Source organism: Methanospirillum lacunae (genome assembly GCF_003173355.1).
Taxonomy (GTDB): domain Archaea; phylum Halobacteriota; class Methanomicrobia; order Methanomicrobiales; family Methanospirillaceae; genus Methanospirillum; species Methanospirillum lacunae.
This window is the reverse complement of sequence record NZ_QGMY01000004.1, coordinates 1-57,671: the sequence shown is the minus strand read 5'-3', so window position 1 is coordinate 57,671 and position 57,671 is coordinate 1. Positions and strand designations below refer to the sequence as shown.

Below are 57,671 nucleotides of genomic sequence, written 5' to 3'. Positions count from 1 at the left end.
ATCGGTATTCCTACAGTTGCATTATACTTGAATTACAAGGCGAAAGGGGCGGGAAAGTCTAAGCAATCAGAATATATTGACAAAGGACTTTCAAAAATTGCTGTAACTATGGCTAAAAATCCCGTGAGTGTTCTCCTCGTCGTTCTTTTTGTAGCATTTGTAGGCATCCAGCTTGACTCACAAATTAATGTCAACACAAATGAGAACTCATTTGTCCCGTCAGATATGCCTGCAAAGGTAACAATGAATAAAGTATCAAGGACGATGGGATCTACAGATTCGGCAGCAATTTATGTCGCAGGGTCTGGTGTTACATCACTTGAGACAATTCGTTGGATGAAGGAGTTTACTGACTTTGAAAAGAAGGCACATTCACAGATCAACAGTGCAACAAGTATCGCAGATTATTTAGTTTCTCCAGCAACAGGGGAATTACCACAGACACAGTTTGAGCTTGATGCAGCTTTGGAAAAAGTTCCGGAAGATGTCAAAAAGCAGTATATTAACGGTAACAACGAAGGGGTTATCCAAATAGGGACTATAAAACTAGAATCTGGTCCTAAAAAGAGTTTAAAAACACAAATTGAATCAGATCTAACTTTAATCACGCCACCTCCGGGAATCACTGCCCGCCTGACAGGTAGCTTTGCGATGTTTACTGACCTCATTGACAATATCGTAGATAGTAAAGAGACTATGACTTATCTCGGGTTTATTCTCGTTGTATTATTCCTGGGAATTGTGTACCGTAATGTGAATGCAATAACTCCGATTGTCCCGATTATTGCAATAGTTGGGTGGAACGCAGTTGCAATGTATGTGATGGGCATAGAATACAACCCGATGACTGCCTGTTTAGGTTCAATGACGATAGGGGTTGCTGCTGAGTATACTATCCTCGTGATGGAAAGATACATTGAAGAGAAGGAAAAGACCGATAACGTAATTGAAGCGATAAAACACAGTGTTCAAAAGATTGGATCTGCAATTATGGTATCAGGTTTCGCAACATTCTTTGGTTTTTCAGCCCTTACACTCTCAAGTTTCCCAATCATCAGCAACTTTGGACTTACCACTATTATTGCGGTATTCTTCTCGCTTATAGGAGCAATAGTAGTAATGCCGGCTGTCCTTTCGCTTGTGGACAGAATAAGTAAGAATATAAAAAATGTTGATCAAGAGTTACATAAAACTCATGTGATATGATGAAAATAATTTACAAGTAAAGAGAAATCAATTTGATCGTTTGGCATTATGATAACAGAAATAAAGTCAAAAAGCGTATCTGTCTTAAAAGAGACTCAAAAAATTAATGATTTCACAATCGGGGTTAATTATACTTAAAATATTGTCGACTTAAAATTTTACAATAGAAAAGTATATGGATTGTATTATTTGGATTTGATATCCCTTTTTTTTTTATGATCCATTTAGAACCAAGGATTTCTATCAGAATAGGTCTTTCTTCCTGTATTTAAAGAGAGATCAAAAGAAATTATCAAAAAAAAGTAATCTATCTTTTAGAAACTGTATAAACCCAACATTATGAGGCCAACCACTGTAAGTAGAAATTTAGGTTTTCAGTATTCCCTTTCTATCTATAACGAATCCAGAGATAAATTCAATTCTTTCGATAGCAATATAGATCATGTAGTCTATAGTTGAATGCAACCCTGTAAGTTTATTCATCCGTATTGGAGGTACCGCAAGAGTTTCCTTATTATCAATAATAATCTCAAATAGATTATTTAGTTCCATAAAATTAGGATTTTTCTCTTTTTTGGTAGAACCTGGAGGAAAATGTTTGAGGCTTGATGAATTAATATAGGTTATTGATGCACCCCAGTTACCATATTTTTCTTCAAGTTCTTGAGGTAAATTGGGATTATCTGAAATGATAAAAAGTGTCATTGAGGCTGAAATATCTAAATTTTCAAACAGAGGAATATATCGTTCCCCCATTAAACATATAATATAATCCTCAGCAGAATTTAACATATCCCGAATTTTATGTCTTATATTTCTCTCACCAAAGACTGTCCAGATAGCATCATTTTCTTCTTTAGTCTTCTGAGTTTTGATAAGATATTCCAATTCATCTTGTGCAATATCTTTTGCCTGTGAAAAATCTTTACTTAAAATCTCTAATGCAACATTTGGTGATACAGCAGTATATACTGATGGTTTATAAGAGTTTTTTACAACTAAACCTCGTTCTTCAAGCTTTTGAAGAGAATCATATACACTTGGTTTAGATATTAGGACAAAATCTATCAGTTCTTTTGCCCCGACAGAATTTAGATACAATAATGCAGCATATACTTTAGCATCTAAATTTGGAAGTCCAAGATGGTTTAGAGCATTTATTAATCGTTCTTTTATGATCTCCATAGATATATCAAAACTCAATTATTTGTTTAGTCGTTACTACCAATATGTACTTAAGAGTATAAGTGTCTCATGATTTAGGAGTATTTTTTCCTTATTAAAACTTTAACTGAAATTCACCAATTATTTTAAAAATCGCATTCTATTTTCAATTCAATATGTGGTATTGATCTGTATATAATGATTGAATTATAAGAATTTAAAATTCACAAAAAAATGAGAATAAATCCTGATAAAAGATGCCATTAGATTAAATTTTGAGAATAATACTCATTAAACACCCTCTTAAAAAAACAAACAAATATGGAGTGTGTAACCTAACTTGCCACTAACAAGATATAAATGCGTCCTTAGTGATGTTTGAATCGGCTAAAATGCAAACAAAACTTAGAACAAATGAAGTTAAGTCAAATGAAAATATATCCTTTCCTATTGGTACCATTTTCCTTGTTGATAAGTTGTATGAAGCCCTTAATTTTTGCGATATTTTCGAGAAACACAAGACGAGGGGTATTGACATCAATAATCTGCTTCGAGCCCTCATCAGCTACAAATTGACGGATAACTTCATCATCAAGAGATTTCACGACTGGATCAACCGACCTGAAGTACTTACTGAATTTTCTCTCCCTAATTTCAGCGAAAGAACTCTTTATCGTGTCCTTGAAATCCTTGGTGCTAATCGGGAAAAAATCATCTCTGATGTCCTGGATGTTCTATTTTTGAGATATGAATTTGAGCACACTAACATTAACATGGACTGGACCAGTTTTGTCCTACATGGCAATGAGGCCCATCTTGGAAAGTATGGATACAGCCGGGATCACCGGCCAGATAAAAAACAGATTACTGTTGACGTTACAGAACTTTCAGACCCAACAAATTTCCCAATTGGAATTACAATCGAACCTGGCAATCTCAATGATCAGACCCACTTCAAAAAACGTATAAGCAGTCAAGCAACCGGCTGAGAGAAGGATCTTTAGTAATATTCGATAAAGGAGTAAACAGTGTTATAAATACCCAAATGATCCATGCAGATAATCTCCAATATATCACAGGGAAGAAACTCAACAAGAGCGATGACAAGATAATTGCCAAATTTGAAACATATAATCATCAGGTTATTGATAAAGAATCAGGGATTTGCGGAATTAAAATAGAGAAGCCGAACAGCACAAACGATCTCTACTTCTCAAAAAAACTGCAAAAAGAGCAGTTGGAATCCAGAGCCAGAAAAGTCGTTCGAGAGATAAGAGAAGCAAAGGCCATTCAGGAGAGTATTGATAAGAATAAGGCTCTTCCAAAACGATTCAGGATAAACAATCTTCTTGTAGATGTGGACTACTCCATCCAGACAAAACTTATTGAACTCTCCGAAGATGATGCCGTCATTTTCTTTAAAGAGAAGTTCATCACAGGGAGAGAAGGATTCTTATGCCTAAAATCGAGTAAGAATTTGACACTTTCTGAAGCACTTCTGACTTATCGAAGAAAGGACTCTATTGAGAAGATATTCAATTCTCTCAAAAACGAGATCGAGATCAAACCATTGCGTGTATGGACCGATAACAGTATTTACAGGGCTTTAATCATTGGATTTATTGCAAAACTATTTGTCTCTCTTATCCGATTTGAGATCCCGGATCTGAAGCATATATCAACAAAATTCATCAAAACGGCTTTATCGAATTTGACAGTTACGGTTGATTCGTGGATGAAGAAGACAAAAAGTTCATTCACTCCAAGTTTGATGCCATCAATACGATTATTTTGGACCATAATTGGGTGGTAACATGAAGATTTGAGGGAAAAATCTTCATCTGTCAAATACACTCTCTCGAGGAAATTTGGAAAAAAAAAAGATCAAGATAGTGGATGAGCATATTGAATATCGGAAGTAAAAGTGGCAAAGTTGGGTTAAAGAGTAATATGCAGATATATCATTCCTTTCTATCAGACTGTTTGTAATGATCAATTTTTTGTCAAAAGTAATGTCTTTTTTATTGGGTTAATCAGTTCGAATCTCTCATTCTGATTTTTACTTCTTTTAAAAAAGCAGATAAAGTAAATCCATCTTTCCTTTTATAAGAAAGATTCATCAGAATTTGATGTAGACAATAATTTTAATTTACTTATATGACCATCCCGCTTGAAAGCAAACCTGACATAATTGATGATATATTATGGAGATCTGCCTTCATTAGTGCTTCTATATTATAACAAGATGTTGTTCACCAGTTTTTACGCTCTTCCCAATATTTAACCGATTTTATTAAATATGGCAAAAATTAGATCAACGCATCCATCAATTGCCATAATTTCTCTGTTCTATGCGATCAAGATTATGCAAATGCATATATACAGAATCGGAGGAAATTATTTGTATGCATAAAAATATAAATATAATTTGACACATGAAATTGATTTTGGCACACATCGTTAGAATAAATAATCTTCAAATTTTTTGATAGAAACCGACCGTATGAGTGGGAAACATTGATTAATCCAGTTTCGATAGTTTTGTAAAAATACACTATGACAAGCACGGATGGAATCGATATGAAAAACTCTGGAAAATATAATATGGGATTTATAAACAGATGGCGATCTCTTCCAGTACGGAAAAAAGTTATTTTATTGATCTCGATTGTAATAATCCTTGTTTTATTTTATAGTGCTTTCTTTTACATTAGTTTAGGACTTTTAAAGGTCAATGGACCGGTATATGATAAGATAATCAGTGGTAAAGACCTCATTGCAGATATTCTTCCACCTCCCGAGTATATCGTTGAACCTTATCAGATCTCACTCGAATTGCTTGATGAAAGAGATCCACTACAGATTCAAACTGGTATTGACACACTTGGACGTTTAGAAAAAGATTATAATACCCGACATCAATACTGGTCCCAGGTCCTCCCTCCCGGGATAATCAGGGAAAAAATGATAAATGATTCATATATACCGGCATCTCAATTCTGGAATATTCTACATTCTGACTTTCTCCCGGCAATCCAATCAGCAGACTATGAAACTGCTAAAAAAGTCGCATATGGAGATCTCAAATCGAATTATCAAAAACACCGGGCAGTAATTGATGAGATAGTAATCCTATCAAACAAGCAAAATCTTCAGATCGAAGAGATGGCAAGGTCAGAAGAGAGAAATGCGTATCTAATAATTTTAGTAACATCAGGAATATTATTTGCATTTCTTCTGACAGTTGGGTTAATCTTCTTAAGGATTTTTAAACCTCTGGAAGAGACGACAATGATGCTCAGAGAAATGAGAAAAGGACATCTTTCTATGCGACTCAATGCAAACCGGTTTGATGAAATAGGTGAGATCGGAAAAGCATTAAATGAATTTGCTGATGACCTTCAAAACACAATATATGGCCTTAATCAAATAGCACTTGGAAATCTCTCTTCCTCTTTTATCCCTAAGGATGAAAAAGACGAAATTACTCCGGCAATAATAACTATTCAATCATCCTTGAAAATTCTTCTCAACGAAATTCATACTCTTACAACAGCAGCAGTGCATGGAAAATTAAATGCTTCCGCTGATACATCCACAGTATGTGGAGATTATAAAACAATTCTTGAAGGAATTAATCAGACTCTTGAAGCATTCATGATTCCGGTCAAAGAATCAATTCGGCTTTGTGAATTGTATGCAGACGGGCACTTTGAAACCGAAATGAACACAGAAATTAAATATCCCGGTGATTTTGAAAAATTCCGTGAATCAATAAACAAAATTGGTGTTGAAATTTCATCATCAATTCAGGTTATCCTAAATCAGATGGATGATCTTTCTTCATATGCAGAGTATGCTCATAAAGGAATAGAAGATGTAAAACATGGTGCTGAAATAATTACCGCCAATGCTGATAATACACGAAATAATGCCGAACATAGTAATATTGGCGTTTCTCAGGTCGTAACCTCAATGGAAGATCAATTAAAAAAAGTTATGACAGTTACGCAAAATGTCGATGCTATTGCCAGGAAAACATCTGACGTATATGAGTCAGCACTGAGTGGAAATGAAGCTGCTCACCATGCAGAACGTATGATGAATCTCATAAAAGAAAGTTCGAAAGACAGTTTTACCCACATGGAAGATATGGACCGGCAGATCGCAGATATTCATCAGATATCAACAATTATTACTACAATATCAGATCAGATAAACCTCCTGGCATTAAATGCAGCTATAGAAGCGGCCAGGGCAGGAGAGAGTGGAGTTGGATTTGCTGTCGTTTCACAGGAGATTAAGTTATTGGCTGAACAGACAGGATCATTTGCTGAAAAAATCGGAGATACTATTAACAGGATAAGCCAGAGTAGTTCAATTGTGTCAAAATCAATACAAAGCGTAGATAAAACGATACAAGATGGACAAACAGCACTCAATACAATATTTGAATACTTCTCTCAGTTAACAACATCAATAGATGATATCAATCAAAAAATGTTGCTTATTTCAGATGTGACACAAGATCAGGCTACATCATTTAAAGAAATAATGTCTACAATAAATGATCTTAACATTTTAATAAAACAAACATCAAAAGATGCATTGATCTCGGCTTCCACAGCTGAAGAAGCTCTTGCTATGGTTGGCCAATTGACAAATATTATTAAGCAAGTAGAAATCGCAGTCAATACCATCCACATCAATGTTAAAAAATTTTCTATCAAATACTAAATATCGTAAATCATCACATACCTGTTAATTCATTTTTGAATTTAAAAGACCAAAAAAAGTGATTGTCATTTATAACCATCTCAAATCATTATGCCACTTCGAAAATATGGCTTTCTGGAATTTCAGATTCTGAAATGCCTAATATCAAATAAATTACATTGGTACAGCAAGTGATCAGATATTTCCGGCAATTCATTCAATGAATTCTTTGTAAATACAATATCATAATGTTATAATTACTCTTTCTTCGTTTAAAAGATATATTGCGAAATACGTGAAAGATTATGACTTTGCAAAACACAATCTATATCGTAGGCCATTTGGAGTAGTGATGATACGAATATTATATGTCGATGATTCACGGGAAATATTAGATATTGGAAAAACATTACTTGAAATAAATCCCAATTTCAGAGTCGATACCACAATATCTGGTACCGATGCCTTGGCACTCCTGAAACAAAAAACATATCATGCCATCATCTCCGATTATTTCATGCCGGATAAAGATGGAATAACATTCTTAAAACAGGTTCGAGAATATAATAAAACAATTCCTTTTATAATATTTACGGGGAGAGGAGACGAATCAATAGTAATTGAAGCTTTAAATAATGGGGCTGATTTTTATCTGAAAAAAGGTCAAGAAGTCAGAACACTGTTTACAGAAATATCTCAAATCATACAAATATTAATATCAAAAACTGAGTCTAAAGAAAAACTCACTAGTAGCGAAGAAAAATTTCGAATTCTATCAGAATCCACCCATGCTGCCATACTGATTTACCAAGACGACAGGTGGATCTATGCAAATCCTGCCGCTGAAAAAATAACTGAATACTCAGTTGATGAACTAAAATTAATGAAATATTGGGAGATATTCCATCCGGATTATCAGAACCAAATACGAGAAACCGGGAAAGCCAGGCAACTAGGTGATGAGATAGCACCTAAAAGCACTGAAATCAAAATAATTACTAAAAGTGGCAAAGAACACTGGATTGACTATGTGGCAAATACAATATCAATAGAAGATAAAATCGGAGGATTAATAACTGGAATAGATGTTTCCGAGAGAAAAGAGAGTGAATTCAATCTTGCACAAAGCGAAGAAAAATATCGCTCAATATTTGAAAACCTAATTGATATTTATTATTATACAGATATCAATGGGACAATTCGGAATATTTCTCCATCATGTAAAAAAATTTTAGGATTCTTTCCGGATGAATTAATAGGGCGATCTTCATTGGAATTATATCCAAATAATAAACAACGTGATGATTTTATTAATTCCCTTTGGGCTGATAAAATAGTCAAAAACTTAGAAATAGAACTTCTTAATTCATTAGGGTCTCCTGTTCCTGTCTCAATAAGCGGTCATATTATATACGGCTCAACTGGACTGCCCATTGGAGTTGAAGGAACAATCAGGGATATTTCAGATAGAAAGCAGATAGAAGATGCTCTTACAAAAAGTAAGAGAGAATACCATTCTCTTTTTGAACACATGCTTGATGGATATGCGTATTGTCAGATAATATACGACGAAAAGGGCTATCCTAAAGATTGGAGATATCTTGATGTAAATGACTCATTTGAGAGGCTTACCGGCCTTACAAATACTACCGGAAAACTTGTATCAGAAATTCTTCCTGGAATTAATGAACAAATGCCAGAACTCTTTGAAATATTAAATAAGGTTTGTGCATCCGGGAATCCTGGTATTTTTGAAGTTGAATTTAAAAAATACCACATTTGGCTTCACTTCTCAATATATCAACCTGAACCTGATTATTTTATTACAATTCTTGAAAATATTACTAAAAGAAAACAAGATGAGACAACATTGCAGCATCTTGTCGCCCAATATAAGACGATATTAGTGAATGTCCCATCAATGATCTGGTATAAAGATACAGATCATGCATTTATTAAAATAAATCCTACCGCTGCTAAAGTATTTGGAAAAACACCTGCTGAAATCGAGGGGAAACGATTCGAAGAAATATTCCCAGATAAAAAAGATATTTACAGAGCAGATGATATTGAAATAATTCAGACTGGTAAACCTAAACTTGGTTTAAAAGAACAACTGATAACAGCTCAAGGCGAGCACATTTGGGTGCAAAGTGATAAAGTTCCACTCAAAGATGAATCAGGTATTATCTTTGGAATTCTGGTCGTTAGCACAGATATAACTGAAAGAATAAAAACAAAAGAGGCGATAATATTAGCAAATAAAAAACTCAACCTTCTCGCAAATATTACCCGCCATGACATTGTAAATCAGTTACAGGGGTTATTTCTTGCTCTTGATTTATTGAAAACTGAAGATTTATCAGTAACAACACAGGAAAATATTACCCGGATAAATTTCTTTACAAAAAATATTGAAAGACAGATTGCATTTACACGGGACTATCAGGACATTGGTCTCAAATCTCCTATCTGGCAGGATCTACAGGCAATAATCCAGACAGTAATCAGCTCATTTGAATGGTCTTACATTTCCATTGAAGTAGATATTGATAACATTGAGATATTTGCAGATCCTTTACTTGAGAAAGTATTTCATAATCTAATTGAGAATTCAATAAAATACGGTGAAAAGATTACCCAAATCCACATCTATGATACAAAAGGACCAGAAGAATATTGTATCATCTGTAGCGATGACGGGATAGGTATACCAGCAAAATATAAAAAAGGCATATTTAAACGGGAATACTACAGACACACCGGGTTTGGTCTGAATCTTTCTAAAGAGATATTAGAAATTACCGGGATCACTATCAAAGAAACCGGAGAAGAAGGAATCGGTGCACGATTTGAAATAACTGTTCCGAAAGGTAACTTTCGGTATGTTAATTAACAGTTTTCGGTTTCCAGAAATCCCCCATACCGGTCAAAGGGATGTAAACAGATTTAATCAAAATGAAATGAGATCACCAAGTTAAGAATATCTGAACTCAGATCAACAAAAAAAATAGATCAGGGGGTAATTTTTATTGCCTGATCATACAGAATCTCACTCCATGCAGGACTGACACCAGTTTCGGGTTCCACATATGTCCTGAATCCAACGAAACATGTATCATTAGCTTCAATTCCATTAGCACCGACCCCGAAAGGAATAACTATAGTTTTGTAATCAGGATCCTCTGATCGAGATATTTTGGCAACATATAGGTATTTTGCATTTGGATTTCCAGGCAGGAATTTTTCGGCTGTTCCAGCATAATCCACGTTAGAATAGCCATTTATTCCGTTAAGAGCCTTTCCACCATAAACTCCAAAGTTCGAATATGTTGCTTTGCCGGAAGCTGCATGATTTACACCAAATACTATGATCGATTCACCTGGCTTATCACCAAGGACTGTGCTTGTGGTATTAAGATAGACAGTATCCCTGATATCTGCAAGTGCATCAACTCCCCTCTGAATAGCATCATATCCTTCGAAAATCCAAACCTGTGTGGTCAGATTCTCAACATGATCCTCACCATATTGAGAGACAATCGCTTCTCGAAGTTTCTGCAGATCATCATTTAAATCCAGTTCCTGAGTGGTCCCAGTTCCACGTGGAATCAATTTCGGTACTGCGTAATAATCTGTTTGCCCTTCTGTTTCCGGAGTGAGACGGTATACCAGTCCTGGTGAGGAGTTAATATATTCATTTCCTTCAGTCTGGTTCTTGAATAATGCCATCCGGTTAAGTGTGGAGAATGTGTCTGAATATGCATCTAACCCAAAGTTCACAAGTTCTTTAGGAATAACCAATGTGTGGATTATGCCGTCCGGATACCCTGCCTTAAGAAGAGCAGTTTTTGCCTTCTGTTCAGTATTTTTATCTGCAGTGAAAATTATTATGATCGGCTGTGAAAACACGTTTGACTGATAAGCCGGTTCACTTTTTAATCTAGAAAGGCTTATTGAGTCACCAAGGCTTGCAAATATCCTGTGATCAGTTTTGATCTCTGGAGAATATCTTAACGCAATATAACCAATGTAACTAAAATATACGCATTCGGGCGGTGTAGTCCCTACATATACAAAGGCTTCATCAGATCTCATGCGGTAATCCAGCCATAGGCCAGCGTTCGCAGGATTAATCGGGGCATCAGATATCGTATTATTTACCATCTGCCCTGGTGCTTTTGGTACCTTAAATTGCATATAAGGACTGGTTGGATTATTTGCATAACATGAAGGAGTAATTCCAGCATTATATAATCCAATTGGATTGGTTGTCTGCATTATTCCTTCTCCAACCAGAAAACCCTGATCCTGAAAGGCTTTTACAGTAGTAGTATTATCTACTCCGGCAACGTCTCCAAAACCTGATGTACTTAATAGAACAACCAGGATTATCGATAGTCCAAAAATCCAGAAGAAACTCTTCATAAAAAAGAATCATAGAATCTTCCAGATAATATATCTTGTGAATTGATATTGCCATCTGTTTCCGTGTTTCTCCAGGAGAAGAGAGGTTACAGAGAGAAATAATTCAGGAGATTTAAAATGTCCAATCCAAAATCGTAATTTGATTTTTTTATACCAGATATGCATTTTTTGTTCACTGATCAAGGAATTATGGATATTGAAACAATTTAGAATTAAATTGGTCAATTAAAAGAAATAAAGAATTCATGGGCATTATTTCTCTTTGGAAACGTGATCAAAAAATAGGATGAGGATTATTCAAAGTGATCCTCTATCCTTCCAAGGACTGCCAAAATCGCCGGCATAATAATAATCGCCCCAATGAGTGAGAATATCACTGCTATCACTGTCATTACACCGAAATTCGAAATAATTGGAAATGATGAGAGCAGGAGAGCAGAAAATCCAAAGGCAGTTACAAGCCCGGACACTGTTATCGATGCTCCGATTTTTTGTACACTATTTGAAATCGCTTCAATAAGATCAGGAGTTGTTTTTCTCTCTTCAAGATACCGTTCCATCATCAGGATGGTGTACTCAGATGATACTCCAATAGTAATTGCACCAAGAGAAGCAGTAATAAAGGTATAATCTATGGAGAATACCCACATTACCACAGCATTCCAACCGACAACACAGATGATCGGTACCATTGGTGCAATAGATACAAAATGGCGGTACGCAATAATCAGGAAAAGAAGAATCATCAGGAATGCAAAATTTGTCATCAGAGGTTTGAACTTGACAATATCATTCAGGGTTATGGCATTCAGTTCAAACATTCCACTTGTCCTGGCAGAAATGCCAGGTGGTGGTTGAGCCCAACCTACATTATCAAGTATGACCTGCCTGAGATCGCTCATCTGTTGAGCTTTCAAAGAAACAGTCTGAAACTCCATCAAGCCGATAATCTTTTCAGAGAGATATTTCTTCTTTTCACTTTCAGGAATTGATGACAAAGCTTCATCTAGTTCAGACAAAGAATCCGGGAGTTTTCCACCGTTGTATTCCTTGACCAGAGTCGCAATACTTGTATACCCGATAATTTCATCAGGATACACAGATGTAATAAAAACACCATATCGCTCCATCCACTGAAGAGACTCAAGGGATGTCAGATCAGATCCTGTAAGAACCAGTTCTACCGGAGTCTGGGAACCCAGAAGATTTGTAACTTTATCCATCACCACCTTTGCAGGCATGTCTGCTGGAACCATTGAATCTTCAGTGGTATCTATCGGGATCTGATTGTCTATTACCATCCCGATTCCGGCTATTACGAGAACCAGAACAAGGATAAGAAAAGGAGCTCTGGCAACTTTGCCTGCAACACCGGAGAGTATCTGATTGTACTTCTCAAACGGATCAAGTCTTCCACTGACTGGAAGATCCTTGGGCTGATAATTTATGAGAATTGCAAGAGCTGGAAATCCAAAGAGAGTCGCTCCATATGCACAGAGAATACCAATTATTGCAGTTAACGTAAAACCGGTCAAAATTGGAAGCGGAGTGATGAACAAAACAACAAACCCGAGCATTGTGGCAACCATTGCATACAGAACTGCAGACCCGGTATTACAAATGGTCGTTCTTACCGCATCCTCCAAAGAAGAGACACGTAGTTCATCATTGAGTCGTGCCTGGAACTGAACAGCATAATCGATACCAAGTCCAAGAAGAATGGGAAACCCACCAATTGCACCGATGTTGATTGGAACCCGGAATGCACCCAATATTCCAAAGAGATAAACAAGCCCGACCATCACAAAGGCAAGAGGTAGAAGGCGGTACCTGACAGATCCAAAGAGAATAAATAGGCCGATAAACATCAGAGTAAATGCACCGAGAATCAGTACAAAGATCTGCTTTGTCATCTCGGTCATCATCTGCTGATCAAAAGCATCACTTCCACTGATCTCTATGGTAACACCGGGAGGAAGATGTGCTTCATCAATTACTGCCTGGATTGGGTCAAGAAGTGACTGAGTGTCACCCTTTGTGACAACTGTTCCCAGGGTATGCAGAGAGTCAGGAATGATCTCTTTTTGTTGGGATTTTGAAAGACGGGAAAAAGCCTCTTCTATCTCATCATTTGTTGCAGGAATGGATCCCTGATTTGCAAGGAGAATAGCATCAGAAACCGTTTGAACATCTTCCACCCCCGGTATCCGGAGTAGTTCCTTTTTGAGAATACCAAGATCCAAAATCAGAGCGTGGTCAAGAGGCTTTGGGGCTGAAATATACAAAACAACATCTTTTTCAAGGGCAAATTTATCGGTATAGATGGTATACCATCTCATCGATGGATCATCATGGCTCAGGTAGATGGATGCACCGGATTCCATGGAGAGATTTCCAATAACGATGAGAGCGGCAAGAAATAAAAGAGCCATAACAAGGAGTATTTCTGCAGGTCTCTTGATCACTAGATCAGCTACTCCACAGTAAAATGAATTAAGCAGGGTCATGGCCCATTCCTCTCTGAGGATGTGAAAATCAAACCCATGTTCATATAAGCCGTCCTTCCTTTCTTAAAAACAGATATCCAAATACAAGAATTACCCCGATAAGTATCACAAGAGAAACAGGAGAGAGAAGAATGGCTATGATTCCCGGTTCGATGGTGTTGAGTTCTATCTTCAGTGGATCAGAGAGGTACACAGATCCATCTTCTCCACGGAATTTAATATCAGTTAAAACTCCATATGGTTTGACCAGGGCCTTCTGGCTGAGGGAGAATTCGTAATCGGTTGTAACCGATTCGCCAGGTGCAATTGTTCCTAGCATGCCACCAGTCTGTTTTGAGCTGACCGGGTTCACAGGGACAATTTTCGCAGTTGCTCCGAATGCTGGTGCATCGCCGGTATTGATGTATGTAACACGGACAACTGTTGATCCACCGGGTGTTATTTTCGGACGATCATATGTTATATTGAATTTTGGACCAGCGCTTACAGGAATTCCTATTGATACCGGTTGTGACTTGGTAAGATTCTGATTTTTATCTTCATATGATATCTGGACAACAGCCGGAATAGAGGAAGCATCAAGTTTATCTGAAACAGATGCTCGCCATTCTACACTCCTGGTTTCTCCAACATCAAAGGTACCAAGATGATATCCACCCTGGTAGATAGTGACCGGACTGCCCTTAGCTGTTGTTAATTCTGCTGACGCATTCTTTCCAGAATAATAACCAACATTAGTAATATCTGCACTGATAATTCCGACCTGCCCGGGAGCCATATATGAGGCAGAAATGTTATCAACACGAACTCTGACTTTTTCTTTTACTACAATCGGTATTTTAAGAGTTACCTCTTTTGTTGTGTAATGAAACACATCTGTCAGCCCATCTTTCGCGATAGAATCTGCGTATTGATACTGAATATTGAGGTCCAAATAATATGGGCCGGCTGGTGCATCAGCAGGAATAATTACTGGAAATGTGAGAGGAATACCTGTAGCAGGTGGCAGTGCAGGTAATGTCTGCACTGTATGAATGATATCTGCTGGAGAATTTCCAGGTTCAAGAGTGAGTAACACTGCATAAGGGACGATTGGAGTTGATTCTACGGGGTTTGATACATCAAGAATAAGTTCAGGATTTGTTGCAACATTTGCAACTTTGATGAGAAGTGGAGTAACATTTCCTGGTGTACATTCATAATCTCCCACTATTGTTGCAGAAAACTCCGGTTCACCATACGGGTACGGTACTGCAAATGCATGACATACAGATCCAGATATCGCAACGCAGATGACAAGCACATAGAGTAATTTTTTTATATAAAATCTTCTGCTATGATCATGGTTACAGGTCCCGAAAATACCTGAAGGAGTCAGGATGGTCATCTCTGATACTCCTTAATTGTGATGCCTGCGGCGGAGATAGAGAAATCCTCCTCCGATAATAACTACGAGGAGAATAATTCCTCCAATCATCATCATATTCCCATTTGAATCAGTCACAGTGACCGGGACTTTTATCGGGTCAGATACAAATTCTGTCAGATTCTCATCTGTGTACCTGATTTCTGAATCAAGAGCATACTGCTTACTTGTGGATCCACTATTAACATTTAATTTAAACTTTGCAACAGCAGTATCTCCGGGCTTCATAGTACCAAGATAAGCCTGGTCATCTTCACTGGTAAATGGATCGACAATTGTGATTCCTGCCTGGGCATTATAGATAGTGTCTGATCCGGTATTCGTATATGGAACAGTGATGACTCCTTCGCCACCTGAATTAATGGTATTCTGCTGATTACCTATTGTAAATGAAATTTTTGGTCTGAATCCTGCACTCACAGACTTTTTGTCACTCTGTGCAGTAAGGCCCTGGTAATCGGTGTATACCGCCTGAAGTGTCAGAGGATATTGTATTGATGGATCTGCATTAGAAGCAACAGATACTTTATAGGATAGATTTGCAAATGACCTCACAGGGAAATCTCCCTGGTACACGCTATCCTGATACGGTGCTATCGGACCTTTTCCAACCGGTTCAAGATAAAAAACTGTGTTTTTCCCGTCATCTGATCCAATATTGCTTACATTGACAATGATATGCCCATCACCTCCAACATAGAGATCTCCTGAATCAATTGAATTGATTCCAAGACGAACACTTTTTCTCAACGTAATTGGGATACTGAGTGTCTGTTTCTCTTCTTTGAAAGTGTACTGGATCTCATCCAGTCCATTCTGGGTAGCTTCATCCATGTATTTGTATTCCAGAGTCAGAGGAAGTTGGTACGCTCCTGCCTGAGCTGAATCAGGAACTGTGATAACAAACGGTGCCTGAACTACGGAACCTGATTTTACATCCCCTAATATTTGTGGGTCAGAAGACACCTGAACTGGAGAGTCTCCTCCCTCCAGGAGTGCTGATAGTGAAAGAGCAGTTGTCGGGAGATAATCAGGTGTGATAGTTCCTGTATTGACAAACTTCATATTGATAAGACCGGAGTTTGCTATTGTCACAATGATCTGGGTTTTCTCTCCTATCTGCAGTTCATTACTGCCTCCAATCCCGGCAGTCAGAACCATTTCACCTGATGAGTATTTGTCACCGGCTAATGCAGGGGAAATCAGTATGTTTAAAATGGCGATGAAAAATATTCCATAAAAACAAAACTTCAGGGCTCCAGTCATGGATAGAACTCTGATCTGCCCGTGGATATATATTTTTGTATAACACCAGAGGATTGGGTATCGATTTTTTATGTAGACCAGAATTGAGATATTACCAATTCCATTTTAAGAGATCTTTGCTCGAACCAAATCCATAATTTTGATTCCTTTCTGTAAAAAAATTTGAACCGATTTCTTTACCATACTTTCATATGGTAGTTGTTCTTTCTAAAAGTAAGAACTCAGTTTTTCCCAAGAAGGGAATACTGGTTAGGTACTGATACCACATCACATTCTCAAGGAGGAGAGAATGAATCCTGAAGAGAAACTGACCATTGCAATCATTGATGATGCTATCCATACTGAAACTCCTCATGGCCGCACAATGAAGAGGATTATTCAGAAATTAGAAGAGTCAGGGCTTGTAGTGGGGGATGTCGGATCCCTCACCGATGCTCGTGCAGCAGCAGCTCAGCTTCCGGGAATAGACTGTATCCTCATAAACTGGGATCTTGGAGGAGATTCACAACAAAACCATGAATCAACTACAAAAATCATCCATGAGATCAGAAGACGTAACGACGAACTTCCAATCTTTTTACTGGCAGAACCCGCTTCACAAGCTCCGAGTGGTCTTACGGTTGAGATCATCAAAGAGATCAATGAGTATGTGTATGCAATGGATGATACACCGGATTTCCTTGCTGGAAGGATAACGGCAGCAGCACGACGATATCGTGAACAGATGCTCTCTCCATTTTTCTCAGAACTTATCAAATTTTCCCGCGATTTTGAATACTCCTGGCACACACCAGGTCATGCAGGTGGAACTGCATTTCGTAAAACACCGGTTGGCAGAGCATTTCATACTTTTTTTGGTGAACAACTCTTCAGGTCAGACCTTTCGATATCAGTGGATGAACTTGGATCCCTGCTCGATCATTCCGGTCCGATAGGAAAAGCTGAAAAGTACGCAGCAAAGGTGTTTGGAGCAGATAAAACGTATTTCGTCACAAACGGTACTTCAACAGCCAATAAGATTGTCTTTTTTGGGGCAGTCACTGAGGGAGATGTCGTTCTTGTAGACAGAAACTGTCACAAGTCAGCTGAGCATGCTCTCACCATGACTCATTCTGTTCCGGTGTACCTCATTCCATCACGTAACAGATACGGAATCATCGGGCCTATTCATCCGGATCAACTAACTCCGGATGCAATAAGCAAAAAAGTTCAGGCATGTCCTTTTACCAAATATGCTGATAGTGACCATCCGGTTCATGCAATTATCACGAACTCTACATATGATGGCCTTTGTTATCATGCTGCACGAGTAGAGCACCTGCTCGGTCAGACAGTGGATCGGATTCATTTCGATGAAGCCTGGTATGGATATGCCAGGTTCAATCCCCTATATCGTGACCGGTTTGCAATGAGAAACGGAGCAAAGGATTCAAATGGGCCAACCGTTTTTGCAACCCAGTCGACACATAAACTCCTTGCTGCTCTTTCACAGGCCTCCATGGTTCATGTCAGAAATGGCAGAGTTCCAATTGAACACTCTCGTTTCAACGAGGGGTTTATGATGCATACCTCCACATCTCCGCTTTATACAATCATTGCATCTCTTGATGTTTCAGCAAAGATGATGGATGGTCCGTCAGGAAAAATTCTGACTGATGAATGTATAGAGGAGGCTATCAGGTTCAGGCGTACCATGGCACGGATCAACCGTGAGATCGGACACAGAGAGACCCCGTCTGACTGGTGGTTCGGGATGTGGCAGCCTGATGCTGTAACTGATCCAAAGAGCGGCAAACGGATTTCTTTTACCGATGCCCCGCTTGAAATTCTTCGTGATAATCCGTCTTGCTGGGTTCTTCATCCGGGTGAGAACTGGCATGGATTTGAAGGACTCGAAGATGACTACTGTATGCTCGATCCAATCAAGGTTACGATTCTGACACCAGGTGTTGCAGATGACGGAAGGTTGGAACCTTTTGGAATTCCTGCCGCCCTGGTCGTAAAATTCCTTGATACCAGGGGAATCATCAATGAAAAGTCAGGTGATTATAGTATTCTCTTCCTCTTCTCAGTAGGAATTACAAAAGGAAAATGGGGAACTCTTATCACTGAACTTTTTGAGTTCAAGCGGCTCTATGATGAAAATACTCTGCTTGAAGAGATCTTCCCTGATCTTATTGAATCTTATCCGGATCGGTATAGCGGAATGACTCTTCCGGAGCTTGCTGAAGAAATGCATGCATTCAAACGGGATCATCGGATGCTCGAAACCCTTTCACAGGCCTTTTCTTTGCTCCCTGAACCCGTGATCACCTTTGCGGATGCATATAAGCGGCTGGTTCGTGGAACCGTAGAACAGGTCCCGGTTGAAAAAATGGGAGGCAGGGTTGTTGCTACCGGAGTGGTTCCTTATCCACCAGGCATTCCCCTCCTCCTTCCGGGAGAACGTGCAGGGGATCAGAATGGACCAATTCTCGAGTACCTGAAAGGACTTCAGGACTTTGACTCCAGGTTTCCCGGATTTAATCATGATACCCATGGTGTTGAGGTTGTAAATGGTCAGTACCTGGTTAGTTGTATTAAAGAGGAATAAACAATGAGTGAATCTGTGCAAAAACCCGGAAAACCTCAGGTGAAAAAAGTTCTGGGAGTTTTCTCGCTCGCTATGATAAATGTGGCTGCTGTCCTCAGCATCAGGAACTTTCCGTCAATGGCTATCTACGGATGGTCCTGTATCGGGTGGTATCTTCTGGGAACGATCTTTTTTCTCATTCCCATCACTTTTGCAGGTGCAGAACTCGCAACAGGCTGGCCCCAGGGTGGAGGAGTATACACCTGGGTAAAGCAGGCCTTCGGTGAAAAGAGTGGGTTCATTGCCCTTTTTTGTGAGTGGTCAAACAATCTGGTCTGGTTCCCAACCGCTCTCTCGTTTATCGCTTCAACACTTGCTTTTGCTCTCACACCTCAGCTTGCCAGCAGTCCATGGTACATGTTCACGGTCATGATGGTTGCATTCTGGGGAACTACAGCAGTTGCATATTTTGGTGAGGACTTTTCAGCTAAATTCGGGAATTTCGGTGCGATAGTCGGGAGCATTATTCCCGCAGTTCTCATCATCCTTCTCGGAGTATTATGGGTAGTCATGGGAGCTCCACTTGCCATCCCCCATTTTTCGGTGAGTGCAATGATCCCACAGATATCATTATCAACAATTCCATTTTTTTCAACCATCATCTTGCTCTTTGCCGGGATGGAGATGGCAGGGTTCCATGCACTTGAGGTTAAAAATCCACAGACTGACTTTCCAAAAGCTATGGGATTGTCAACCCTTATCATCCTCTTCTGCACGGTTTTTGGAACACTGGCAATTTCATTCGCTGTTCCGGTCGAGAAACTCAATCTTGCATCCGGAGTAATGCAGGCAATTCAGTACTTCTTTACAACCATGGGTATCGCCTGGCTTATTGCACCGATTGCTATCCTGATAACTGTAGGAGGTGTTGCTCTCCTTGCATCATGGCTGATTGGACCTGCAAAAGGTCTTGCAGTTGTTGCTGAAGAAGGAAACATGCCCCCGATGTTTGATCACACTAATAAATACGGAGCTCCCGTCGGAGTCCTGATAACCCAGGCCCTCATTGGATCGCTCATCTCCCTTTTGTATGTCTTTCTGCCTTCGGTTAATCAGGCATATTGGATTCTTTCTGCAATGACCGTAGAACTTCTCTGCATTGTGTATGTGCTTGTTTTTGCATCGCTCATCAAGCTCAGGTACAGCCAGCCTGATACTCCCAGGCCATACAAAATTCCCGGAGGAATCACAGGAGTCTGGCTTGTTGGAGGACTTGGAGTAATAGGAGTAGTCTTTGCATTTATCGTGGGGCTCATTCCTCCAAACTACTATCCAAATGCAGCGGAATATGTCTTAGGTGTTCTTCTTGGAACAGTACTGCTTGCCGGACCACCACTTGTATTCCTGAAAGTAAAAAAGCCTTCATGGCTTCCAAGCGAGAAGACTGTTGAATCGGGTGAGGTATAATGAATCAAAAAGCAATGGAGATTGGTGCAGTTATCATTGCAGTTCTGATAATTCTGCTTCCATTCGGGTGGATACTTCTCTCACATGAACCTCCCGGTCCATTTACGAAAGAAACATCAATTGAAAATATCAAGGACGCAATGATTCGTGCCGGGATAGTTCTGTGCAGCGAGAAAGAAAATACCTGGGATGTTCCGGGAGCAGAGGGTGGAAAGACATATACTATTTCAGCAGATTGCAATGCAATTGACCAGAGTCCTGATATCATCATCCACGTACAGAAATTTAGTTCAGAAGAGACAAGAGACGCGGCAATACGCGGGTTTAACTCACAACCTAGAGGAAAACCAAACGGAGTTATACTCACTCACGGTCCATATGTGATCTTGTTACAGGGTCCTCTTCATGGAGATATTGCATCAAAGATCAAGGAACAATTATCATCATCCTGAATTATCAGGTTCATATTTTTTCAGGAATAATCCTGCCCCTTTGTTTTGTATCTTCAATTATTGATAACAAATCTTTGAGGCTTATAGGGTATGTTCTACAATAACGGGTTGATTACTCCGTTAATCCATTTCGCCTGTATACCCCTTGTGGAATACAAATCTCAAATCGGACTCCCTTGCCATATATGCCACATTCTCTGATTGAGATATTTGTGATCGATAAAATGTCTTTAATAAAAAAAAGTCCCATGCCGGTGTTTTTACCATATCCCTGAATAAAAACATCGGATTTCTCATCATTAGCAATTCCAATCCCATTGTCACTATATACCAGGACAAGATTTTCATCTTGAATTGAAAAAGAAAAATCTATGTAAGTTACTGTTTTTCCATGACGAATCGAATTTTCTACAAGATTGTAGATAACCTTTTCAAACATCCTGTCAGCATAGATTTCTAAACGTTCTTTAGGATGAGAGAGGACAATCCCTGTCACCATGTTTTGTATGCTATCCTGGGCAACAACATCACCCAGGTTCTGCCATACGGGATCATAGATCCCTAATTCCTGATACTGTCCAGTGAATTCGATCAGATTCTCAATATCTTTTCCTGATTTAAGAACATCTTCAGCTAAACTCCGGATATGTGGATCATGAACCTGATCTCTGATTAATTCTGCAAGAAGTAGAATCGCTGTTACTTTATTGAGTATATCGTGCTTTGTTATTCTGTTGAGAAGACTCAGTTTTTTAAGGACCTGAGACAGTGACTCTTTCGTTCGCTTAATTCCATCTATGTCATGAATAATAAAAAGTGACGTACTGGTATCATTCAATAACAAAGAAGAGGTAACTACTGACCCATAGAACATGCTTTGTGTTTTGGAAACCAGTAATATTTCATAGCCACACAGCATATCGCCATGCAAAATCACCTTTTTGAGCACATCTGCATCCTTTTGATTTGCACAGATTGTATCTGCCCAGGATATTGATGGTGCACCTATATCCTGGATGTCACCAAAGGTTTTTTCAAAGAGTTTGTTTTTTCCAATAATTTTCCCATCAATATTTTGAACCCATATGATGGGATCTGGTATCTCCTCAAGAATGGTTTTAAATTTATTGTAATTTTCTTTGACTATGTCATAGGCTCTACGCAGTTCCTCCTCCTGTTTCATTAGTTGCTGCCTGGCAACATTGATCGATTCCACCATCTGATTGAATGAGCCTGAAAAATCACCCATGAAATCTATTTTATGAATGAGAACGCCATCAGCGATCTCTGATGCATGCCAGGAAAGATGTCGAAGATTTGATTGAAGGGATTTTATGAGTCCAGCTGTATATCCTTTATACGGATATGACTCATTTAGATTGCCTGCAGATAATTGTTGAAGAAAATTCTGAAAGGAAGAGATCATCTCAATAATTGCTAAAAAATCCTTTAGATCTGTATCTGAGAGAAAATCAGAATCGAACTGTGACTTCCCATTAATCAGTTGGTTTTTTATTTCAGATAAAACCCTGGTTGAGGTTTTGCTTTCAAGGTACTCTTTCAGTTCTTCCCTGAAATTAACAAGATCATCTCGGGTAAGATCTGGATTTGTTATAAGGATATCAAGAGAAGCTAAAATTGATGATGATTTGATACCCTCCGTCATATTGAACCTATTAATCTGATTCTAATCTCTTATAACTGAAGCCTGAAACCTGCAGGTCCTATCACCAGTACACCAGCAATCGATCTCCCGCACAGAGTATGAGTCTCCTGTAAAACTTTCAAGAAGTCCGGCGATGAACCCTTCATCATATGTACACACAACGTAATCTAGATCTGGCAGACCAGAACAATCCAGATCTTCTTCCACAGTGAGAACAAACCTCCCCTTTTCAATATCTGCCTCTTCCACTCTGAATATACCAATATTGAATTCCTTTAATAATTCCTGGATACGACTGATAAATTCATGAAAATCAGTAATTCCAGTAAAAAGATGAGAATAAAATTCTTCACCTGCCAGTTTTCCGGCTTCATAAAAGATCAGATCAGTATGTTCTGTTCCCAGATGTTTCTCGATCACATCACGAAAACAGTACTGCATGAGGCGGTAGACCTCCAGCCGTGTACTATTCCCAAGATTTGGTCTACCTCTCTGAATATTACCTAATAATTCCCACGAAAAAGAGTACTTTCTGGATTCAGGCATCAAGGCTCACTAATTGTACCCATTCGTCGTATTTTTCATATAATAGTAACTCATATCAAGGCGTTCCTACTTGTCCGAAGAGAATCCATCATGAAGGTTATATAAAACACAATAAGCATACAATCATACCCAGAGAGATGATTCATGGGTATGTCTAAAAGCCAACTTTCCAAAATTATTCTTCGCTTTTAGATGTTACACATTTTCTCCGTCATTCAGGTGCTTGAAAGGTGAGCAGAGATAACAAATCCAGATTGTTTGTACAGTATTCAGATCTTTCTAGATATTTTTTGAAGAAGTTTCCCCAAAATTGACTCCTGAATTAATATGGTAATGTTTTCGTATTGCAGTAAGAACTTTTTCAGATTCTATCCAACGCTTATCTAATTGATTAACCATTTCATCAATACGTTGTGTCTGAATACAAATTTGATCTAATATTTTTTGATCATTGATCAAATCAGCACAGGTTAAAATTATTGTAAGTGGATTTCTTATCTCATCGTTTAGAATTGCAAGAAATGCAAGGTTTTGTTGGATCTGAAGAAGGGCAGATGACTTTTCTTCCTCCAGTCTTCGCTCTTCTGTCACATCCCGTCCCTGTGCTATAGTTGCAATAGGAGTTATTCCATCCTGGGCAAAGAGTGTTGATGAATTCCAGAGAATTGTTCTTAAAGAACCATCCCGGTGAAGAACCGGTATTTCAGTTGAACTTCCCCTGCCTTCTTTGAGTGATGATTGAAATAAATGGACACACAAATCCACCTGTTCTGGAGCAAATAATGTATGGAGAGGTATTCCAATCATTTCATCTGAAGATCTTCCTATCAAAAACCCAAAGGCATTATTCATACGAGTAATCCGAAATGACGAATCCCAGACAATAACCGGGACATTTGCAATTGATATCAGATTTTCCAGGTAAGTTTTGGTCTGACGGAGGTCTTCTTCTGTTAATTTCAGGAGATTATATTGATGTGCAAGAGCTTGTTCTGAACATTTTCGCTCAGATATATCCATAAAAACAGTTACAAAACTTCCTTTGGCTGGACTATAAACTGAAATCGCAAAATGCTTATCAAGCGGAGGATAGTAAGTCTCAAAGATCTCTGGAACTCCAGATTCGGCAACACGAGCATATATATCCAGATATGGGGGATCCTGAACCCCGTATGCTTCCCTTCCAGTCTTTCCTACCAGATTTGTCTGTGAGAGGCCCAGGTGTAAATAAAAGGCAGGGTTTACTTTTTTAATAAGGTAATCGTAGGATTTTCCTGTATAATCATAGATCAGATCATGAACAGCAACTCCTTCGGTCATATTCATGAACAATGCCTGAAACTGCTCTTCACTCTCCCGAACCTGTTGTTCTTTCATTGTCAGAAGATCTAAATGAACACGAAGTTCCTCTTCAGTTGCAGTTATCTCTTCAATAGCTGCCTGAAGTTCTTCATTTTTTCTACGGATCTCATTTTCAACTTTTTTTCTATTTGTGATATCCTGAATTACCCCATATAATTTTACAGGATTTCCATCCAGATCACGATCAGCCCTAGCTACAGAATGGATAATTTTTGTTGGAGTGGGACCATTGCTAAAAATGGTATACTCGAGATCATACTCAACATTTTCAACAACCAGATCAACCAATGCCTGATGAACACGCTGACAATCAGGAATTCTAGACTCAACATATTCTAACGATATTATCCCATCCAGAGGACGGTTTATTTCAAATATTTTACATGCTTCTTCAGATGCCCATATTGTTCCGGATGCGACATCAAACTCCCAATTTCCAACCTGGCCAATCTTCTGAGCAATCTGGAGACGCTCTTTTGTTATTCTTATTATATCTTCAGATTTTTCCTCTCAGTAATATCTCTGATTGATTCTATCGCACCAACAATTGAACCATGAGAATTGTATAATGGAGCTGCAGTGAACCAAATATAAACTTCTTTTCCGGTGAATAATAATAGACCTCCTACTTCTGCACTAAGGTTTTTTTCATTTCTGATAACAGATGGATAGTAAGTAGAAATTTCTGAACTCCCATCTATAACAAAATCTATGAGAACCGGCCTTCTTATGTGATAAAAAGGAATAGCATATTCATAGTCTCCTTTTCCCACAATATCTTGAGCCATAACACCGGATATTTCTTCCATTGCACGGTTCCAGGCGATGACGATTCCATCTGTATCAATTGCAAATGTTGCATCTTGGAGGAAATTGATAATATCCTGTTCTCGTTGTATCTGATCCTGAATTTTTATCTCTGCTATTTTTAGTTCGACAATATGCCGAATATGAGATTCTAACTCGTTGAATTCAGCCTGAATATCTCCTTTTTTCCGGATGTAAAAACCGGCACCATTATTTAATGCATCAATTACTACATCCTCTCTTCCATGTCCGGTAAAAATAATAAAAGGGATGGGATTTTTTAAATTTCTGATTTCTTTTAGAAGTTCGATACCATTCATCACTGGCATCTGATAACCAGATACAACCACATCGTACTTTTGAGATAGTACCATCTCAAGGGCAGCAACAGAATTTGCGACTATGTCTACAGAATATTCACAATATCGTTCCAGATAGGATTTACCTAATGCTAATATTTCCTGGTTACCATCGACACACAGAATCCTGATTAATTCATTCGTCATGTATTGGCCGGCTTGTATATACTGATAAAGATGCTTAGGTTAGAAATCGACAACTATTGTTCTGACAAGATCAATCATATTCCTTGAAAGTAGATAATTTTGAACTGAAAGAGAATTATCTTCTCACAATATAACTCAGTCATAAGAGTTAAAAATGACTACTCCCAAAACGGATTTATTTTTATTTAATATTAAAATTAAAAAATATATTAGATCTCTATCATAAATAATTAATACAACATAGACACAGAGAGAAGTCTTAACCAATGTAGCAGGGTTTTCCGTTAGAATAATAAATGTCCTCTCAATTTTTAACCCATATTTCATCAAATGCATAACATGGGAGTGAAGTGGACATTTTTCGTAGAGGATAGCGAAAAACTCAACGATTTTTTGTCACAGGTAAGAATAAGATCACATGATGAAACATTCAAATCATTGATCTTCTGAAATGCTTAAAACCCGATTATTTGCCGACTTTTCTTACCAAAGATCTATAACTAACGCTATTATACTTTATCTCTATAGACCGGTTGACCTTGTTCTGAAAGACTTACTTGACTATCATGAAGTGACGCCATTGAGGTTTCAACGCTTCAAATGAATCGACTATCTTTATCCACCAAGGTATGCGTTTTAAATCCAAAATATGGATTGTTCCCCTTTTTGATCCATGTACCTTCTTTTGATCTTCTCGTTCGTACTTCATCACCTCTGGGTTTATCCGCTTTAGTATGAACCGGATCTGCTGTAATGAAAGTTACATCCTGCATTAAACCTCGCTTGATTTTATATCCCGAATTGTAGTTGGTTTTATAATACCATCCAGATACAATAAAGAGATTCATTATCGTTAAGTCATTCTCTAAAATACCAAATTGTGGAACGATCTGAAATAACTTTAGGATATCCAAGAAAATTGTGAAAACTAACTCGATCATAAATATGTCATTCTATCTCATAATCTTATAATCCATAAAAATTACGGTTTTTAGTTATTCTCCAAAATATGTCAGGTAAGATAATATAACAGTCACAAATCAGGCATATGTATCATTCCAGGAAACAGAAATACAAAAAACCGGATGGAGACATTTCCTATTTCCCTCTGTATCGTTCCAGATAGAGGTGAAGTAGCAGTTACACTTAAAATTTCAAGTAATTTGAAGTGAGAACAATATTTTTTATTTTTCCTAAACAGGGCAGAAATTAGGGTCATTTTTTCTAAAAATAAAAGGAATTTAAGAATCGCTATTTCTGTGGAATGTTATCACAAACTTCAATTCCATAAAAATCCATGATATCTTAATTATGGATCCTTTGACTGCACCACTATGGTCACCATATATTGCCGGAATCGGGATTGGTATAATACTCTGGTTTGCGATGCTTCTTTCAAATCGTCCAATGGGATGCGGTGCTGCATTTACAGGTGTGGCCGGAATGATAGAAAGCCTTTTTCGAGGCAGAAAGGCAGTAGAAGAAAAAGAGTACTACAAGGAATTTCCCCTCCATGTTGAATGGCAGTGGATGTTTGTTTTTGGCATTATTATTGGAGCATTTATCAGTTCGCTCCTTTCAGGATCATTCCATATCACCTGGATTCCCAACACATTCTCAGTATCTTTTGGAGATAACCCTTTATTCAGATTGAGCACTGCAATAATCGGAGGAATATTAATAGGGCTCGGTGCCAGATGGTGCTGGGGCTGCCCGAGCAGTCATGGAATTAGTGGAATACCACAATTATCACTGGCTAGTTTCGTTGCTGTTGCATGTATGTTTGGAGTAGGAATAGGAACAGGTCTTATAATTTTTAGGATACTGGTGTAATCATGTTTGAGAAACTTCATCGAAAATCAACCATACAACTCATACTTGGGCTAATATTCGGCATAGGGTTTGGATTTCTTTTACAAAAAGGTGGAGTGACCTCATATGATGTGATCATCGGGCAGTTACTCCTCACTGATTTCACGGTTCTGAAACTGATGCTTTCAGCAGTCATTGTCGGCATGATTGGACTGCATATCATGAAGCATCTGGGATGGTTAGATTTTCACGTATTCAGAGGATCTATTGGATCAACCGTAATCGGAGGATGTATTTTTGGGATTGGATTTGCAATTCTCGGGTTTTGTCCGGGAACTCTTGCAGGTGCTATTGGTACCGGACAGATGGATGCTCTTCTTGGAGGTGGGATTGGTATGCTTATCGGTACCGGATTATTTGCCCACTTCTATCCTGTAATAAACAAAAAATTCATGGATAGAGGGGTTTTTCCAGTTGATACAGTACCACAGTTGCTCAGGCTCCCTTCGTGGATTGTAGTACTGGCAATGGTTATCCTGATGAGTGGATTCCTCATTATCCTCGAGATGTTCAAACTCTGAAATGATACTGGTACAAAACCAAAGAGATTACAACCAGCATTCCGAGAATTCCAAGATAAAAAAGTGGGTTTCCCTCAAGTGAAAACCCACTCTCACCAGATTCTTCCTCTTCCAATGGAAGTCCAACGGCATGGTTGTATCGATCCTCAATGCCCATAGTTCCTGTTGATTCTAGAGCAAACAGTGTTATCAGCACAATTACAACTGCCAGAACTCCAAAGACAAAAAATCCCTGTATCTCCTGCTTGTTCATTTCCTGGAACCCTCCAGAAGATCAGGCCGGATTTTTCCGATATAGACGATAATAAAACCGGTGATAAACGCTTCTATCACTGCAACACCCATGTTCACCGCTGCAAGTAACGATAGTCCAGATAACAGTTCACCCGGGGTCTGATGAACACCTTGTATCCCTGAAATCAGAATGATTGCCATCATAACCAGGTTCCCAACAAAGAGAGAAATAATCGCAGCAACACCAGCGCTTGAGAACTTGTTTGAAGTTATCTTATTCATCGATCTAAAGACATACCATGCAACGATAACTTCTGACAGATTTACGAGAACATTTGCTCCAACAAGACCCCAACCTCCATGACCGATTGCTGCGGATAGAATATTAACAATAAAAATTATCAGGGTACCAAGAAGAGGACCTGCCAAAATCCCAATAAGAGGAGTCAAATTCAGATGAACTCCCCCAAATACAGGAACCTGCACTTGGAAGATGGCAAATGCCGCTGTAGTTACAAATGCAGCAATAGTAATTTTTTTGGGATCAGGTTTTTTACTGGATCGAAGGAGGTATAATGCAATACCAATGAGAAGTATGGCAATCAGCCACCACAACAGAACCCAGAATACTGTAAAAGAACCATCCTCAAGATGAATATGTGCCATAATGAACCCAACTAATCTTTCAGATACAGTATCGCAAAAAAGTGGTAAATACCTTTCCTGAAATTTGGCATGATACCAAATTATGATAATCCGGAAACGAGTAGATTCACCAGATCATCACGATTTATTGGATGGTCTTTTGGGTAAATCCCTCTTTTTTTACAAAATTCAAGATATGTCATAACCACATCAGGCAGATACAGCCCTGCCTCTTCTATGAGCCCGGTATCATAAAAAATTTCTTTTGGACATCCCTCTGCGAAGATTAGGCCGTTTTTTACGAGACATACCCGGTCTGAAAGCCGTGCAGCAAGATCCATATCATGTGTAGCAATAACCACACTGATATCAAACCTATCACGAAGATCCCGAATTAATCTCTCAATAAGAGCACCATGGATTGGATCGAGATCAGATGTCGGTTCATCCATAGCGATGACTCGTGGTTTCATTGCTAGAATACCGGCGATGGCAACAAGACGTCTCTGTCCCCCGCTTAGGTAATTCGGAAGTTTATCACAGATATCTTCAGCCCCCACAGCGGATAAGGCATTACGTGCTACCGCCTCTGCTTCCTCATGATTCATCCCAAGGTTGAGGAGTCCAAACATAACATCATCAAGAACAGTAGGTGCAAAGAGTTGATCTTCAGATCGCTGAAAAACGATTCCAACCTCTTTCCAAAGATCTCCCCTTTCACCACTGGTTATTGAGCGACCCTCAACCCAGATATCTCCCTGTGATGGAAGGAGTAATCCGTTGAGATGCTCAATTAGGGTAGATTTTCCAGCCCCGTTCTGACCACAGAGTGAGACAATCTCATGTTTTCGAACCGAAAAGCACATATTGTGGATTCCAACACTGCCATCAGGGTAAATATGGCTGGCACAATCGATGTGAATGAGATCCTGATCTGGATCAACCGGAGTACAATGAATGAAGTTAGTGTTTTTTCTAATAATTACCATGGATATTCACCAATAAAAAAAGGAATGATCCATACAGATACTATAACAAGAGTATAGGCCCCAAAAAGAAGGAGATATTCTAGAATGGTAGGCGGTGGAACTACTATCACTGTCCGGTACGTTCCATTTGCATATCCTCGTGAAATCATTGCTTTTTCAACACGTTCAGCCTGTTCAAACGACCGGATAAACACAAGACCCGCAACTTCTGCAAACATCTTGCTCTGCATTCTGACCGAACGGATAAGCCCTCCTCCTCGTGAGCGTACTGCCTTGAGAACCGAACCGGTCATAGCAATTGTAAGAAATAAGAACCGATACGCCATGAGAAAAATCTGGTCAAGTGGAGTTGGAAACAGCCGATAAATGAGGGCAGAGAAATGCTCATAGCGTGTTGTCATAAGAAAGAAGATTGATGCCATAAACGAGATGAGGGCCTTTAACAGGAGTCTGATGAAAAGAAACAAACCATTATCTGTCAAATGAAGTGAAAACGGACCTATAGGTAACATCAGAATGATTGACCCGGGTTCATTCCAGATTAAAATTCCAACTAGAGAGATGACAAAAAAAGCTGGTAAAACCTGCCATGCAATGATTTTCCTGACCGGAAGTTCTGCTACCCTATAGAGAAACAGAAGGATGACATACAAAATAAGAAGCACGAGGATATTCTGGACACAGGTAATAGTGAGAATAAGACAGATTAGCATTCCAAGTTTAGTCCAGGGACTTATACGGGAAAACACTGTTGTCTGTCGTTCAGCGAGTGATGTTATCAGATTAATGTCAGGAAGATGGTCCGATATCGGAGATGTGCTCATAGATCACCACAGCCAGATGATTCAACCTGATTTTTAAAATGAGTCATACTAACTTGCAGGCATCCATCATCATGAGTTATTGTCCCACATACGCCAAATTGAGGATGGCCCATAGCACAGCACATCGTATCAACTGCGTTCCTTGAGACAAAACTCTCAAACCGGTTTACTTCCTGACATGCTCGATCTTCAGAGAGGCCATTTCTAACCAAAATAAGACTGAGAATCCGATGCCGTTTGACAAGAAACTTCGCATACATAGTACCTGAATCTGTAAGAGTCACTCCCCGGTAAGGAGCATGTGAAAGGTACCCACTTTCAGCCAGTTCAAGTATTGATTTTGTGACAGTAGAGGGATCAACAGAGAAATGAGAAGCAAGCTCATTGGTCTTAACAGTTCTTCCTTTTTCATATACGTACTTGAGATATTCCACCTTTCTGGGTGACAATTCAAGCCCGGCCTGATCCTCCATATTATACTGTATGAGAGTTACTCGCAAAAAGTTTGGGGTGGGGTAAAAAATTTACATCGAATATCTGAAAACTTATGTAAGGTCAATGATGAAATTTCATGTAAATAATGAAATGGGAATACATTTGGTGCTACCTTCAATTCAGTATAAGAATTCCTTGTTTGAATTAACAAGACCATTTTTTCCGAAAAAAACCCTAATTTCAGATCATTGAAATTGAACCATTCTGGAAATACCAGTAACAAAGTATCCCTCATTTCCAAGATATTACTCTACCTGTGTATTAGGGTTCCAAGACGGTATTCTTCGCAAACACATTGTCGAAGCAGATCTAACCCGTCTACTCTTGTGCATAGGAATGAGTAACGAGGTTTTGCTGCCCGCTTAGACATCACCCCTCTTGCATAGATACTTTCACAAGCGAGAATGGCATCATCGAAGAAGTTACACTGTTTTTCCGAGTAGTTTCGCGCAATCCATAATCATTTTTTTCTTCCTAAATTGTTTCAGATCCCATAGAATGTTCCACAAAAGTTTCATCCAAAAAAAAGAAGAAACCGGTGAGTCTGTACTTAGTTTTTTTATAAAATTCTGGGAAATGATTACATATGAAGATAAGTGGAAAAATTTTAGTTCACATTAAGGATGTAAGATTATGGTAAGTGTCCGGTGTTGTCCTGCAGACTGTGCTCTCAGGGAAGACTGGGAAGATGAACTAAACCAGGTAAAAAAAGCACTCGAGGATGAATCAGTTATAAGTATGGAACGTATACTCAAGGCAATGAGTCATCCCCTCAGGTTAAAGATCCTGCTGATGCTCAGCAATCGAGATCAATGTGTTTGTGAGTTTATCTGGGTCTTTAAAGAATCATCTACCATCATCTCAAACCATCTGAAAGTACTCAAGGATGCCGGACTAATTGAGACATATTACCGGTCAAATCATAAGATATATCGATTTAGAGAAGACGCGGATCGGACAATTATCACATTCTTACATCAACAATGGAAGAAGAATACTAAACAAACTTAGGAGTGCTCCTATGAAACAAAAGTCCTCTTTATCCGCACCCACAATTCAGCCTGCTCCCAAATGAAAGAAGGGATCTTAACTCGAAGACAGTGATCGATACGAAGGGTTGAGTGCAGGAACCGAGGTAACCCTGGTTCATCCTTTTACTATTTGTGTGAGGAAGAGATTGAAATTGATATCAGTAATTATCGATCAAAGACATTAATCGAGTTTTTTGATCTGGACATCGATATTGTAGTAACTGCATACGAAAGTGTAAAAACAGCGGGTTCAATGTTCCCTGGTACAAATAAGATAATTCATGCCAGTTTTCCGGACCCTTCAGTTGAAACAGAGACCGAAGAAGATTAGCTAAAGAAATTCAGAGAGGATAGAGACGAGATCATCACCTGGATCGATACTAACCTTGGAAAATAATTTTTAGGTTGGTTACCTGAAAATAACATCACGGTGAAGTATAATCCAATTACGTTGAAGAGTACCGCTACAAATCTTCTAAACCAAAGCTCTGCAGTCTGAACTCTGCCAAGAAAATAACTACACCGTTTTACACCAGTAACAAGAAGCACTGAAAAGAGAATCACTGGCAGGCTTGTTGCAAATCCGAATGCAAGAGGAACCCCGATTGGGTTCTGAGAACTCAAAGCCAGAGGCATCAGCATACCAAAAAAGAGTACTGCACTAAAAGGACAGAAACTGAGAGCAAAGAAAATACCAAGGAGAAACCTACCGAGCAGTCCCTGATATGAAAACTTCTGAATTAACCGTCCTTTAAGCTTCTGAAGGCCCACATATTCAAACCCGAAAGAAAATGAGATGATCTCCAGCATCACGATACCACATATCAGGAGTATCGGACCAAGGAGTAGATCACCATATCCTTATAAAAACAGGGTGATTACCCTTGTTGTTTTAGACCAACAATGCATCAGGGGAAATACTGATGATCATGATTGCCGAAAGAATGAGATGTAAAGATGGTCTTTGAGATAGTACAAACGGTATCTGACTGAATCGTCTATATGCTTCTTGGTCTCAGTCCAGCAAGCCCAATGGGAAGTTCTTTGAACTTTTTTCTCTACGACACAGTTAAGATCTTTATCCTGTTTCTGTCATCGTGTATGTTGTGACCTTGCTCAGGTCAATCTTCTCACCAGAAATAACGAAGGCATGGATAAAAACACTTGATATCATCAAAAGGATCTGGCTCTATGTTGTGATTGGTATCGAAATTGGGGCCCGAATGCACGGGTGGGTTCCTGCCGGAGCATTGGCAATGTATGCTGGGAAAGATAACCCTTTCGCGGTTATCGGAGCGGTCCTTATTGGAATTCCCCAGTGCAGCAACGCAGCTGGAATTATTCCACTTGTATCTGAATTAACCAGGCTTTGAGTTGCAATGGGAACTGCACTTGCATTCATGATGGCAGTTACCGCTCTGTCAATCCCAGAGTTGATACTACTTAGAAAAGTGCTCAAACCCCGACTTCTTACATCTTTATTGGAGTGGTTGGTATGGGAATTATACTAACAGGGTATCTCTTTAACTTCCTGATGGGATAGATGAATAAATTTAGGACGAAAGATGAATATTTCTTAATAACAAAACATTTCAAATTACGGTGAAATAATGAAATTCGAAATTCTGGGCTCCGGATGTACAAAATGCAAACGATTGTATGACAATGTGGTTGAAGCAGTGAAAAAGGCTGGGATACAGGCCGACGTTATCAAAATTGAAGATATGGGCGAGATAGTCAGTAGGGGAATCCTTATGCCCCCTTCCCTTTTTATGGATGGCGAAGAGGTTTTCTCTGGCCGGGTCCCGAGTGTGAATGAGATCATCGAGGTCGTTAAGGGAGCATAATGGCAGATCAGGCACCCTGTTCCTGTGGAGGAGGAGACAAATCAAGACTCATCTTCCCCTGTTGTGGACAGGCAAACACAGGCCAGATCACGAATGCAGCTGCAATTCAGCTTGATGAAGAAGGATATGGAAGTTATGCCTGCACATCCTTGCTCGCATCATCAGAAGCGCTTGCCAAACGGGCCACCGGGCTTGATGAAGTGCTGGTAATTGATGGATGCGGGACACATTGTGCAAAGAAGATCGCGGAATCAGCAGGAGTCCTGGTTCACCAGCACCTGGTCATCACAGATCACGGAATTGAAAAGAAGAGCGGTGACCGGTCATTTACTGCCGACCAGGTCGAAGTGATAGTCTCTGCTGCCTGGAAAGGAGAGGGAAAAATCCAGGAATAATCTTCCAATGATAATGTGAATAAGGAAGACTGCAGATTTAAGTAAAATGTCCCATATATCATTTTTAAAATTTGAATTCAGACGATGAAATCACCTTGATCACCTGTTCGGGAATATCCAATATTGGCAAACTTACAACAAAGATTGGAGAGGTACTGTTGCAATGATGGCCCGGGATGATTGATCAATGCATCTCCTATCGGATCGAAACTGATCGGTTGCAAAAACCCTTTCACAAGCAGAAAAATTGTCGTTCTTGACGGGTGTTCTGACTGGTGTGGTAGAAAGAAGGTACAGGATCTTGGATTTGATCCTGACATTCACCTGATCGCAACTGAAAACGGGATCATCAAAAAAGTGATGGAAGACCCACTTTTCAACGAGATTGAGCATCTCATCACTGTAGTTAGAGATAAACTCCGATGAGATCCACCAGTTTATAGTGTAATTTTTTTGGGGGGGACATAATCTCAGCGAATACTTCTATTAGCAGTTTTCACAAACTAGGTTTATTCTAATAAATTTGTGACATAATACCAAAATTATGGTTTTTGAATTCTTCTCTTAAAACAGAGAAAAAAGTGATTATTTTTTACTCCTACATTCAATTACCATAGAGCATGGATCCCCTCATCGCATTTGTTATAACTCTTGGCCTAATCACCATCATCAGCATTTGGTACCGGATCTCTCCGTTCTTCACTCTGATTGGAGGAGCTATTGTATTTGGACTTCTTACGGGGATGTCACCAGACTCGACGATGCAGGGGATTATCACAGGTATAGGGAAAGTATTCTCTGCGTTCGGAATAATTATCCTCTGCGGATCAGTTATCGCAAAATTACTTCAGGAACAACATTATATCGAGGACATTGTAGCAGACATCCACAAATATGTAAAGAATCCGCCAGTGATAGCTGGATTGTCAGGCTATATCCTTTCGGTACCGATCACTTGTTGTATTACTGCATATATCATGTTGAACCCGATTCTTGATCGACTTGAAATTGACACAAGAAGACGAAACATCCTCCTATATCTGGCAGCAATAGGAGGAATAATATCTTACGCCCTTGTATTCCCAACTCCGGTTGTCATTCCTCTCTTTTCTGCATTCTCTGGAGGGATGAGTCCGGTGTTCTTTGATTCTATCTCCATTCCTCTCTCCCTTCTCATCCTGGCAGGGATTTTTCTCTACTTCAGATTTGTTTATCCTAACCAAATACTGCCGTCTGGTGCTGGATCTATTGATGTACTTTCAGGTATATCTCATTCGAATGAGCCTGATTTTAATCAGGGGATTCACTGGAGAGCATGGGCACCGTTCATTGCAATATTAATCTCCATTCCCATTGCACTCATCGTCCTGAAACTTTCTCAGGGGAGCATGATCAATTTTATTATGCTCGTTGGAGCGATTACAGCAATTGGATTTGCTCCTTCATCAGTCAGGACACAAGGATTATCTCAGGGAGCAAAACATGCAGGTCTTATCATATTTGATATTTGTGGAGCCGGAGCACTCGGATTTGTTATCGTAAAAAGTGGTTTTGCTCAGGTTGCTTTGGAACAACTGACTCATCTAATTCCCATAATCTTCGTCCCTTTTGTCCTCGCTGCTTTGATCGAAACTGCCCAGGGATCACGGGTGGTTACTGCAGTAATTACTTCTGAGATTCTTGTGGGATCTGATGTAATCAATTCAATCCATCCAATTCCTCTTATTTTCCTCATCAGTGCGGGATCCTGTATTGTCTCTTATGTTACAGATCCCTTTTTCTGGCTTGTCCAGAGGACAACCGGGGATGATATAAAAACCGTGGTTACTCATTACACAATGCCGATTGCATTTGCCGGAATTGGGATATTCATCATGGCAGTTATTTTAGAATATCTGGTATTCGGGAATTTATGAATTTAAAAACTTCCAATCTTAAAATAAATAGGAATCCGGGAAAAATCAGGATGTGAGTTTTCCATATAACTCAGTAAGAGACCTTCCATACATTCCCCTTATTGCTTCTTCATGCTCATTCATGGGTTTTACCGGGATCAGATCGATAACATCGGCTGGATTCAGGCCTGATTCCTTCATGGTTTTCACCGCTCCTGCTGCCATAGAGAGGACTGCCTGGCTTGCTTCATCAGATGAAAGCCCAAATGATTCCCCAAGACGGGCTAGTTCGACCATCTGGAACCAGAGGTAGGTGGGGCCCATGGCCGTAAGTACAGCATAGGCTTCAAGCGACGTTTCTGATACTTCGGGCATATGGCCAAGTGGATTCATGAGAGTAGTAAAGGCTTTTCTTACCTGGTCCGGACAAGTGGAATCAAAGACCACCGGGTTATAACCTGCATTCATCAAGGATGGTGCATTTGGGATCATCCTGATAACCGGATTTTTCCCACCTGTAATTTGCTGGATAGATGCAATTTTTATCTTCGGTGCCAATGAGACGATGGTACTTGCATCATCAAGAGTCGGGACAATTGCGTGTATTGCATTAATGACAGCTGGGGGGTGAAGGCCAATAAAGATAAAATCAGTGCTGGTAACTGCCTCATCGACAGATGACTTTATCTCAACAATAGGAAATGACTGTTTAAGATCTCTTAGTACATCAACATTCGTATCTACTGCGATGATCCGATCTGGTAGATTATTCTTTTTTGCAAGACCTTCCAGGAGGATCCTGGTCACTCGCCCTGATCCGATGAATGAAATGGTTGTTTTCATAGGTTTTTACCGTCGTTTCAAAATAATTTGAATTGTGAAGATATAATGCATATTGACACATTTCAGATCTTTATGTATGCGTAATTCTGAAAAAGTCTGAGATACCACCAAGTATATCAAGTGATATAGCAATAATCAAGTGAGCATCAGGATCTCGTTTCATCATACTATACGAAATTCCTGATGCTCACCAACACTCGAAATACACATAGATCGCATATTTTTTACAGACAAGAGAATCATCGCGAGTTGAAAAAATCAATCTGGAAGGAAATATGAATGATGTCCTTTGGTTGGTTACTATCACTGGTATTATTACATTAATTTTTATTGTTAGTGTTTACCTTATTTCTCGAAGGGTCGGAGATATGCCCGTTATTTTAACGGAGGGGGGAAAACTCAATGCATTACATGGTCGGTTTGTTCAAGGTGAGATTACTATTGATCAGTACCAGGATCAAAGAAGAGAGCTCGAGAAGCATAATCCGGAGAATATTATTTTAGAGTTCTCACGATATAACTGATCAATTGTTTTTTTGTAGAAAACAAAAAAATATGTTTGTAAAAAAATCTCTCCTAATTAAATGGAAAATAATGCACCCATAATTTCTCATATGAGAATTAACTCTGGATGGCCTGGCATGTTGTATTGCCATGGCCATTATCTGGAATAACGTTACCTGAAGGGATATGTTCTCTTATGTCAGGTAAAAATTTTGACAGAAAAGTTATTTTTTGATGTACTTTGCAACCACTTTTTCTGCTACCTGGCTGGCATATGTATTGAAAATTTCATCTGAAACCTCATCAATTCCAAATGGTAGGGATGTCTCATAGAGTTGATCTGCAAAGATGACCTCCGGGTCCAAATCTGGGAGTACTCCTTGAATCATTCGGGTTGCACATGAGACAAAACACCCCTCAATAGATAGACATTTCGTTGATCTTCTTACTAGATTTCGTTGTCCTGCATCCTTTGTAAATGCTCCACCCAGGCAAATCCTAACGGTTTCTTCCCTGGCAAGTGAATGGGCAACGAGGTTTGCTGCCCTCCGGGAAACCTCCCCTCGTGCACAGGCCCCTTCGCAAGATAGTATGGAAATTTTCGCAGGAGTTGTACTGTTCTTTTCAGAATATTCTTCACACAGCCCGCAGGTGCCATCTACCTTTCTGATATGGATGGTTTCAAACTCCATTGATTTCATCAGTATGACATCATCTGCAAAACAGGAAAAGATATGACCTGAATTTCATTATTTTATGAAATACAGTGAAATGATTACATATGGCAGTTATGGGAAAACCAAGATTTCTTATTAGGATCTCAAGACATGATGAATGAATGGTTCATCTACTTGATAGAACTCATTCAAACATTAGAAACTACCGAAAGACCTGAAATAATGTCAGTCTTAACGAGACTGAATATAAACTAAACAAACGTACTGCCAATTCAGGGAAAAAGTCGATAGGAAGACTAACATAATCCTGCGTTAACAGTGGATGTAGTATACGAAATAAGAAATGTTTGTCCCCTCTCAAGCAATTTGTAAATTACTATTAGAATTTTCCAGGATTTACATTTATGTTGGTAAAAAAAAGAGTTATGTGGACATAGAGAACCAAGATATGGAATTCTATGATTCATCGTTTTGTCCGACAATCTTGTAATCCCATGTTAGAGGAACAGCCTTTCCAATCATCACTGCAACTGGACAATTCAGGCTTATTACTTCTTTTATTGTTTCAAATACTACCTTCTCTTCTAATTTCCCTTTCAGAGTAAACGATAGGTGTATAGTCTCAAAAACATGCGGAGGAATCTCTCTTTGAGTACCAATGAGTTGTACTGAGACAGACTCACAATTTACTCCTTTTTTTACAAGTTCAAGTTTGGTTTTGATCAGAGTACATCCACCAAGAGCACCAAGAAAATGTGCTAGTGGACTTGGGTTATTTCCAGTTCCTCCAAATCCCGCGGAAGCTTCTACAAAAAATTTATTTCCAGACACTGTAGTCGCTTCAAAACACAAGTCATCAACTTGAGTCAGGGTAATCTGAACATCATTTTCACTCATTTTATCCTCATCAATTGTACATTCCACTATTTTTGAAACGGAATCATTCATCCAAGGATACGGACATCGATATCATATTTGTAGTAATATCTGATAAATTATTACATTCTGATTATTCTGATATTTCTGAAAAATATTTATGCCAAGACTACTAACTATGTTAATACCCGAAATGGCAAAAACTAAAAGTGACAGGGATTCTTCTGATTCTTTTCAATGTGATTGTGGTCCAAAAACTACATGTAAAGTTGAATCAATCCTGACAATCGATGATCGTGGTCAGATGGTACTCCCAAAAGATGTTCGTGACCGTGCTAACATCAAATCAGGAGACAAATTAGCTCTGATCAGCTGGGAAAAAGAAGGTTCAATATGCTGTTTTGCATTGATGAAAGTAGAAAATTTGAGTGGTATGATTAGCGATGTTCTCTCACCCCTTATGAATAATACCGGAGCGTAAGTAGAGAAAATGTCTTCAGATTGTTCATGCAGTTCCTGTTCGTGCCAGAGTGTTGATTCAAAAAGTTGCTCTGAAGTGGCACAAACAGATAGTACGATCACATATGCAAACCGGATTGATCATGTTCTTGCCCGATGGGGATACAAGAGATCAGAGCATCGGATTTCTCCGGGTCTATACAAACTAGGGAATCCAAATGCAGACTCCCCTGGGTTTGCCTCTGCAAATTATACTCTGAGTTTTGATATACTCAGATCCTCACTAAAAAGACATGACGCCTACATACTAGTCCTGGATACCAAAGGAATCAATGTATGGTGTGCTGCAGGGAAAGGAACATTCGGAACTGATGAACTGATTCATCAAATTGAGGCTACAGGACTTGCGAACATTGTTTCACACAGGAAGATCGTTGTTCCACAACTTGGAGCTCCCGGAGTCTCGGCACCAGAAGTGCAGCGTCGGTCAGGTTTTAGAGTAGAATATGGACCAGTAAGAGCAAAAGATCTCCCGGAATATCTGAAAACAGGAAAGGCAACTCCAGAAATGAGAAGAGTTGAATTTTCTACATATGATCGCCTGGTATTGACCCCGGTTGAGCTGGTTCAAACAATACTGCCAGGACTAATTGCAGCTGTTGCTCTCTGGTTTCTGGCAGGACCCCTGGCAGCTGTTGCAGTAATTACTACAATAGTTACCGGAACGATTCTCTTTCCAGTTCTTCTTCCCATTATTCCGACAAAAGACTTCTCTACTAAAGGTTTGATACTTGGGCTAGTAGCAGCTATTCCTTTCGCAGCTTCATATGCTTCAGTGCCCACACTCCCTTACTGGACACAGATTGCCGGAGCACTTGTCCCTCTCCTCATAATCCCACCAGTGGTTTCATACCTTGGACTTAATTTTACTGGTTCAACTACTTACACATCACGAACCGGCGTGAAAAAAGAGATCTTTAAATATGTGCCGGTGATGGTTACACTAAGTGCTTTAGGAATAATTATCGGAGTGGCATTAGGAGTATTTCGCATTATGGGGATGATTTGATGTTTAATTCATATACTGAAAATACGTTAAACTTTCATCAGGATAAGTGCATAAACTGCAGACGCTGTACTGAAGTCTGTCCACACGGGGTTTTTGAAGAAGGAATGAAGAGTGTCGAACTCAAAAACCCGGTACGATGTATGGAATGTGGAGCATGTGCCCTGAATTGTCCGACCCAGGCCATAGAAGTTCAGAGCGGGGTAGGATGTGCCTGGGCGATGATAGGTGCTGCCATCAGAGGGAAAGATATGGATAGCGGGGGATGCGGTTGTGGTGAAGAGTCCTGTTGTGGAGAATAACTCCTTTCATTGCCATATTTTCTTAACATTTTTAAAATTCTGAACGAAAAAACCTCTAATTGCAACAGTTTAAACATATTGCAGATTATCTGCAATATGAGTTTTAATAACGAGTCTCTAAAAATCAGACCCATATCTGAATACATCGCTTTCCAGTATGAGTAATTGAGTAGATCAGAAATGGCCCATTTTGTTCTTTATCGATTAAACCTGCAGTCGTAAGGGCTTTAAGATGATAGGATAACTTAGAGTCTGCAATATCTATTACTTCCTTGATAACACAGACACAAAGTGGCTGGGTATTTAGAAGATACAGGATCTTTAGTCTTGTAGAATCGGCTAGAGCTGTAAAAACCTTTGATTTCCGGTTGAGTTCATCACCAGGGGGGAGATATTGTTTGAGTCCTTCGATTCCTCCTATCTGACCTAACGACTCTTCTATTGGTTCAGGTAACGCCACATTCATTCATCCCTAATCTTGATCAGACTCACATCCTATGAAACCGATGGATCTGTTCACACTTCTGAAATCAAGAATCGGAAGTAAATTCAATCAACAAGGTGATTGCTTTTTTCCTGTTACCAGGAAAAAAGTCAGGGTACTAAAAAATTGACCGGTGTGATCAGCCTGGGAGAGTTCTTCTTCCCACTGGTTTACCTCAGTTTGGTTTACAATTCCTTCTCTGACAGCCAGTGAGAAAGTAGTGTCAAGATCAAAAATCTGTCTTGCCAATGAAAGATTTGTTACAGTGAGGGTGTAAGGATAAACTTCGATTTCAATAAGAGCCGCATCAGAAAATGCAGCATATAATAAACGTCCCACCTTCCCTGAAGGGATATTATCACACCAGAAGTTCATAACTTTCCTACATACTTTTGGATCTCCAGGCCAGAGTGTATACGTTTCCCAGTCTGGCTCAAATATGACAACTCTCCCTTCTGGCCTGGTTACCCGTGCTATCTCCTTAATCACAGCAAATGGATCACTTGTATGTTGTATTACCCGATCTGACCGAACACCATGAAATGTGTTGGTAGGAAAGGCGAGATGCAACCCGTCACAGAGAATACATTCCGGATGACAATTAATGGCAGTCGCATTCTTTCGTGCTGCGTTGAGCATCGTTGAACTTATATCAATTCCCACAGCCATCCCCAAATTACCCACGCTTTTGGCGAGATTATTGAGATCCGTGCCATTACCACATCCGATCTCTAAAACAGAATCTCCAGGAGACAAGTTAAGTTTACAATAACTTTGAGTTTTTGATTCCCGAAAAAAGGGAATTGAATGGATAAGATCAAGATATTGAACAAATGAGTCAGCATCATTTGTTTTATCAACCTTTGCAAATCCTGAAGCAAATGAATCCATATATTTCACAACTTTTTGAAATTATATATTGAGTTTTCCGCTATTTCTTTGTGACACATTCTTTATAATCTACTCATTACGAAGGGGGATAATATCAACAAAGCGGGATATCTCATCAAACCTTCCCTCTGCATTGACATCACGAACGATTCCAAGATCGGTTGCTATGACCGTTCGCCCATACCCTACACCGGATTTCTCAAGTTCTTTACACGCACACCGTTCATTACATCCTACTAAAACCCATATTGAATCATCCGGTGAAATGAACTTAATTGCCTTTCCTTTCTCTATTTTTACCCATCGATAAAAACCAGGAAATCTGCGGACAAGTTGCATTGCAGCCAGGGTTGTCAACTGACCAACATTACATACTCCTGAACATGTCGCCAGAATGATGGGTCTTGCCATTATTACTGCTCCTTAATCAATACATATTCAGAGAAAATGAGTGTGTAGTATCTCCGCATATTCCACATCTTTCGCATCTCAACCCATCGTATCGGGAAATTATATAAGAACATAATTACGTACTGAGAAATTTGAGCTTGAATTATCTGAATAAAATAAATTACGTCACATAGAACCGACATCTCATATTATTCATCCTGAAAAGACAATAACCCGGATGTCAGATTTCAGATTTATATGAAAATTAATAGAATCAGAACGCTGTGAGATTTTACTTTAAAAGGTAAAAGTATACAAATTAGTGCCAAATGGTTCAAAATACGCCAATTATGGTGTTAATGGATTTTTTTATTAAATTATTCAATTCATCGTATAATATTGATAGACCTTAAGGAATTATTTTTACTTACAGAAGGATCCTTTTTTTCTATGATATCCTGAGACAAGAAATTAAAAATTATTATATCACCTTTAGTATTATAAATTTTTAAATTTGTACAACATAATTTTCTCTATTTATATTTCATATAACTTGCAACAAACATTTTTTAAGATTTACCTCTGATTAGGAAGGAAGAATAGGATTAAAAAAGATAAACATTGAGGCGCTTTAACTCCACTATTATTATAGAAATTCCTCATAATCGCCTTAATTTCATTCTTTCCATCAATTGATTTTACTTCATCAATTATCGGAATTGCTGTAGTATACAAGAATGAAGTGTTACCCACAAAGATACTATTATAAAAATACAATTTGACAAAATGATCACACGTAAATACAAATTAGTAGTAACATATAGGATGACATAAGTAAGAGATGAAACTGTATGCATATCCCAGACGCATTTATACCAATCCCGCAAGCGGCTTTATACTGGATTATAGCTCTGATATTTCTGGCCCTCGCAATCAGATGGGCAAAAAATGAGATGAGCGAGGACAAAATTCCACTTATTGCAGTTCTGGCTGCAGGGATTTTTGCACTACAGGGATTTAATCTCCCAGTTAGTATGGGGACCAGTGGTCATCTGGTAGGTGGAGCACTTGCGGCAATTGTCCTAGGATCTCCCTTTGCTGCAGTTTTTATTCTCTCTCTGGTCCTTATCATTCAGGGACTCATCTTTGGTGATGGAGGGCTCACCACGATGGGTGCAAATATTATAAACATGGGAGTAATTGGAGGATTTGTTGGATACTATACGTTCCACGGTTTTAACAGACTTGTGAAAAATCCATTCCTGTCAGCAGGAGTAGCAGCATGGTTTGCCTGTCTTATCCCATCTCTGGCATGTGCAATTGAGATGTTTTTTGCTGGAACATTCCCACTTGTGCCAGGCCTTCTGGCAATGGGTATCTACCATGCAGCAATCGGGATAATTGAAGGAATCGTCACAGCAGTCGTAATCTACCTTCTCTCAAAAGCTCGTCCCGATCTCGTAAGTTCAACAGTAGGAGTTGCAGCATGATGGATAATAAGACCTTCCTGATTGCCGGGATTCTTTTTGCACTGGTAATCGGTGTTCTCGCAGTTTTTCTGGCATCAGGTGATCCTGATGGTCTGGAAAGTACTGCACTTATGGTTTCAGGACAGAAAGATCTTACAGGATCAGCACCTGAAGATGGTGATCCAGAGGTAATAGGCACTGGAACATTTTCATATTCTGCACCAATGCCGGATTACTCACTTGGAGAAACCATGGGAACCCTGGGAGGTGTCATTTCAATTATTGTAGGTATCTTCCTGACACTTGTAGTGGTGATCGGTGCTACATGGCTTGTAAGACAGGGAAACGATAGAACCAAATCATAACTGGTTACGGTACGTCGATTCGACACACTACTCTTTTTTTCCCTTATAAACCTGAAAACGAGTTTTTTCATTTCACCATTCAAACCCTCACATTTCATTACCATCAATTATTAATAAAAAGGGTCAGACAATAGGAACTAAAGTATCAAAATTTATCCCTGCCTGTTTTAATGAGACAGGGATTGGATATCGTGGAGTTAGGAAGCTATTCCCAGGTGTGTTTTATGACGAGGTGATTTGCACCTCAAATAATAATATATCCCCATCACCATATTGTTTTTCTCAATCTTCTCTATAGAGACTGTAAGTCAAAAGAACAAAACAACAATAATTACTTAACGAGATATTTATCTCAGTTCTTTTTCAATAATGAATATTATAACAAAGAAACCGGATTATTATAGAATCGATGGTGATTATTTTCCACCCAATGAATAATTCACATCGCAAGAACCAAAATTAAATGAAACAAGAACATTACCAAAAGATGAGATGCCCTATCAATAAGATAGGGGTTGTTGATGCATCATAGAGTATAAGAATGATTAAAGGGTGAAAACACCCTCATTTATTTTGACTGAACAGAACATATAGGTTATCTCAATTATCTCAATAGATGATACATAATATATTTCAAAAAAGAACCGATCTGCCCAATACATTATTTAATTTTATTAAAATCACGTTTAAACAAAATTTTTTAAAACCCAGAAATTAAAAAAAAACAGCAATTTAAAGCTCAAATAATATTGAGGTTTATCTGCTAAAAAACCAATTATTTTCAAGTGGATTCTTCGCGAAAACAGCCACGATAAAGTATTAAGATTCCGGTCCGACCAATAAGACCGGAATCAAAATTGTAGTTGTACTGAAAAATTTCTGCTACAGTTATTGTGAGGTGGAGCACACCCCATATGATATCTGGCATTAAGCTTATTATTATTTCTCTCAATTCTCTCAATACTTAATAGAATACCCAATACCCCATGTTGTATATTTTATCAAAAAATGTTTCGGAGTAATATTTTTGGAAAATGTATGTATAAAATGATTAAACAGGGTAGATATTTCTTTTAACAAAATAGGATTTGATTTTTAGAATCAGACCTGAAATCGTACCATCTTATCAGATACACCATCAACTATAACAACAATATTTGATACAACCTTGTTAATTTGAGAAAGGGCTGATGAAATCTCTTGGGAAGTACTTGATACTGATACAGTCTCATCTCTGATTATATGAGTAAGATCAGCAATCTCCTGTATGCTGGATGTCACCTCCTCCACAGAAGCTGCCTGCTCTTCTGTTGATGATGCTACTTCAGTGATATGACTGCTAATATTCTCAATTTTTTGTGCAATCTCATTAAATGCCTGCAAAGTTTGCTCAAGTGACCTTCTTCCTTCCAAAACAACCTGATTGGATTCAGTCATTGCATCTTTTGCAGATTCGGACTTTTGTTGGAGTGATGTTATCAGATCTGCTATTGTTTCAGCTGACTTCCTGGAGTCCTGAGCAAGGGATTTCACTTCTGAAGCTACTACAGCAAAACCCCGTCCTGCTTCTCCAGCACGGGCCGCTTCGATTGCTGCATTTAATGCAAGAAGATTAGTCTGGCTGGCAATGTCAGAGATTAATTTGACGATCTTTCCAATCTCATTCATCTGCACATTAATATCAGATATAATTGTCCCAACATGGTCAGAGGAACTGGCAATCGCCTTCATAGAATGTTCTGATTTATGAGCCAGTTCAATTCCACTTTTTGCTGATAAAGTAGCCTCCTGGGAAAGGGATGCAACTTCATCAGCCTTCATTGAAACAGCACCAACAACATCTACCATATCTTTCATAGCGTTGAGAATCTGCTTGGTACTCGAATCACCCTCTTCAGTTTTTCTCTGAATAACTGACATTAAAGAAGTTACTTCACCTGATCCGGCAGTGATCTCTTCAATGCTTGCATTGGCCTCTTCTGTATTTTTTTTAAGGTCGTGAATATTTCCCAGGGTATGAGATAAGACCGAAGATATTTCTGCACCTATGTGATCAAGAGCATTTTGAAATGAAACCCAGTCTCCCTGGATTGCATGTTTGCTTGAAAACCGTGCTGTAAAATTATACGCTGCAAATTCTTTTGACAAACGCATTGCTTCATGTAAAGGAAGACTAATAGAGTCAAGAGTCGTATTAATGCCCTTAATTATGGTCTTGTAATCACCCTGATGTCTGGATGGATCTACACGATATGATAAATGTCCTGATGCAGCCTCTTGAGAAATATTAATGAAATCATCAACGAGATTACTGATTGCCAAACGAGCTTTATCAAGAGATTTCTGAATAACTACAAAATTTTCATATGTTGATTTGGTATATTCATCTGCCGGAAGAACAGATGTGGTAAATGTTGTTTTCCCTTCAGCAATACACCCAATATTTTCAGTGACAATTTGAACAGATTTTTCAAGATATTCGACTAGTCTGTTTACTCCGGTCATATCGATATACATGGTTATCACTCTGACCACAGCGTTATTGGTATCTAGAACTGGAATATAACTATACTCCAGAATCTTCTGACCGCTTCCAAAGTCTATCACGAGCTCTCCTTTTTCTGGTTTACCTGATCGTACCACATCAGAAACCATAGGACCCTTTCGTGATATTATTTTGAAATCACGAATATTCTTGGATATTATAGTCTGGATTGGTATCTGTGATATTGAAGAAAAAGCCTGATTCGTTGATAATATAGTACCATTTACATCCATGGTGATTATGCCTGCAGGACTCTTGTCAATAAGAAGTTGAAATTCATTTAATCTATTGATAAGGTCTGTCTGATCAATCATGATATGATAGATTTGAACAACATCATGATTATGGTTTAGAACCGGAATGTAGGTATAGTCTAGATGTTTGATCCCGGACTTAAAATGGCAGACAAATTTCCCAGATACTGTTTGCTTTAGTCTGATAGCATCCTGAATTGATCCCCCTTCACGGGACAGCACTTTATGATCCCGAAATCCTATACTATTTGCCTCTTCCTTGGTGTGACCTGTAACCTCACAGTATGCCGGGTTTGTATGTAGTATCTCTTTTTGAGGCGAAATAGTGAGAATAGAAAAAGGAGCATTAGCTATTAAAGCAGACATAGCACTGATCCGATTAACAATATCGCTCTGGTCTATTACCGTAGCCATGAGGCATGTTCTTCCCTCGTACTGAATCTGATTGAGTGTAACATTAGCAGGAAAAATCTCACCTGATATTTTTTGATGATCCCATCTGAAATTAACTATTTCTCCAGAAAACGCTCGAATAATCATCTCATGAGAGAGAACAGAGGAACTTTTTCCATTACGCTGAATGGGAGGCGACAATATCCCGGGAGGACGACCAATAATGTCCTCCTTAACCTGAGCCCCAAACATCTCAATGGTTTTTCTGTTACAATCAATAAACATCCCTTCCGGGCCTACAATTTGAATCGCAACGGGAGTATAATCCAAGATATTCTGAAGTGTTTTTGAATCTGTAGTTGTAATGGTCGGGTGAGAAATCAGAGTATCAGTCTTGTTTTGAATCGACTGCTCTCTTAAGGGGATGGAATTCACAATCATCTCTGTCGTATTAGTTTATACGAAGAGAATAATAGAAAATCCGAATAGAAATTCTGGTATCTATGATGTGTACATATTTTTCAAAAAGTAATGGTCATCCAATGGACTAGATTAAACCCTCAACCGAATTAAAAAAACCACAATTCCAGTTTGACAGATTTGGTCATGATCTGAAAAGAGTATACTGATTTTAATTATAAATCTAAATTCTTTTTAGGTTGAGACACAGTATTTAGAATACACTTACTGCTGTTCACCAGTTAAAGTTATAATCCACTCACAATTCACAATACAAGTAAAAAATTAAAGCCAGGAAATGATAAAAATCATACATTTTAAATTGGCATCATAGATACATGTTGAATAAATAATGAATACACAACAGAACAAACAGTAGATAGAATTATTACATGCCGTATTGATTATTGTATTACATGTCGAAAGCAAAAGGAAAATCCCAGGCTAGTGTATCGCTTCGTATGCCGGTTGAGCTGAAAGAAAGTCTGGATCAATATGTCACTACAAATAAGTGTACTTCTTTATCAGAAGCAATAATTGCCATTCTGATAGAGAAACTCAATCCACCTATTCCTGGACTTTGTCGCACCTGTAATTATCAGAATCCGATGGAGGCAAAATTTTGTTGCCAGTGTGGGAAAAAAATTCCCATAATTCCTGAACAAAAGTAGTTGGATACCAATTGAAACATTTCACAACATAGGAGGTTATCACAATGGGATCTGATAAGATAGAAAAACGGCTTCCTGACGATATTATTACCCTCATCGATCAGGAAGCATCTTTAAATGGTATAAGCAGACAGGACGTAGTTTCACGATTGATAGCTGCAGTCAAAGAATCTAATCTTGCTGAAGAAAACAGGGAGTTAAAACGGGAAAACGAGTTTTTACATAAACAACAAAAAGAAAACCAGTCAGACATCCAATTTCTTCGTGATGAGATGAGTAAACTCTCATCAGGCCTGACTTCACTTACTCTAACTCTCGGTGAAGGGAGGGTGAATGATGCCCAGAAATCTACGATTGATTTGCTATCAATCCAGATACAAAAAATTTCAGAAGAGGTTAATCAATTAAAAACGGTAAATCCTGATGATAACCAGACAATCATAGAAAAAAATCTACCGCTAATAATGGTAAGTATTCTAGCAGGACTCCTCCTGATATATCTCATTATTGGCAAGGTAATGTAAAAACATTTTAAAATTAATTGAGGCATGACCATGAAGATTACAACAATTTGCGGAAGCAACAGAAGAAAAGGGGCAACCAAGTGTATTTTGGGATCTATTGAAAAGGAAATCAAACAGGCCAATATTTCAGGACTTAAAACGAAAAATATCTCATTATCAGATGTTCATCTGGAGCCCTGCAAAGGCTGTTTAAAGTGTAAGAAAAAAGGACACTGTGTTATACCTGATGACTTTGGAAAGATAGCATTTCGGATGATTCACAGTGATCTTATTGTTATTGGATCTCCGGTCTATTTCTCTGATGTCAGTTCACCAGTGAAGGCTCTGATTGACCGGTCCGTTTCACTCTGGCATACAAAACTACTGAAAGACAAGAAGGTGATCTTTGTAGCAGCCACAATGGAGAGTGGAACTGAGCACACATTAGAAACTCTGAAGATATGGGCAAAAGACCATGAGATGAACGTAATCTCAACTATCGAAGGGATTGGTGAAGAAGTAAAAGATGTTCTCAGTAATGAAAAGACAATACAACAAATAAAGGACTCAGTAGGGGCATTTAAATTAACTCTTCCATGTGAGTCTTAATTTTCTCTCTTTTGTTCATGAGTTTTTCCACAGAACTCAATGCCCAGCCTCTACGTGACACTTATTCAACTTCATAGGATGCTATCTTACAGATTCTTTGTGCGACTTTAATGAATGAGAGTATTAGTACCAAGCAATTATTTCACTAAGAAATCATGTGGTTGGAAATGGCATAAATTCAGTCATTTTGCATATACAGTCAGGATTGTATTAATAGTGGCAAAAACAACAATTCGTATCATCATCAATTTGATCCGTATATTGATTACAGATTCTTCCTGGTTATGACAATATAATTCTATTAAAAATGAGAGACTCTGGAGATATGAATTGAAATATCTGTTTTCTCTAGATATTCTATACTAAATCATTATTCTGTTTTGAATGAAAGTGGATAATATGGAGAGCAGATCAATCAATGAACATTCAGATAATCAGGTTATTAATTCTTCCACATCACTCCACCTCTGCCCAAAATGTTTCCCATATATTGACATTTATTGTGAGGTCTGCCAGGGTCATGGAGAATATTTACTCCAAACTCCATCCAGCCAGAATTAGTAACTCATACACAAACAATCCTTTCAATTCTGTGAGTACCACCTGGGACTCTCTCGGATGGTATTTGTAATCCGGTGCCTGTCAGAACCAAAAAAATTGTGATTCCAAAAAGGGTCACTAATAAAATATATAGCCCGGGAATCATTTAAATATACATTTTGGGATAACGTATCTCTCAATAATTAAATGAGAGATCAAACAGAAGAAGTTAGCAGGTATGCCCATTATTGATAAGAATCAGGCAATCATGTAATTGTATCGTCATAATGCCTGTATTTAAGGTCCGGCCGATTTAAATTATAAAGAGCAGTCATATCTGCCATTCCTATTGGTCCGCGGGTCCGGTAAAAAATCCTCGAAAACTGGAAGAGATTATCGCATATCATTCCACAAACAGGTCTGTTTATTTCATTCGATACCTCAATTCGGACAGTAGTGTTGCGTCTTTGTTCCTCTGTACCTTTAATATCCATCGGTATCAGTGAGGTTTCATTCAGACCCCATGAACGTGACTGCGAATCTCTTGTTACCCGGAATGGATACGAGGATATAATCTGCATTCCAGGAAACAAAAGATCAAGATTTGCTGATATGAGGTCCTCCAAAAAAAATAGATCATATCGCAAAGGACTCTCTGATGATGGCTTTTCATCAGGAAACAATATTAAACGGGGAAACTGGTCTTCCGGTACCTTAATCCGGACAAAGAGTTCCGGGGAATGAGATGATTCTCGCAGAATTACTGCAAGATTTAGAGATAAGTTTGAAATATACGGAAATGGATGAGTTTTATCAAAGGCAAGAGGAGTCAGGATAGGAAAGATTTCTCTGGAAAAAAAATCACGACATTTTCTTTGCTGTTCTAATTCAAGAGAATTCTGATCATGGATGTAAATCTCCTTGGCACAAAGATTAGGAAATATTGAAGAAGTCCAAATCTCATCCTGCATTTTTAGCAATGGAACCAACAGATCATACAACTCTTCGAGAACTATGACAAAAGCCTGATTGTGTGGAAAAAGTACTCCGTCTTTTTCAAGATAATGTTTAAAGTCAAGAACCCTGGTCATAAAAAAATTATCAAGAGATGCGTGAAATGTTACCAGAAAATTTATTCGTTCAAGAAGAGGGTAAGTTACATCACCAGATTTAGAAATCAGGTACTGATGCGTCTGTATCCAGGATTTAATCTGATTACAAATGTATTCATTAGACCGGGATTGAGTAGTATAATTATTATTATTGATCATAGATGGGATGAATTACAGAAGTTTGATTAATTCATGATTTTTTGTTCTATTAAGATGTCAATTCGCTTGATACTGAGTGTATTATGTCGTTTTGTGATAGTTGACTGATTGTAGTACGAAGTTCAACTCCAAAGATCTTTTTAAACAGGCCCTTATCATCATTAATTCCTGTTAATTCTAGTGATATATCATCAGGACATTCGATGTTGAGTGTTATTGCTTTATTTGTTAAATTATTAAATGTTACTCTACTAATTCTCCCATAATGACTTCTATCAAGGATTTCTGCAATTCTCAGGAGATATGACAACATTTTTACCATTTTTTGATGAGATTTACAGAGTTTTAAGAAGGGTTCGTCTTTTTCTCGCGCTACTTTTTTTCTATGATATCTGGCAATAAGTGCAATGATCTCTTTCTCTTCATTGGAGAATTCAGGAAGATGCAGGGAACGAATCAGATAATATGTATGATAATGATGTTTAGGATAAGATACTATATGACCAATATCGTGAAGATATGCTGCATGCATGAGCAGTTCCAAAGAACAATCAGGAAGATTAAACAGGTGAATCTCTTTCCCACTTTCATAGAGCATTACAGCAATATTTCGCACCCTGTCAGCATGTGATACATCAATTCGAAATATTTCTCCAACTTCCTGAATAATATTTTGTCTCGTGGGTCCAATTTCCATCGCTCCGGGATCCACTTTTGTCAGCAAATACTCCTGGAGTAATCCATCACGAAGACCATAGGACGTGACCTGTACTTTCTGTACTTCTGCTTTCTCAAGAATTGCCATGAGGATACAGGCTCCAGCAATAATAATATCCGCCCTGGCCGGGTTTAATCCATCAACCTTCCGTCGATCGTCAAGTGGTATTTTCCCCAAAAACCTAATTATCTGTTTCAACTCTTGAATGGTCAGAATACCCTGGATATGAGCAGAGGAAGTCACACTTACATTACGTGCTATTGATTCAAGTGCCAGTATCGTTCCTGAACTCCCATATGCCTGAAAACACGAATGTTTCTCCAGTTCAGGAATGATACAACCTAACTCTTCAAGGATGGTACTATTCAGACTCTCAAAAATGATAGATGTATACGGTTTCTGATATCCTGCTGAAACAACTGCCTGAGTCGTTCGTATTGCTCCGAGTTTTAAACTACATGAAAATAGGAGGTCATTCACATCACCAATACTGACTTCAGTACTCCCCCCGCCAATATCGATGAAAAGCGTCTTGGTTCTCTTATTCCTGATCATACTTCGTACCCCGAGCCATATCAGCCTCGCTTCTTCAGCTCCTGATATCACCTTAATGGAGACGCCGGTATCAGAAAAGATCGGATCAATTAAATCATTTCTATTTTCTGCTTCTCGTAATGCAGATGTGGCAACTGCCATGATCTCGTCTACCTAAAATTCTCTGGCATTCTGAATAAACCTCGTGAGTACATTTTCAGCTCGTTTAATTGCATCAGCATTCAGCCTGTTTTTTTCAAATTCTCCTTCACCTAGCCTGACTACAGTTTTTTGATCAGTAAGTATCTTCCAGGTCCTGTTTATGGAGATTCTTACAATTAAAAGACGAATCGAATTCGTCCCAATATCAAGAAAGGCTACTTTTTTTATCCGGACTGGATTCAGTGATGGCATCTCTCATTCTCATGAAGAGTAATTCATGGTAGACCATGAATCCGGGATTGTAAGTGGATATCATCGTAGTCAGGAATAATAATGGTACTCTATTGAAAGTATTGTGAAATCATACATTACACAAATCTGAAGAGAAGGCTCAGGAGAAATCAAAAGAAAAAAAAGAAACCCACGTCAATCGAAATATCCATTGGTAAAAACCACAGATATGGTTAAAAAAACTAATGAAAATCAACACAGAAATAATTCAAAAATTAAAAAGTATGCCGGGAGAAACAGATCCATGCAAGTATATGATACGATTCTCTTGTCCAAGGAGTGATTTCAGACCATTACTGGTTTTCGGGTGAATCTCCTGACGGTCGATCGTGATCAGGCAGGGCTGCCATCAATCGCAGATCTGATTATTTCGTTTATCTTTACAGGGGAAAAGTGTTGCCCAATGCATGATGCTGGTATAATATCAATCTGCTAAATACTATCAGATCACAGACAAACTATGAATGCAATTAACAGGATCATTCTCTTTTTCCTAATAATTACACTGTTTTTCACTTCGACCACAAATGGAGCGAAAGATCAACTAACATGGACCAACGCGAACAATGATACCCTCTTTAATGGTCCAGATAAACCAACCCTGGTTACATTTACCTCTTGTATGAAAGTCCTGTCGATAAGTACACATCACTGGAATTATGGACAGGGAGATACACCGGGAAAGATATCACTTGTTCACGTAGACGGAACCCTGTATGGTCCATGGAGGGCATTTGGAGTGAACGGCTCACATGATGAGCAGAATGTTTTCTGGTCATACAACCCAGGAGAGATAATAAAGGCTGGAACATACCTGGTTGGAGATTCAAATAAACAGACATGGGCACAAAATGATGTTTCAGACAACCGGGGGATTGTCACTATCGTAGCTGAAACTGCCTTATGCCCGGGGGATGCCGGAGAAAAAACAGAAAATATTTCTGTTCCAATTGAATTTACCACTATACCACCAGAAATGGATGGTGCCATCACCCTTTCACCGGAAGAGATCGATCCATCTACTCTTTCAGGTGGAGAAACAGACACCGAAATAGTACCGCTCATCGATCAAGTTGTATTCAGACTTATTAGTGGAAAGATCCATGGAGGAGATCCGATATATGCCCTCCTCAGGATACGAAACTCAGGTTTCAGAACATTGCAGGAAGGATATATAACCATACGACTTATCAGCCCCACTGGCATCACTACGTACAAGGGAGGGATGGCAAAACTCCCGAATATCACAGCCGGTGAAGAACGGGATATTCCTCTCATAATTCCTACCGGAAAATCAGACAGTAACAGTTCCATGTCTACAGAAAAATCCCTGGTCTGTGGAGAATATATTCTGGATGGTACTATTAGTGAGCACATGGAGGGAGGAAAACTTGTGAGACGGGGAGATCTCATCCTGCCCAGAGAAAAGATGATATCCGTTACAGGATGTTGTCAGGAACCACAGACAACAAATATTATGAGAGGCTGTTAGTAATAGATAATTCCCGGAATAATAATAAGACAAAAATTGTCGTTGATTAGATATTTTTTTGAATCTTTTTTTCCATCAGGTCTGTAAAAAAATAGTTGTGATATATAATCTCCCCTTCCATGATAGACAATCACTATATTTATTGAAAATAAATGTATACTGCCTACATTGTTGTCTAAATAATGGTGGGCGTGTAAGTATACTCGGACTGTTCGAGGACATGTAATGAACGCACGAATCGCAGTAATAATGATGGTGCTTGTCGCATGTGCATTTATTGCACTTCCGGCATCTGCAGCAATCAACAAGGTCAGCCAGGGAGGAGACGTCTTCCTTGGAGAAAAGAACCTTGATGTGACTGCAGCTACCGGCAGCGCCAAGCAGATTGCATGGTGGCAGCCAGGCAGCAACTCAGATACTGAGCAGCCTGCTGACATTCAGACCGTTTCTGATGCTAAGGCATTCTATGTCTCACCAGACATCTTCGTCGGTAAGACCGGTATTTGGTACGCATGGAATGGCCAGGCTACCGCAAACCAGACTGCAAAGGGAGCACCAGCCTTCAACGTGAAGGAGCCTTCCCTCAGTCTGAAGATCTGGGATGCAACCGCAGGTGAGGATATCACCGGCAAGGCAATTCCAGTCGGTAACTACGCCAACTTTGCAGTTGAAACCAACATGCAGAGCCTTGCAACCCGTCCAGGGTACCAGGCAGCTGATGGTCCGTTCAAGCTGAAGGTCAAGACCTCAGACGGCGGTGTATACCAGCAGCTCGTTGGAAACAACGGCAAGTCCTGGCCACTGAACGCTCTGACCGTCAACCAGCAACTCTGGTACTGGGTCGGAGAAGGCAGTGACCACACCAAATTCGCAAAGAACGACGGGTGGAACACCGCAGCCGAAGACCAGAACAACAACCGCCTGTACAAGGCCGGTGTGTACACAGTCTGGGCAGAGTGTAACGCCAATGCAATGAAGGATATGTACAAGGCTCCTGATGGCTCCGACTACACCGGAAAGACCGTTTCCGCAGTCAAGAGCGTCCAGATTGCCACCGATCAGGTAAAGATCGAGGCCAACAAGGACACAGTAGTCCGTGGCAATCCGTTCTCCGTCACTATCACTGGTGTTCCAAACGCAGAGTACATTCTCTGGGTTAAGGGAACCAACTCCATGACCGGCGCAACTGGCGACCAGCCACCGATGATCCTGACCACTCAGGACAACGTTAAGCAGGACGACCCAGCCGGCCCATACGAAATTGGTAAATACCAGTACGAGGGTGGCGCAGGAAAGAGCGTTAAGCAAGATGTCCCCGACGATCCAGACTACCACGGAACCAAGTGCTACGCACAGGTAAAACTTAATTCCAGTGGTACCCGTACCGTTGAGTTCAAGACAACCAAGGACACCAAGGACAAGAAGTACACCGTTCGTGTCGAGCGCAAGTCCGGCAACCAGTACAAGTCCGATGAGGTCGATATCAAGGTAGAGAAGGGCGATGTTACCATCGTCGCTGCAGGCGACCAGAGCTACTACCTTGGTGAGGAAGTCAAACTCTCCGGAACTAACTCCGAGACTGACACTACATATCTCTTCATCACTGGTCCAAACCTTCCAACCGCAGGTGCAATGCTCAAGTCACCAAAGAAGGAAGTAAACAACAACCAGCCACAGTCCTTCGACGTCGCTGATGTTCAGGATGATGACACTTACGAGTACAAGTGGCAGACTGCAAACCTCGAGATGGATGCAGGAACCTACACTATCTACGCAGTAAGTGCACCAAACGACAAGGATCACCTGAATGATGCACAGTACGACACTGTCTCACTCGTGATCAAGAAGCCGTACATCCAGGCAACTGCATCCGGCTCAGTCGTTGCAAAGGGTGACAAGCTCTACGTCAGAGGTACCGCAGAAGGCGACCCATCACTGGGAGTAGCACTGTGGATCCTCGGTAAGAACAAGGTTATCTACGCAACCGAATCCGTTAACGACGACATGTCGTTCGAGTACGAGGTTACCAAGGAAACTACCAAGAGCCTCTATGCAGGTCAGTAC

General features: G+C 39.2%; 48 protein-coding genes and 3 pseudogenes (1 of these 51 running past the window's edge). 25 read left to right on the top strand and 26 right to left on the bottom strand.

The genetic code is table 11. From position 1 onward, the window contains the following. Positions 1-1,206: the 3' portion of an efflux RND transporter permease subunit gene (locus DK846_RS05670; RefSeq protein WP_245926481.1), read on the top strand. The gene continues 1,056 nt to the left of window position 1, outside the view; 1,206 of the gene's 2,262 nt are visible here — the last part of the coding sequence; its start codon lies off the left edge, out of view; it ends in the stop codon at positions 1,204-1,206. Positions 1,207-1,572: 366 nt separating this feature from the next. Here DK846_RS05670 and DK846_RS05665 read toward each other — a convergent pair whose 3' ends face one another. Beyond that, complete coding sequence (locus DK846_RS05665; protein WP_109967970.1) at positions 1,573-2,391, bottom strand: TrmB family transcriptional regulator; 819 nt, start codon at positions 2,389-2,391, stop codon at positions 1,573-1,575. Between the two features lie 371 nt (positions 2,392-2,762). Between DK846_RS05665 and DK846_RS05660 the strand changes: the two are divergent. The 3 genes and pseudogenes from DK846_RS05660 (at position 2,763) to DK846_RS05650 (ending at position 9,982) form a co-directional block, all read left to right on the top strand. Next, positions 2,763-4,188: pseudogene (locus DK846_RS05660) on the top strand (IS1634 family transposase). Positions 4,189-4,974: 786 nt separating this feature from the next. Beyond that, a complete protein-coding gene (locus DK846_RS05655) occupies positions 4,975-7,107 on the top strand; it encodes a methyl-accepting chemotaxis protein (RefSeq protein WP_181391641.1) in 2,133 nt (710 codons plus the stop codon). A 274-nt stretch (positions 7,108-7,381) separates the two neighbouring features. Further along, positions 7,382-9,982, top strand: a complete 2,601-nt coding sequence (locus tag DK846_RS05650) for a response regulator (RefSeq protein ID WP_146201143.1) — start codon at positions 7,382-7,384, stop codon at positions 9,980-9,982. A 119-nt stretch (positions 9,983-10,101) separates the two neighbouring features. Here DK846_RS05650 and DK846_RS05645 read toward each other — a convergent pair whose 3' ends face one another. The 4 genes from DK846_RS05645 to DK846_RS05630 all read right to left on the bottom strand — a co-directional run bounded on the left by DK846_RS05645 (position 10,102) and on the right by DK846_RS05630 (position 16,713). Then, positions 10,102-11,514, bottom strand: coding sequence for a hypothetical protein (locus tag DK846_RS05645; protein ID WP_109967967.1), 1,413 nt, complete (start codon positions 11,512-11,514; stop codon positions 10,102-10,104). Positions 11,515-11,807: 293 nt separating this feature from the next. Continuing rightward, complete coding sequence (locus tag DK846_RS05640) at positions 11,808-14,021, bottom strand: efflux RND transporter permease subunit (RefSeq protein WP_109967966.1); 2,214 nt, start codon at positions 14,019-14,021, stop codon at positions 11,808-11,810. A gap of 40 nt (positions 14,022-14,061) precedes the next feature. Beyond that, entirely contained in the window at positions 14,062-15,408 is a 1,347-nt protein-coding gene (locus tag DK846_RS05635; protein ID WP_109967965.1) for a COG1361 S-layer family protein, read from the bottom strand. Between the two features lie 12 nt (positions 15,409-15,420). Continuing rightward, positions 15,421-16,713 carry a COG1361 S-layer family protein gene (locus DK846_RS05630; RefSeq protein WP_109967964.1) on the bottom strand — a complete coding sequence of 431 codons (1,293 nt, stop codon included), beginning with the start codon at positions 16,711-16,713 and terminating at the stop codon, positions 15,421-15,423. Positions 16,714-17,002: 289 nt separating this feature from the next. On the opposite strand from DK846_RS05630, the gene DK846_RS05625 reads away from it, so the two are divergent. The 3 genes from DK846_RS05625 to DK846_RS05615 are packed head-to-tail and all read left to right on the top strand — an operon-like array spanning position 17,003 to position 21,204. Continuing rightward, the gene (locus DK846_RS05625) at positions 17,003-19,306 is read left to right on the top strand and encodes an Orn/Lys/Arg family decarboxylase (RefSeq protein WP_109967963.1); all 2,304 of its coding nucleotides are present in this window, start codon (positions 17,003-17,005) and stop codon (positions 19,304-19,306) included. Positions 19,307-19,309: 3 nt separating this feature from the next. Next, on the top strand, positions 19,310-20,752 hold the full coding sequence (locus tag DK846_RS05620; RefSeq protein ID WP_109967962.1) for an amino acid permease: 1,443 nt from the start codon (positions 19,310-19,312) through the stop codon (positions 20,750-20,752). Continuing rightward, a complete protein-coding gene (locus DK846_RS05615; RefSeq protein WP_109967961.1) occupies positions 20,752-21,204 on the top strand; it encodes a hypothetical protein in 453 nt (150 codons plus the stop codon). Before DK846_RS05620 ends, DK846_RS05615 begins: the two co-directional genes overlap by 1 nt. A 112-nt stretch (positions 21,205-21,316) precedes the next feature. Here DK846_RS05615 and DK846_RS05610 read toward each other — a convergent pair whose 3' ends face one another. From DK846_RS05610 to DK846_RS05590, 5 genes are all read right to left on the bottom strand, one after another. Next, on the bottom strand, positions 21,317-22,870 hold the full coding sequence (locus DK846_RS05610; RefSeq protein ID WP_109967960.1) for an ATP-binding protein: 1,554 nt from the start codon (positions 22,868-22,870) through the stop codon (positions 21,317-21,319). Positions 22,871-22,891: 21 nt separating this feature from the next. After that, positions 22,892-23,416: a V4R domain-containing protein gene (locus DK846_RS05605; protein WP_109967959.1), complete on the bottom strand. Its 525-nt coding sequence runs from the start codon at positions 23,414-23,416 to the stop codon at positions 22,892-22,894. Between the two features lie 279 nt (positions 23,417-23,695). After that, positions 23,696-25,066, bottom strand: coding sequence for a PAS domain S-box protein (locus DK846_RS05600; RefSeq protein WP_109967958.1), 1,371 nt, complete (start codon positions 25,064-25,066; stop codon positions 23,696-23,698). 200 nt (positions 25,067-25,266) lie between these two features. Next, positions 25,267-26,091, bottom strand: a complete 825-nt coding sequence (locus DK846_RS05595; RefSeq protein ID WP_109967957.1) for a response regulator — start codon at positions 26,089-26,091, stop codon at positions 25,267-25,269. A gap of 596 nt (positions 26,092-26,687) precedes the next feature. Beyond that, positions 26,688-27,032 carry a hypothetical protein gene (locus tag DK846_RS05590; protein ID WP_109967956.1) on the bottom strand — a complete coding sequence of 115 codons (345 nt, stop codon included), beginning with the start codon at positions 27,030-27,032 and terminating at the stop codon, positions 26,688-26,690. Positions 27,033-27,402: 370 nt separating this feature from the next. Here DK846_RS05590 and DK846_RS05585 point away from each other — a divergent pair, with 370 nt between their 5' ends. Continuing rightward, the gene (locus DK846_RS05585) at positions 27,403-27,924 is read left to right on the top strand and encodes a YeeE/YedE thiosulfate transporter family protein (RefSeq protein ID WP_109967955.1); all 522 of its coding nucleotides are present in this window, start codon (positions 27,403-27,405) and stop codon (positions 27,922-27,924) included. A gap of 2 nt (positions 27,925-27,926) precedes the next feature. Beyond that, entirely contained in the window at positions 27,927-28,484 is a 558-nt protein-coding gene (locus DK846_RS05580; RefSeq protein WP_109967954.1) for a YeeE/YedE thiosulfate transporter family protein, read from the top strand. Here DK846_RS05580 and DK846_RS05575 read toward each other — a convergent pair. The 5 genes from DK846_RS05575 to DK846_RS05555 all read right to left on the bottom strand — a co-directional run bounded on the left by DK846_RS05575 (position 28,474) and on the right by DK846_RS05555 (position 31,649). After that, positions 28,474-28,737 carry a hypothetical protein gene (locus DK846_RS05575; protein ID WP_109967953.1) on the bottom strand — a complete coding sequence of 88 codons (264 nt, stop codon included), beginning with the start codon at positions 28,735-28,737 and terminating at the stop codon, positions 28,474-28,476. The two genes, DK846_RS05580 and DK846_RS05575, sit on opposite strands and share 11 nt — an antisense overlap. Next, entirely contained in the window at positions 28,734-29,384 is a 651-nt protein-coding gene (locus DK846_RS05570) for an energy-coupling factor ABC transporter permease (RefSeq protein WP_109967952.1), read from the bottom strand. The genes DK846_RS05575 and DK846_RS05570 overlap by 4 nt, the downstream gene beginning before the upstream one ends. A gap of 80 nt (positions 29,385-29,464) precedes the next feature. After that, a complete protein-coding gene (locus DK846_RS05565) occupies positions 29,465-30,352 on the bottom strand; it encodes an energy-coupling factor ABC transporter ATP-binding protein (RefSeq protein WP_109967951.1) in 888 nt (295 codons plus the stop codon). Beyond that, complete coding sequence (locus tag DK846_RS05560; RefSeq protein WP_109967950.1) at positions 30,346-31,176, bottom strand: energy-coupling factor transporter transmembrane component T family protein; 831 nt, start codon at positions 31,174-31,176, stop codon at positions 30,346-30,348. The genes DK846_RS05565 and DK846_RS05560 overlap by 7 nt, the downstream gene beginning before the upstream one ends. Beyond that, positions 31,173-31,649, bottom strand: a complete 477-nt coding sequence (locus DK846_RS05555) for a metal-dependent transcriptional regulator (RefSeq protein WP_109967949.1) — start codon at positions 31,647-31,649, stop codon at positions 31,173-31,175. The genes DK846_RS05560 and DK846_RS05555 overlap by 4 nt, the downstream gene beginning before the upstream one ends. A gap of 655 nt (positions 31,650-32,304) precedes the next feature. On the opposite strand from DK846_RS05555, the gene DK846_RS05550 reads away from it, so the two are divergent. Continuing rightward, complete coding sequence (locus DK846_RS05550) at positions 32,305-32,682, top strand: ArsR/SmtB family transcription factor (RefSeq protein ID WP_109967948.1); 378 nt, start codon at positions 32,305-32,307, stop codon at positions 32,680-32,682. Between the two features lie 347 nt (positions 32,683-33,029). On the opposite strand, the pseudogene DK846_RS05540 reads toward DK846_RS05550, so the two are convergent. Then, a pseudogene (locus DK846_RS05540) lies at positions 33,030-33,539 on the bottom strand (urease accessory protein UreH domain-containing protein); the annotation flags it as partial. Positions 33,540-33,925: 386 nt separating this feature from the next. On the opposite strand from DK846_RS05540, the pseudogene DK846_RS18195 reads away from it, so the two are divergent. The 5 genes and pseudogenes from DK846_RS18195 (at position 33,926) to DK846_RS05515 (ending at position 36,860) form a co-directional block, all read left to right on the top strand. Next, positions 33,926-34,213 (top strand): annotated as a pseudogene (locus DK846_RS18195) (permease). Positions 34,214-34,312: 99 nt separating this feature from the next. Continuing rightward, a complete protein-coding gene (locus DK846_RS05530) occupies positions 34,313-34,549 on the top strand; it encodes a thioredoxin family protein (RefSeq protein WP_109967945.1) in 237 nt (78 codons plus the stop codon). Continuing rightward, complete coding sequence (locus DK846_RS05525; RefSeq protein ID WP_109967944.1) at positions 34,549-34,944, top strand: putative zinc-binding protein; 396 nt, start codon at positions 34,549-34,551, stop codon at positions 34,942-34,944. Before DK846_RS05530 ends, DK846_RS05525 begins: the two co-directional genes overlap by 1 nt. A 180-nt stretch (positions 34,945-35,124) precedes the next feature. Then, positions 35,125-35,370, top strand: coding sequence for a putative zinc-binding protein (locus tag DK846_RS05520; RefSeq protein ID WP_109967943.1), 246 nt, complete (start codon positions 35,125-35,127; stop codon positions 35,368-35,370). Positions 35,371-35,564: 194 nt separating this feature from the next. Next, complete coding sequence (locus DK846_RS05515) at positions 35,565-36,860, top strand: GntP family permease (protein WP_109967942.1); 1,296 nt, start codon at positions 35,565-35,567, stop codon at positions 36,858-36,860. A 45-nt stretch (positions 36,861-36,905) separates the two neighbouring features. Here DK846_RS05515 and DK846_RS05510 read toward each other — a convergent pair whose 3' ends face one another. The 3 genes from DK846_RS05510 to DK846_RS05495 all read right to left on the bottom strand — a co-directional run bounded on the left by DK846_RS05510 (position 36,906) and on the right by DK846_RS05495 (position 39,760). After that, entirely contained in the window at positions 36,906-37,682 is a 777-nt protein-coding gene (locus DK846_RS05510) for a pyrroline-5-carboxylate reductase family protein (RefSeq protein ID WP_109967941.1), read from the bottom strand. A 728-nt stretch (positions 37,683-38,410) separates the two neighbouring features. Continuing rightward, the gene (locus tag DK846_RS05500; RefSeq protein ID WP_245926480.1) at positions 38,411-38,887 is read right to left on the bottom strand and encodes a putative zinc-binding protein; all 477 of its coding nucleotides are present in this window, start codon (positions 38,885-38,887) and stop codon (positions 38,411-38,413) included. Positions 38,888-39,319: 432 nt separating this feature from the next. After that, positions 39,320-39,760 carry an OsmC family protein gene (locus DK846_RS05495; RefSeq protein WP_181391640.1) on the bottom strand — a complete coding sequence of 147 codons (441 nt, stop codon included), beginning with the start codon at positions 39,758-39,760 and terminating at the stop codon, positions 39,320-39,322. A gap of 172 nt (positions 39,761-39,932) precedes the next feature. Here DK846_RS05495 and hgcC point away from each other — a divergent pair, with 172 nt between their 5' ends. Genes hgcC through hgcB form a run of 3 tightly spaced genes read left to right on the top strand, consistent with a single transcriptional unit; the run spans position 39,933 to position 41,566 of the window. Then, positions 39,933-40,220: an HgcAB-associated protein HgcC gene (gene hgcC / locus DK846_RS05490; RefSeq protein WP_109967938.1), complete on the top strand. Its 288-nt coding sequence runs from the start codon at positions 39,933-39,935 to the stop codon at positions 40,218-40,220. Positions 40,221-40,229: 9 nt separating this feature from the next. Next, positions 40,230-41,267 carry a mercury methylation corrinoid protein HgcA gene (gene hgcA / locus DK846_RS05485; RefSeq protein WP_109967937.1) on the top strand — a complete coding sequence of 346 codons (1,038 nt, stop codon included), beginning with the start codon at positions 40,230-40,232 and terminating at the stop codon, positions 41,265-41,267. Further along, positions 41,267-41,566: a mercury methylation ferredoxin HgcB gene (gene hgcB / locus DK846_RS05480; RefSeq protein ID WP_109967936.1), complete on the top strand. Its 300-nt coding sequence runs from the start codon at positions 41,267-41,269 to the stop codon at positions 41,564-41,566. Before hgcA ends, hgcB begins: the two co-directional genes overlap by 1 nt. A 124-nt stretch (positions 41,567-41,690) precedes the next feature. On the opposite strand, the gene DK846_RS05475 is transcribed toward hgcB, so the two are convergent. From DK846_RS05475 to DK846_RS05465, 3 genes are all read right to left on the bottom strand, one after another. After that, positions 41,691-42,032 carry an ArsR/SmtB family transcription factor gene (locus tag DK846_RS05475; protein WP_109967935.1) on the bottom strand — a complete coding sequence of 114 codons (342 nt, stop codon included), beginning with the start codon at positions 42,030-42,032 and terminating at the stop codon, positions 41,691-41,693. Positions 42,033-42,119: 87 nt separating this feature from the next. Then, positions 42,120-42,941 carry a methyltransferase domain-containing protein gene (locus DK846_RS05470; RefSeq protein ID WP_109967934.1) on the bottom strand — a complete coding sequence of 274 codons (822 nt, stop codon included), beginning with the start codon at positions 42,939-42,941 and terminating at the stop codon, positions 42,120-42,122. A gap of 69 nt (positions 42,942-43,010) precedes the next feature. Next, positions 43,011-43,352: a putative zinc-binding protein gene (locus DK846_RS05465; protein WP_109967933.1), complete on the bottom strand. Its 342-nt coding sequence runs from the start codon at positions 43,350-43,352 to the stop codon at positions 43,011-43,013. Positions 43,353-44,182: 830 nt separating this feature from the next. Between DK846_RS05465 and cbiM the strand changes: the two genes are divergently transcribed. Both cbiM and DK846_RS05450 read left to right on the top strand, forming a co-directional pair. Then, positions 44,183-44,821, top strand: coding sequence for a cobalt transporter CbiM (cbiM, locus tag DK846_RS05455; protein WP_109967931.1), 639 nt, complete (start codon positions 44,183-44,185; stop codon positions 44,819-44,821). Next, positions 44,818-45,165, top strand: a complete 348-nt coding sequence (locus tag DK846_RS05450) for a PDGLE domain-containing protein (protein ID WP_109967930.1) — start codon at positions 44,818-44,820, stop codon at positions 45,163-45,165. Before cbiM ends, DK846_RS05450 begins: the two co-directional genes overlap by 4 nt. Before the next feature lie 1,101 nt (positions 45,166-46,266). On the opposite strand, the gene DK846_RS05445 is transcribed toward DK846_RS05450, so the two are convergent. Then, entirely contained in the window at positions 46,267-48,792 is a 2,526-nt protein-coding gene (locus DK846_RS05445) for a methyl-accepting chemotaxis protein (RefSeq protein ID WP_181391639.1), read from the bottom strand. 440 nt (positions 48,793-49,232) lie between these two features. Here DK846_RS05445 and DK846_RS05440 point away from each other — a divergent pair, with 440 nt between their 5' ends. Genes DK846_RS05440 through DK846_RS05430 form a run of 3 tightly spaced genes read left to right on the top strand, consistent with a single transcriptional unit; the run spans position 49,233 to position 50,599 of the window. After that, positions 49,233-49,487: a hypothetical protein gene (locus tag DK846_RS05440; RefSeq protein ID WP_146201142.1), complete on the top strand. Its 255-nt coding sequence runs from the start codon at positions 49,233-49,235 to the stop codon at positions 49,485-49,487. A gap of 44 nt (positions 49,488-49,531) precedes the next feature. Beyond that, a complete protein-coding gene (locus tag DK846_RS05435) occupies positions 49,532-50,011 on the top strand; it encodes a hypothetical protein (RefSeq protein ID WP_109967927.1) in 480 nt (159 codons plus the stop codon). A 30-nt stretch (positions 50,012-50,041) separates the two neighbouring features. Next, positions 50,042-50,599, top strand: a complete 558-nt coding sequence (locus DK846_RS05430) for a flavodoxin family protein (RefSeq protein WP_181391638.1) — start codon at positions 50,042-50,044, stop codon at positions 50,597-50,599. Positions 50,600-51,405: 806 nt separating this feature from the next. Here DK846_RS05430 and DK846_RS05420 read toward each other — a convergent pair. The 3 genes from DK846_RS05420 to DK846_RS05410 are packed head-to-tail and all read right to left on the bottom strand — an operon-like array spanning position 51,406 to position 54,076. Then, on the bottom strand, positions 51,406-52,410 hold the full coding sequence (locus DK846_RS05420) for a polyphosphate kinase (protein ID WP_109967924.1): 1,005 nt from the start codon (positions 52,408-52,410) through the stop codon (positions 51,406-51,408). A gap of 49 nt (positions 52,411-52,459) precedes the next feature. After that, positions 52,460-53,824: a Ppx/GppA phosphatase family protein gene (locus DK846_RS05415; protein WP_109967923.1), complete on the bottom strand. Its 1,365-nt coding sequence runs from the start codon at positions 53,822-53,824 to the stop codon at positions 52,460-52,462. A 12-nt stretch (positions 53,825-53,836) separates the two neighbouring features. After that, positions 53,837-54,076, bottom strand: coding sequence for a hypothetical protein (locus DK846_RS05410; protein ID WP_109967922.1), 240 nt, complete (start codon positions 54,074-54,076; stop codon positions 53,837-53,839). Positions 54,077-54,575: 499 nt separating this feature from the next. Here DK846_RS05410 and DK846_RS05405 point away from each other — a divergent pair, with 499 nt between their 5' ends. Together DK846_RS05405 and DK846_RS05400 are read left to right on the top strand one after the other, a co-directional pair. Beyond that, positions 54,576-55,607 (top strand): hypothetical protein, encoded by a 1,032-nt coding sequence (locus tag DK846_RS05405; protein WP_109967921.1) that lies wholly within the window; start codon positions 54,576-54,578, stop codon positions 55,605-55,607. A 225-nt stretch (positions 55,608-55,832) separates the two neighbouring features. Further along, positions 55,833-57,671 (top strand): MEMAR_RS02690 family S-layer glycoprotein (locus DK846_RS05400; RefSeq protein WP_109967920.1); only part of this gene is annotated, 1,839 nt, incomplete at its 3' end.

Excerpts from the sequence above, each read along its gene's own strand:
- DK846_RS05465 (WP_109967933.1), bottom strand. The coding sequence starts at position 43,352 with ATGGCAAGACCCATCATTCTGGCGACATGTTCAGGAGTATGTAATGTT.
- DK846_RS05430 (WP_181391638.1), top strand. The coding sequence starts at position 50,042 with ATGAAGATTACAACAATTTGCGGAAGCAACAGAAGAAAAGGGGCAACC.
- DK846_RS05500 (WP_245926480.1), bottom strand. The coding sequence starts at position 38,887 with ATGAAATCAATGGAGTTTGAAACCATCCATATCAGAAAGGTAGATGGC.
- DK846_RS05405 (WP_109967921.1), top strand. The coding sequence starts at position 54,576 with ATGAATGCAATTAACAGGATCATTCTCTTTTTCCTAATAATTACACTG.
- DK846_RS05420 (WP_109967924.1), bottom strand. The coding sequence starts at position 52,410 with ATGATCAATAATAATAATTATACTACTCAATCCCGGTCTAATGAATAC.
- DK846_RS05630 (WP_109967964.1), bottom strand. The coding sequence starts at position 16,713 with ATGACTGGAGCCCTGAAGTTTTGTTTTTATGGAATATTTTTCATCGCC.
- hgcA (WP_109967937.1), top strand. The coding sequence starts at position 40,230 with ATGTCTTCAGATTGTTCATGCAGTTCCTGTTCGTGCCAGAGTGTTGAT.
- DK846_RS05655 (WP_181391641.1), top strand. The coding sequence starts at position 4,975 with ATGGGATTTATAAACAGATGGCGATCTCTTCCAGTACGGAAAAAAGTT.
- DK846_RS05510 (WP_109967941.1), bottom strand. The coding sequence starts at position 37,682 with ATGAAAACAACCATTTCATTCATCGGATCAGGGCGAGTGACCAGGATC.
- DK846_RS05525 (WP_109967944.1), top strand. The coding sequence starts at position 34,549 with ATGGCAGATCAGGCACCCTGTTCCTGTGGAGGAGGAGACAAATCAAGA.
- DK846_RS05435 (WP_109967927.1), top strand. The coding sequence starts at position 49,532 with ATGGGATCTGATAAGATAGAAAAACGGCTTCCTGACGATATTATTACC.
- DK846_RS05665 (WP_109967970.1), bottom strand. The coding sequence starts at position 2,391 with ATGGAGATCATAAAAGAACGATTAATAAATGCTCTAAACCATCTTGGA.
- hgcC (WP_109967938.1), top strand. The coding sequence starts at position 39,933 with ATGGCAAAAACTAAAAGTGACAGGGATTCTTCTGATTCTTTTCAATGT.
- DK846_RS05595 (WP_109967957.1), bottom strand. The coding sequence starts at position 26,091 with ATGACGAATGAATTAATCAGGATTCTGTGTGTCGATGGTAACCAGGAA.
- DK846_RS05475 (WP_109967935.1), bottom strand. The coding sequence starts at position 42,032 with ATGAATGTGGCGTTACCTGAACCAATAGAAGAGTCGTTAGGTCAGATA.
- DK846_RS05635 (WP_109967965.1), bottom strand. The coding sequence starts at position 15,408 with ATGACCATCCTGACTCCTTCAGGTATTTTCGGGACCTGTAACCATGAT.
- DK846_RS05560 (WP_109967950.1), bottom strand. The coding sequence starts at position 31,176 with ATGAGCACATCTCCGATATCGGACCATCTTCCTGACATTAATCTGATA.
- DK846_RS05550 (WP_109967948.1), top strand. The coding sequence starts at position 32,305 with ATGGTAAGTGTCCGGTGTTGTCCTGCAGACTGTGCTCTCAGGGAAGAC.
- hgcB (WP_109967936.1), top strand. The coding sequence starts at position 41,267 with ATGTTTAATTCATATACTGAAAATACGTTAAACTTTCATCAGGATAAG.
- DK846_RS05620 (WP_109967962.1), top strand. The coding sequence starts at position 19,310 with ATGAGTGAATCTGTGCAAAAACCCGGAAAACCTCAGGTGAAAAAAGTT.
- DK846_RS05415 (WP_109967923.1), bottom strand. The coding sequence starts at position 53,824 with ATGGCAGTTGCCACATCTGCATTACGAGAAGCAGAAAATAGAAATGAT.
- DK846_RS05625 (WP_109967963.1), top strand. The coding sequence starts at position 17,003 with ATGAATCCTGAAGAGAAACTGACCATTGCAATCATTGATGATGCTATC.
- DK846_RS05570 (WP_109967952.1), bottom strand. The coding sequence starts at position 29,384 with ATGGCACATATTCATCTTGAGGATGGTTCTTTTACAGTATTCTGGGTT.
- DK846_RS05410 (WP_109967922.1), bottom strand. The coding sequence starts at position 54,076 with ATGCCATCACTGAATCCAGTCCGGATAAAAAAAGTAGCCTTTCTTGAT.
- DK846_RS05645 (WP_109967967.1), bottom strand. The coding sequence starts at position 11,514 with ATGAAGAGTTTCTTCTGGATTTTTGGACTATCGATAATCCTGGTTGTT.
- DK846_RS05610 (WP_109967960.1), bottom strand. The coding sequence starts at position 22,870 with ATGACGGAGGGTATCAAATCATCATCAATTTTAGCTTCTCTTGATATC.
- DK846_RS05605 (WP_109967959.1), bottom strand. The coding sequence starts at position 23,416 with ATGCCTGAATCCAGAAAGTACTCTTTTTCGTGGGAATTATTAGGTAAT.
- DK846_RS05615 (WP_109967961.1), top strand. The coding sequence starts at position 20,752 with ATGAATCAAAAAGCAATGGAGATTGGTGCAGTTATCATTGCAGTTCTG.
- DK846_RS05575 (WP_109967953.1), bottom strand. The coding sequence starts at position 28,737 with ATGAACAAGCAGGAGATACAGGGATTTTTTGTCTTTGGAGTTCTGGCA.
- DK846_RS05470 (WP_109967934.1), bottom strand. The coding sequence starts at position 42,941 with ATGGATTCATTTGCTTCAGGATTTGCAAAGGTTGATAAAACAAATGAT.
- DK846_RS05565 (WP_109967951.1), bottom strand. The coding sequence starts at position 30,352 with ATGGTAATTATTAGAAAAAACACTAACTTCATTCATTGTACTCCGGTT.
- DK846_RS05585 (WP_109967955.1), top strand. The coding sequence starts at position 27,403 with ATGGATCCTTTGACTGCACCACTATGGTCACCATATATTGCCGGAATC.
- DK846_RS05580 (WP_109967954.1), top strand. The coding sequence starts at position 27,927 with ATGTTTGAGAAACTTCATCGAAAATCAACCATACAACTCATACTTGGG.
- cbiM (WP_109967931.1), top strand. The coding sequence starts at position 44,183 with ATGCATATCCCAGACGCATTTATACCAATCCCGCAAGCGGCTTTATAC.
- DK846_RS05590 (WP_109967956.1), bottom strand. The coding sequence starts at position 27,032 with ATGATCGAGTTAGTTTTCACAATTTTCTTGGATATCCTAAAGTTATTT.
- DK846_RS05530 (WP_109967945.1), top strand. The coding sequence starts at position 34,313 with ATGAAATTCGAAATTCTGGGCTCCGGATGTACAAAATGCAAACGATTG.
- DK846_RS05640 (WP_109967966.1), bottom strand. The coding sequence starts at position 14,021 with ATGACCCTGCTTAATTCATTTTACTGTGGAGTAGCTGATCTAGTGATC.
- DK846_RS05495 (WP_181391640.1), bottom strand. The coding sequence starts at position 39,760 with ATGAGTGAAAATGATGTTCAGATTACCCTGACTCAAGTTGATGACTTG.
- DK846_RS05515 (WP_109967942.1), top strand. The coding sequence starts at position 35,565 with ATGGATCCCCTCATCGCATTTGTTATAACTCTTGGCCTAATCACCATC.
- DK846_RS05555 (WP_109967949.1), bottom strand. The coding sequence starts at position 31,649 with ATGGAGGATCAGGCCGGGCTTGAATTGTCACCCAGAAAGGTGGAATAT.
- DK846_RS05450 (WP_109967930.1), top strand. The coding sequence starts at position 44,818 with ATGATGGATAATAAGACCTTCCTGATTGCCGGGATTCTTTTTGCACTG.
- DK846_RS05440 (WP_146201142.1), top strand. The coding sequence starts at position 49,233 with ATGTCGAAAGCAAAAGGAAAATCCCAGGCTAGTGTATCGCTTCGTATG.